Genomic DNA, 51,462 nt, shown 5'->3' on the forward strand with positions numbered 1-51,462 from the left:
TGTACACCCCCTGTGCACCCCTCGTGCAGACAAATGGCACCGGAGGCAGGTCATGCGTAACCTGCTGCCGATCCTGACCATCGTCGCGGTGATCCTCGGGCTTTGGTACCTCGCCGTCGGGCCGATGAACTTCCGCCTGGCGCTCGATGCAGCGACGCGGGGCGGGGCGGATGTGACGCCGGCCACGCCCGATGAGCAGGGGCAGACCGGGCTGATCCGACTGATGCTGGACAATCCCGACGTCATGCCCGCCGCCTACGCGTTCGAGCGCCCGCGCCTGCCGCAGCCGCAGGCGGTGGTGGTCGAGATCTACGAGAACACGATCGGGCTGGCGCGGCGCTGTGAATGGCAGGGGTTCGGGGCGGAGCGGGACAACTGGTCGCCGCTATCGGATGGCTGCCTCAGGGTGATCGAGAACCGCCGGTCGCTGATCTTCCATGCCTGGCAGACGCTGGCGCCGACTTTGCTGGGGTTTGCCATTGGCACAGGGTTGGGCATCCTGCTGGCCGTGGGGATCGTTTATAACCGGACGATGGATCTGAGCGTGATGCCCTGGGCGATTGCGTCGCAGACCATTCCCATTCTGGCGATTGCGCCGATGGTGATCGTGGTGCTGAACGCGGTTGGCATTCAGGGGCTGCTGCCGAAATCGCTGATTTCCTCCTATCTCAGCTTCTTCCCGGTGGTGGTCGGCATGGTGAAGGGGCTGCGCAGTCCGGGGCCGATGGACCTCGACCTGTTGCGCACCTATTCGGCCAGCGGCGCGCAGGAATTCTGGAAACTGCGGCTGCCAAGCTCTCTGCCCTACCTCTTCGCGTCGCTGAAGATCGGCATCGCGGCGGCTCTGGTCGGCACCATCGTGGCGGAGCTGCCCACGGGCGCGCGGTTCGGGCTTGGATCACGTCTGCTGACCGGCAGCTATTACGGGCAGACGGTGCAGATCTGGGCGGCGCTGTTCATGGCGGCGATCTGTGCGGCGCTGCTGGTCTGGCTGATCGGGGCGGTTGAGAAACGAACGCTGACACGGTTGGGATTGGTGCGATGAGCGGGACAGAGGCGGGGAAATTCCTTGGAAGGAATTTGCAAAGCTCTTCGAAGAGCTTTCTTGCGCCCGTGGTCGCGGCCATCGCACTTGCCGGGGCGGGGGCGCTGGTGGATTGGCGTTTGGGCCTGGTGCTGGCGGTGTGGCTGGCGGCCTGGGGGCTGAACATCGTGCTGACCGAAAGCGGCAGCCCGGCCCGGCGCTTCGTCGTTCCCACCATATTCGGCATCACGCTGCTGGTGCTGTGGCAGATGTCGGTGCGGCTCTTCGATATCAGCCAGGTCATCCTGCCCGCGCCCACGGATATCTGGGTGGCAATCACCACCTCCGGCCCGATCCTCTGGGCCGATTTCGTGCAGACGGTCGTGAAAGGCGCGCTTTCGGGTTACATCATGGGCGCGGTGCTGGCCATTGCCACGGCCATCGCGGTGGACCGGTCGCAATTTCTGCAACGGGGACTGCTTCCTGTCGGCAATTTCATCGCGGCGCTGCCGATTGTGGGCACGGCGCCCATCCTGGTCATGTGGTTCGGCTTTGGCTGGCAATCGAAGGCGGCTGTCGTCGTGGTCATGGTCTTTTTCCCCATTCTGGTGAACACGGTGGCGGGGCTGAAGGAAACCGACGCGATGCAGCGCGACCTGATGCGGACCTATGCGGCGAGTTACTGGCAGAGCTTTGCCAAGCTGCGCCTGCCCGCCGCGCTGCCCTTCATCTTCAACGGGCTCAAAGTTTCGACAACGCTGGCGCTGATTGGTGCTATCGTGGCGGAATTCTTCGGCTCGCCCATTGTCGGCATGGGGTTTCGCATCAAGACCTCGTTCGGCACGCTGGAACTGGCTATGGTCTGGGCAGAGATTGCCGTGGCCGCGGTGGCGGGCTCCGGCTTTTACGGTTTGGTGACGCTGGCGGAGAAACGGCTCACCTTCTGGCACCCGTCGCAACGGACGGGACGATAAACGACAACAGAGATCCAACACTCGGAGGTAAGACAATGAAGAAACTGATGACATCGGCGCTGGCCCTCGGCCTTGCGACCGGCGCGGCTGCGGCTGACGAGGTGACGCTGCAATTGCAGTGGGTCACGCAGGCGCAGTTCGCGGGCTACTATGTGGCGCTGGAGAACGGCTATTACGAGGAAGAAGGGCTCGACGTGACGATCCAGCCCGGCGGCCCCGATATCGCGCCCCCGCAGGTGCTGGCCGGTGGCGGCGCCGACGTGATGCTGAACTGGATGCCCTCGGCGCTGGCGGCCCGTGAACGGGGCCTGCCGGTGGTGAACATCGCGCAGCCCTTTGCCCGCTCGGGCCTGATGCTGACCTGTTGGGCGGATTCGGGCATCACCGAGCCTGCGGACCTTGCAGGCCACACCATCGGCGTCTGGTTCTTCGGCAATGAATACCCGTTCCTGAGCTGGATGTCGCAGCTTGGCATCCCGACCGACGGGTCCGAGGGCGGCGTGACCGTTCTGCAGCAGGGCTTTAACGTCGATCCGCTGTTGCAGCGGCAGGCGGACTGTATCTCGACCATGACCTATAACGAATATGGTCAGGTGCTGGATGCGGGCGTCAGCCCCGATGACCTGATCACCTTCCAGTATGAGGATCAGGGTGTTGCGACGCTGGAAGACGGCATGTGGGTGCTGGAAGAGAACCTGGAAGACCCGGAATTCGTCGACCGCATGGCCCGCTTCGTGCGCGCCTCGATGCGCGGTTGGGACTGGGCCGAGGAGAACCCGGAAGACGCGGCGATGATCGTGCTGGATTATGACGAGACCGGCGCGCAGACCGAGTCGCACCAGGTGCGGATGATGAGCGAGATCGCCCTGCTGACCGCCGGGTCCGACGGGCGTCTGGATGAGGCCGCCTATCAGCGCACGGTGGATACGCTGCTGGCCGGTGGCTCTGACCCCGTGATCACGGCAGAGCCGGAAGGCGCGTTCACCCATGTCGTCACCGATATGGCGCTTGGCCAGTAACAGCGACCTTCAATCAAATTGTGGCGCGGTCCTCTGACGAGGGCCGCGCCGCTTTATTCTGGTGCCTGTTGCGGCGCGATGCGTCAGGCCCGGCGGGGCATTGGGTTGAAAGGGATCGGATTTAGGCGTTTGGCCAGAACCATGTTAGGCTGCCCTTCTTTGGGAGGACGAGATAATGGCAATGACGGTTCAGGTGATTTACCCCACCGGCGAGGGCAAGACCTTCGACTATGAGTATTACGTCGAGACGCACCTCCCGATGGTGGGCAAGGTGATGGGGCCGCATGGGCTGGCCGATGCCATGGTGACCAAGGGTCTGGCGGGCGGACCTGATGCGCCGCCGGGATATTTTGCCGTGGCGACGCTGCTGTTTCCCGACGAGGCGGCCATGAAGGCCGGGCTTGGCGCGGCGGGTCCGTTGCTGGAGGACATCCCCAACTTTACAAATGTACAGCCCGACATGCTGATCGGAACGACTCTGTAAAGCCGCGATCAAGGCTTTGCCAATAAACGGGTTTTCTGTTAATCCTTCGGCGTGAAACCCGAGAGGAGTGGCCTGATGCGCGACCGGCAGAATCCGGTGCGGCGACAATCGCTGACCGGCACACGCATTCGCGAGAGGCGCCTTGCACTGGCGATGAGGCAGAGCGATCTGGCGCAGGCGGTGGATATTTCGGCGAGCTATCTGAACCTCATCGAACACAACAAGCGCAAGATCGGCGGCAAGCTGGTTCTGGACCTCGCGCGGGCGCTGAAGGTGGAGCCGTCGCGCCTGACCGAAGGCATGGACGCCACCTTGTCGGACATGTTGCAGGCCGCCGCGCGGGACACGGCGCGCAGTTTCGGCCCGCCCGCCGAGACCGACCGGATCGACGAACTGGCGGGGCGGTTTCCCGGCTGGACCGGGCTGATCGGAGAGCAACAGAAACGCATCGCGGCGCTGGAGGCGGCGGTGGAAGGCCTGCAGGACCGGCTGAGCCATGACCCGGTGCTGGCGGAATCCATGCATGAGGTGCTGTCGACCGTGGCCGCCATCCGCTCGACCTCGGACATTCTGGTGCGCGAGCCCGATCTGGACGCGCAATGGCGCGGGCGGTTCCATCGCAACCTGCATGAAGAGGCGGAGCGCCTGTCGGCCAGCGCCACGGCATTGCTGGCGCATTTCGAGGGGCAGGGGGCGCGAGCCGAGACGCTGTCGACTCCGCAGGAGCAGGTGGAGGCGGTGTTCGAACTGGCGGGCCACCATTTCCCCGAGATCGAGGCAGGCGGGGCGGCGGCGATCCCAGAGGTTCTGGGCCGAATGGTCACGCTGGCCGATGACGATGCCCGCGATCTGGCGGCGCGTCATCTGGCGCGCTATGCGGCGGATGCGGCGCGGCTGCCGCTCGGCGAGGTGCTGGCCGCGGCGGCGGAGGTGGATTTCGACCCGCAGGCCCTGATGCCGCTGGCAGGCGGCGATGCGGCGCTGCTGCTGCGGCGGTTGGCGGCGCTGCCGCAAGGGGGCGCGCAGGCGGTGCCGGGTTTTGGGCTGGCCACCTGCGATGCCTCGGGCGCGCTGATTTTCCGCCGCCGGATCAATGCCTTCTCGATCCCGCGCTATGGGTCGGGCTGTCCGCTCTGGCCGCTTTACCGGGCACTTGGGCGGCCCATGGTGCCGGATAGCGCGGTGCTGGACCTTCCCGATGGCAGCCGCTTCCGGGCATGGGCCGTGTGCCAGCCCATTGGACCGGCGGGCTTCGGCGCGGAACCGGTGATGGAGGCCACGATGCTGCTGCGCGCGCTGCCCGACGATGCGCCCGCCAGCCCCGGTGCGGTGCCGGTCGGTCCGGGCTGTGCGCTGTGCCCGCGAGAGGCCTGCGCCGCGCGTCGGGCGGGAGGGCGTTTTGGCTAGGGACATATTCGGAAGGTCCAACAAGTATTTGACAATGGCCGGGGCATCGGCAAGCTAGGCGTCCAATCCAAACGGGGCAGGGAGGGTCCAGCTTGGGGCGCCGCGTTCTTCTCGTCGAGGACGAGATCAACATATTCGAGGCGATCAGCTTCCTGCTGTCCCGGGACGGGTGGGAGGTGTCCGGCCATGGCAATGGCGCGACCGCGCTGGACGAGATTGCACGGCTCGACCCCGATGTGCTGGTGCTGGACGTGATGCTGCCCGGACGGTCCGGTCTGGATATCCTGCGCGATCTGCGCAAGCAGCCTGAAACCGCTGATTTGCCGGTGCTGATGCTGACCGCAAAGGGCCAGTCCAAGGACCGCGATCTTGCGCTTGCGCTTGGGGCCAATGCCTATCTGACCAAGCCCTTTTCCAATTCCGAGATGGTGGAGACCCTGAACAGGGTGGCGACGGGCGGGCAAAAGGCCGGGACATGAGCCGCCGCCTGTTTCTCGAACGCCGCACCTACCGGCGCAACCGCCTGCAGGATGCGGCGCGGCTGGCCCCGGTTCTGGGGGCGTTCCTGTTCTTCGGGCCGGTCTTCATCCTGACCTCCGACACCGGGGTGAGCGGTGGCACCTCCGGCTGGCTGGTCTATTTCCTGGGCGTCTGGTTTGGGCTGGTGATCCTGTCGGCGGCCCTGTCCTATGCCATTGGCCGGGTGTTTCCGGGCGAGGACGGCGCCTGGCCCCCGTCTGACGGGTCGGAGGGCGGCTGATGCTGTCGCTCGACGGTCTGGTTGCCATTTGCATTCTTTATGTGGTGGCGCTGTTTGGCATCGCCTTTCTGGCCGAGAAGAAAGCCACCGAGGGCAATGCCCGCTGGCTCAATTCGCCCTTCGTCTACACCCTGTCGCTGTCGATCTACACCACCGCCTGGACCTTTTACGGTGCGGTCGGGTCGGCGGCGCGGTCGGGGCTGGAATTCATGACGATCTATCTGGGCCCGACGCTGGTTTTCATCGGCTGGTTCTGGCTGCTGCGAAAGATGGTCAGGATCGGGCGGGCGCAGCGGATCACCTCGATTGCCGACATGATCTCCAGCCGGTACGGCAAATCGGGCGCGCTGGCGGCGCTGGTCACGGTGCTGGCGGTGATCGGCACGACGCCTTATGTGGCGCTGCAATTGCAGTCGGTGACGCTGTCCTTCTCGGTCTTTGCCGATCCCGGTGAATTCGCGGCTTTGGGCACGGACACCACGGCGGTCTGGGTCGCGGGGGGGCTGGCGCTCTTTACGATCATCTTCGGCACCCGCAGCCTCGATGTGAACGAACGCCATCCCGGCCTTGTGTCCGCCATCGCGCTGGAGGCCATCGTCAAGCTGGCGGCGCTGCTGGCCGTGGGGGTCTTCGTGGTTTGGGGCGTGGCGGAGGGGCCTGCGGATATCCTCGCGCGGATCGACGAGAGCCCGATTTCGGAATGGAGTTCGAACGGCGCCAGATGGGTGGGGCTGACCACGCTTTCCGCCGCCGCCATCCTGTGCCTGCCGCGCATGTTCCAGGTGCTGGTGGTGGAAAACGCCAATGAGGGGCATCTGGCCACCGCGTCATGGGCGTTCCCGCTTTACCTGCTGCTCATGTCGCTCTTCGTGTTGCCGATTGCGGTGGTGGGGTTGCAGGTGCTGCCCGAGGGCGCGAACCCGGACCTTTACGTGTTGACGCTGCCCTTGGCCTTCGATCAGGACATGCTGGCGCTGCTGGTGTTTCTGGGCGGTTTTTCCTCGGCCACCTCGATGGTGATCGTCGCGGCGCTGGCGCTGTCGACCATGCTGTCGAACCATATCATCGTGCCGATCTGGCTGTGGGTCACCAAGGGCGAGGACCCGATGTCGGGCGATATGCGGCGGGTGGCGCTGATGGCGCGGCGGCTGTCGATCATCGGAGTGCTGTTCCTGGGGCTGATCTACTACCGCAGTTCCGGCGGCTCGGTGGCGCTGGCCTCGATCGGGTTGATTGCGTTTCTGGGCGTGAGCCAGGTGCTGCCGGCGCTTCTGGGCGGCATCTTCTGGCGCGGGGCGACGCGGGCGGGGGCCATGGCCGGGATCGGCGCGGGTTTTGCCATCTGGGCCTGGGTTCTGCTGATGCCCAATGCGGCGACCTCCGGTCTGATGCAGGGGATGCTGGAAAGCGGGCCCTTCGGGATCGAGTGGTTGCGGCCCTCCACCCCGCTTGGCATCCGCGGGGCGGACCCGCTGCTCACGGCGATGGTGCTGTCGCTTGGGGTCAATACCTTCCTCTTCACCTTCGTGTCGCTGATCACCTTCCCCTCGCCGATGGAACGGCTGCAAGGCGCGCAGTTCGTCAATGTCTTCGACCATTCCGCGCCCACGCCGGGCTGGCAGGGGGGCGCGGCGGCCGCCGATGACCTGTTGATCATGGCGCAGCGGATTTTGGGCACGGGACGCGCCGGGCGGCTCTTTCAACAGGCGGCGGCGGCGCAGGGTAGGGCGGCGAGCCTGCCGGACCCGAACCCGGATTTCCTGAAGATGCTGGAACGCGAACTGGCGGGGTCGGTGGGGGCCGCAACCGCGCATGCGATGGTCTACCAGATCACCGGCGGCGCGACCGTGTCTGTGCGTGACCTGCTGGCCGTGGCCGATGAAACCGCGCAGATGATGGAATATTCCAGCCAGCTGGAGCGGCAATCCTCGGAACTGACCCGCACCGCCGCGCGGCTGCGCGAAGCGAACCAGAAATTGACGGAACTGGCCGAGCAGAAGGATACCTTCCTGAGCCAGATCAGCCACGAGCTGCGCACGCCGATGACCTCGATCCGGGCGTTTTCGGAACTGCTGATGCAGGGCGAAGATCTGGAAGAGGAAACGCGGCAGAAATTCTCCCGCATCATCCACACCGAAAGCATGCGTCTGACGCGCCTGCTGGATGACCTGCTCGACCTGTCGGTGCTGGAACATGGCCGCGTCACGCTGAATGAAAGCCCTGCGACACTGGCCGAGGTGCTGGACAAGGCCGAGGCGGCGACCGGCGTCATGGAATCGGGCGGGCGCATTCGGATCGTGCGGGACCGGGACGCCGAGCAGATCGACCTCATGACCGATGGCGACCGGCTGGCGCAGGTCTTTATCAACCTCATTTCCAACGCCCAGAAATACTGCGATGCCGGGGAACCGGAACTGCGCATTCGCGTCCAACGCCAGCCGGGGCGCGTGGATGTGGAGTTTTCCGACAATGGCTCGGGCATCCCGGAGCGGCAGCAATCGCTGATTTTCGAGAAGTTCACCCGGCTGGAAACCACCCGCGACGCGCAAGGGGCGGGGCTGGGGCTGGCGATCAGCCGCGAGATCATGCAGCGCCTTGGCGGGCGGCTGAGCTATGTGCCGGGGCAGGGCGGGGCGGCCTTCCGGGTGCGCCTGCCGGGCCGGGCCCTGCGCGCCGCTTGACGCTTTCTTAACCTGTTTCATGGAAGAAAGATGCGGGCCATTCTGCCCGCCAGAGGGAGTGTCATGCCGTCAGACGGGTTCAATCCGGGCCTCAGGCTGAAAATCCGGTCGCCGAAAGGCGGCGATCCCGGTCAGCCTGCGCGCCCAGAGGGTGTGGACCCGGCGCTGACCCGCGCCTTGGGCAAGGCGGGTGCGCCCTATGAGGGGCTGTCGCTGGCCGCCACGCCCGACGCCCCGCAATGGGGTCTGCCCCTAGCCGATGTGATCGCCGCGCTGCCGGAGGGCGGGCTGGTCTGCCTGCTGGAGGCCGGGCAGGACCGCCGCGCGATCTGTGCGCTGGATCATGGGGCCGTGGATGCGCTGATCGAGGTGCAGACCACGGGCCGTGTCGACAAGGGGCCGGGCCTGCCCCGCGCGCCCACGAAGATCGACGCAGCGCTGACGCGGGATTTCATCGGCCTGTTCCTGAGCGCCTTTGCGGGTGAGATGGCGGGGGCCGCCGGCGTGGACTGGCCGCTTGGCCTGACTTACGGCACCCATCTGCCCGATCCGCGCGGGCTGGAGCTGTTGTTGCCCGATCACCCCTGCCACCTGTTCAGCGCCACGCTCGATCTGGGGGAGGGGGCCAAGACGGGCAGGATCCTTCTGGCCGCCCCCGTCACCGGCCCGGATTCGGACGCGCCCGAGGACAAGGCCGAGGCGCCTGGATGGGGGACAGACTGGCAGGAGATTGTCCTCGCCTCCCCCGCCACGCTGGAGGCGGTCTTGCTGCGCCAGGCCCTGCCCCTGTCGCGGGTCGAGGCGTTGCAGGTCGGCGATGTGCTGCCCTTCGACCGGTCCGATCTGGCCTCGGTTGCCATCTGTGACGTCGCGGGGCGGCGGCTGTTCACCGCGCGGCTTGGCCGCGCCGGGTCAAGGCGCGCGATCAACCTGACCGCGGGCGAGGGGCTGCGCCCGGCCCCTGTCCCGACCCCAGACCCGCAGTCCGTATCGCGCCCGCCGGAGCCTGTCCCCGAAGAGGCCCCACCCCCCGCTTGACCTTCCTCCCCGCTTGAGCCTTTCTGGGCGCGACAACCACCAAAGGGGGGACGGGCGATGAAATTCCTGCGCTACGGGGACAAGGGACAAGAGAAACCGGGCGTTCTGGACGCCGAGGGCAATCTGCGCGACCTCTCGGGCCAGATCGACGATCTGTCGGGTGACGTGCTTGGCCGCCTGTCGGACCTCACTACAGATGGCCCGCTTGTCGAGGGCAATCCCCGGATCGGCACCCCCGTTGCGGGCGTGGGCAAGATGGTCTGCATCGGTCTGAACTATTCCGACCACGCGGCAGAGGCCAACATGACCCCGCCGGACGAGCCGATGATCTTCATGAAGGCGACCTCCGCGATTTCCGGCCCCTATGACCCGATCGAACTGCCGCGCAGCTCGGTCAGCACCGATTGGGAGGTTGAACTGGGCGTCGTCATCGGCAAGCCCGCCAAATACATCACCGCCGATCAGGTGATGGACCATGTGGCGGGCTTCGTGGCCGTCAATGACGTGTCAGAGCGCGATTTCCAGATCCGCCGGTCAGGCCAGTTCACCAAGGGCAAAAGCTGCGACACGTTCGGACCGGTCGGCCCCTGGCTGGTGACGCCCGACGAGATTGCCGATCCGCAGAATGTCGCCCTGCGCCTGAGCGTAAACGGCGAGACCATGCAGAACGGCAACACGCGCGACATGATCTTCCCCATGGCCGAGGCTATCGCCCATCTGAGCCATTTCATGAGCTTCCAGCCGGGCGATATCATCGCCACCGGCACCCCCGCCGGCGTCGGTATGGGAATGAACCCCCCGCGCTACCTGCGCGCGGGCGATGAGATTGTGCTGGAGGTCGCGGGGCTCGGTCAGCAACGCATGCAGGTGGTGCAGGGCTGAGACGCGGACAGGCCGCTAGAACCAATTTGACGAAAACCTGTCGATAAATGAAAAAATGCCTTTGCAAAGATGCAAGGGCATCACGTTTCTGCCCAGATTCGACGCCATCTTCTGGCCATGACCAAAAGAAGGGCACGGGAATCAGTCCCGGAGATCCTGGCAGGAGAAGACGCATGAAACGTATTGTACTCGCATTTCTGGGCCTCGCCGCAATGGGCGTCTCGGCCTGTTCCACCGTCCCCCATGTGGACGTGACGCAAAACATCACCGTGCCGACGGGCCTCGCCGCGCAGGCAGAGGCCGCCGACTGGCAGGTTGAGACCATCAATATTCTGGTTCCCGACAGCCTGACGGTATCGGAAGCCAACACGATCAAGCCGCGGTCCGACATTGTCTGGCGCGAAGGCCCCATCGACGGTGACCGTCACCAGCAGGTGCAGGAACTGATCTTCGAGGCCATGGAATTCGCCCTGCGCCCGCTCGCCGAAGAGGGCAGCACCCCCGTCACGGTCGAGCTGGAGGTCATCCGTTTCCACGCCCTGACCGAACGCGCCCGCTATACCATCGGCGGCGAGCATGAGATCGAGTTCCTGTTCACCGTGCGCGACGCCGAAACCGGTGCGGCGCTCACCGGTCCGATCCCGGTGGACCTGACCTTCCGCGCCCTTGGCGGCAGCCGCGCCATCGCGGCGGAACGCGACGGCATCTATCAGCGCGACCGCATCCAGAGCCAGATCATCGGGTGGGCGCGGCAGGAATTCGGCCTCGACGTTCAGGGCACGGAATACGTGTTCTGACCGTTCCCAAGGCCAGAGAATCCCGATATGGGGGGCGTATGAACACGCCCCCCATTTCCGTTCTGCGCCTGAAACCCAAGGCCGACGCCCGCCGCATCCGCCATGGCCACCCCTGGGCCTGGGCTGATGAGATCGTTCTCGACCGCCGCTCGCGCGCCGTCCCTGCGGGGGCGCTGTGCCTGCTGGAAGATGGCGACCGTCAGCCGCTGGCCATGGGCATCGCCACGGTCGGGGCCAAGATCGCCTTTCGCGTGCTGGACCGCGACCCCTCTGCGGTGATCGACGCCGCCTGGTTGCGGGCGAAACTGGCCGCCGCGCTCGACCTGCGCGCCCGGCTTTTCGATGCGCCCTACTACCGGCTTGTCCATGCCGAGGGCGACGCGCTGCCCGGCCTGATCGTCGACCGGTTCGGGGATGTGCTGGTGGTCCAGCCCAATGCGATCTGGATCGAGGAGAGGCTGGACGACCTGACCGCCATCCTTGCCGATCTGACCGGCGCCACCACCATCATCAAGAACGGATCGGGCCGCGCCCGCGCGCAGGAGGGGCTGGAGGAGGACAGCGGCCTGCTGCTCGGGTCTGCGCCCGCCGCGCCCCTGCCGGTCCAGATGAACGGCGCCACCTATCTGGCCGATGTGATGGGTGGGCAGAAGACCGGCCTCTTCTACGACCAGCGGCCCAACCACGCCTTCGCCCGGTCAATGGCCAAGGGCGCGCGCGTGCTCGATGTCTTCTCCCATGTGGGCGGTTTCGCATTGGCGGCACTGGCTGGCGGCGCAACACAGGCGCTCTCCATCGATGCCTCCGCCCCGGCGCTGGACCTGGCCACCGAGGGCGCGACCCGGATGGGCATGGCTGAGCGTTTCGCCACACGGCAGGGCGACGCCTTTGCGGTGATGGAGGATCTGGCGGCAGCGGATGAGCGCTTCGACATCGTCATCGCCGATCCACCCGCCTTCGCCCCCTCGAAACAGGCGCTGACGCAAGGGCTGCGCGCCTATGAACGGGTCGCACGTCTTGCCGCGCCTCTGGTGGCCCCCGGCGGCACGCTCATCCTGTGCAGCTGTTCCCACGCCGCCGATCTGGGCAAGTTCCGACAGGCCTGCCTGCGCGGCATCGGCCGGGCCGGGCGCGACCCGCGCGTCCTGCACACCGGCTTTGCCGGGCCGGATCATCCGCAGCACCCGGCGCTCAGCGACACCGGCTATCTCAAGGCGCTCGCCTTGCGCCTGCTGCCATGAGGCTCTGCCTCGACGCCTGCGTGCTCTACCCCACGGTGCTGCGCGAAATCCTGATGGGTGTCGCAGGGCAGGGGCTCTTCACACCGCTCTGGTCGGCCCGCATCGCCGAGGAATGGCGCCGCACGGCGGACCGTCAAAGCCCCGGTGACGGCGTCATTGCGGAAGGCGAGATCGCGCTCCTGAATGCCCGCTGGCCCGAGGCGCAGATCCCCGCCGATCCCGATCTCGAACAGCAGCTCTGGCTGCCCGACCCCGCCGATATCCATGTGCTCGCCACGGCGATCAAGGGGCAGGCACAGGGCATCGTCACCCTCAATCTGCGCGATTTCCCGGCGCGAGAGCTTCAGCCCCACAACCTGCAAGCCCACCATCCCGATGCGCTGCTCTACCGGCTCTGGCAGGGCCATCCCGATCCCGTCGCGCAGACCGTGACACGGGTCCACACCACCGCCCAATTCCTCGCGGGCGAACCGCTGGACCTGCGCAAGCTGATGAAACGCGCCCGGCTGCCGCGTCTTGGCAAGGCGCTCTCTTCTTCTTGGTGACAAATACTCTCGCCGAAGGCGGTCCAGCCGCTGCAACCAGACCATCCGGCGGGCCACGCACAGGTCTCCCCAAGCATCCATGGCAATGCGGGCCGAGGAGGCCCCCGCGAAAGCGGGGGTTGACGAGGCGCGCTCCCGGGTCGACGCCGAAGGCGGCGAAACCGCTTTACCCCCGCGCCTCGTCCCATCGGGCTTCCAGCGCCTCGATGGCGGCGATCCGGTCCGGCGTCTTGGGGTGGCTCATCAGCCAGGCCGGTGCCCCGCGCCCGGCCATGCCGGTCAACCCCTCCAGCTTCGACAGCAGCGCCTTTTGCGGCCCGGTGCCGAAGCCCGCCTTCACCATCAGCGCGGCGGCATAGGCATCGGCCTCATACTCATCGCCGCGCGAAATCCGTGCCACGACAAGCGAGGTCAGCACCCCCGCCAGCCACGGGCCAAGCCCCGGCAGAAACCGCCCCAGGACGGAGGCAAGGATCGTGCGAACGGCATTCTGGCCGGAAAAGTCGATCATCCGCCGCCGCGTATGGCCAAGCGCCACATGCCCCAGTTCATGGGCGACGACGCTGGCCAGTTCCTCGCCGGTCACCTCGCCCGCGCGGTACCGGTCATAGAAGCCGCGTGTCAGGAAAATCCGCCCATCCGGCGCCGCCAGCCCGTTCACCGGCTCCACCTCGTACAGATTGACCCGAATGCGCGGCAGCTCCAGCGCCGCGGCCAGCCGGTCCATGACGCCTTTCAGCGCCGGATCGGCCAGTTCGGTCGAGCGTTCATCCAGCTCGCGCCGGGTGCGCCAGGCGGAGAAATGGTACATCACCAGCCCGTAGGCGATGGCAAGCAGGATGGGGGTCAGGCGCAGGATCATGGGGCAGATATGGGGCCGGGCGCGCGATTGGGCAAGGGATCAGAGCGGCAGGGCGGGGCTGCGCCCCGCATCCTCGAATTCCCACTCCGCCGACCAGTCTTCGCCGCTGCGCTCCAGCACCAGGAAATTGCGTTCGGCAATATAGCGCTGCGCCTGTCCGGGAATGCGCGCCATGCGGATCTTGTGGCCTTTCAGCGGCGAGTCCCCAAAAGCCGCCAGCGCGCCGAGCACCTTGGCCCAGGCCTTGGGCGGTGCCCGGTGCGAAATGCCCGAAGCCACCAGCTGATGCAGCGTGTCGCCGCTTGGCAGGCTCATCTCGCCCCGCGCCGCCAGGTGAATCTCGCCCGACAGCACCGTGACCTGCTGATCCGCGTGATCGGCGATCCGGGCCATCAGCTCCAGCATATGTGTCCAGCTTTCGCGATGCGCGCGGCTTTGCCACTGGTCGCGCAGGTCGTCCTCGTATTTCTGCATGCGTGGCGTCAGCACCATCAGCAGTTCCAGCAGCGACAGGCGCGGGCCAAGCAGAGGGACGCTCGACATGACCAGCGTGCGGCCGGGGCAGGGGCTGCGGGTCTCGTCCTCCATCATCTGCCAGCCGCCCTTGCCCATCACCTCGCGCCGCGTGCGTTCGCTGCGCAGATCGGGGCCGAGGAGGCGCAGGCCGGGGGCGCTGACGGACCAACCCAGATGCAGGCCGCTTGGGTCGCGGAACCGGGCGGGCAGATCGCCCTCCACCGTTCCATGCTGGAACAGAAGCGCCGCTTCGCGTGCCACGTCAAAGAGCGCCTGACCGACCGGCGAATAGGTGCGTGAGCGGCGCAGCGACCCCCAGCCATCGCAGATGTCATGGTCATCCCACTGCATCAGCGCCGGCACGCGCGCGGCCAGATAGGCGAATTCGGGCGCCTTGTAGAGCGTGATGTAGCGATCCGCGAAGCGCGCGCGCAGGTGGTCGCGCAAACTGGCCAGATCGGCGCGGGAGGGATCGCGCGGGATGCGGTCGGGCCAGTCCTCGGACAGCGGGTGCCCATGGGTGGCCTCATCCGCATAGACCTGGTCGCCGCCATGCAGGATCAGCGAAAAGGGTTTTTCGTCATGCTCCGCACCCAGGCGCGCCCACATGGCGTTGCGCTCCGCCCCGTCGCGGTCCAGATCGCCATGTTCCTCGCCATTGCAGGACACGAAGGCCAGCCGCCCGCCGTCCTCCGGCAGACCCGCCAGCGCGTAATCGGTGCCGTTCCAGTGGTAGGAGGACGGCCGGTCGAGCGGCACGGAGAACCGCGCGCGGTGCACGGTCACACCGGCCAGATCGGCAAGTCGCACCATATCCGCCGGACCGTCCCCGGTGTCCGGCGCGGGCACGTCCTGCCCCTCGGGCGCGATCAGCAGCGCGGCCAGATGCATCCGCCCGTCGCGGATATCGTCAAGGATGAGGATCGGGCCGAGAATCCGGTCGGGGCTGGTCATGGTCCCGATTTAGAGTCCGGCGCGTCAGGGTTCAACCGCGCGCCGCGCCTTCTGGGCCTTCAGCGCCCCGCGAATCCAGATCACCATCGCGCCCACAACCGCCAGGGCCGCCAGCAGCCCGACCGCATTGCCCAGAATGTCGGACACCGCCTCGATCTGGCTGGCAAACCCGTATCCCAGGCCCACATAGATCGTGACCCAGATGGTTTCGCCCAACACGTCCCAGAGCGTGAAGCGCAGCCAGCCGAGCCCGGTGGTCCCTGCGATGACATTCACCCAAGGTCCAAGCGGCGCGAAAAGCCAGGTGGAAAAGAAGACGCCAAGCCCGCCACGCTTGTCGACCAGACCCCGCGCCCGGTTCAGAACCGCGCTACGGGCCGGGGTGCGGGCGATGCGCTCGACCAGCGGTGCGCCGCCGTGGCGGCCAATCAGGTAGCCGGTCTGATCGCCCAACACGGCCCCGCCCCAGGCCCCGGCGATGACCTGCCACAGCGCCAGATCGCCCGCCGCCACGAAGGCCCCGCCCGACAGCATCATCAGCGAGGTGGGAATGGGCAGCGCCAGACAGGACAGAAAGGACGAGGCGAAGATCACCAGCGCGCCCCAGGTGGTGACGAGGGCAAAGATCGTATCTGTCATGGGCGCGCGTCCCCCCGTGTGGCCCGGAAGGCGTCGATGGCAGCCTGTAACGCCGCCGCCAACACCTCGACCGGCACGTCCCGCTCTGCCGCAAGCTCCTGCAAGCTGCGCGGGCCGCCGGGGGCGGGCGGCAGGTCCAGCGCCTCGAAAGCCACCTCGCGCGGGACGTCCCAGGAATGGGCCACGTAGCCCGGCGTCATCCACGGCTCGATCGCCTGATCGCGATGCGCGGGATCGGCCCAGTAGATCCAGAACGCCACCAGCCGCACGGCAAAGAACAGGCTCACCACCAATGCGCCCCCGAGGATCACGGTGGCAACCGGCGCAGCCTGCCAGATACGGCGGAGAGAGGCGAACATGGGCGGTCCTAAAAAGGGGCGTCAGGGGATGACACGGACCATGGCGCGATTTCCGTCGCGGGGGAAGCGCATTTGCAGCGCATCCCGCGCAACATGCGGGCGGGGGTCGGAGCCATGATCCGCGCCGGCCCCCGCCTTGGGTCAGCCAGCCGCCATGGCCTTGATGTCAGCGGCACTGGGGGTGCTTCCGCCAATGCCCCATTGACCGCTGCGCACCTCCTTGACGCGGACCCAGGTCACGCCGCGCATGGCCTCGCCTTCCACTTCCACCATGGCATTGGTGACCTTTTCGATCATCTGGGCCTTTTGGGCCTGATCGAAGACACCTTCGATGACTTCAATATCGACAAGTGGCATTTTCCTTCTCCTTCTCCTTCAATGTGTTGAACATCGCAAGATTGCCGCCACGGACGTATTCCGTTCCAGTCATCAAACTGAAGCAAATCCACTACAGTTCTTGTACTAGCCCTGTGGTTCCGGACGTGGGAAGCTGCCTGTCAGAGGAGCTGTCATGTCAAAAAACATCTATCCGAGGTTTTGCCCCATCGCCATGGCGTCGGACCTGTTGGGCCCCCGTTGGACAATGCTGATCCTGTGCGAAATGTGGAATGGCTCATCGCGATTCAATGAAATCAGTCGCGGTGTTCCGGGGATGTCCCCCGGTTTGCTGTCGAAGCGCCTGAAAGAGATGGAGGCCAACGGGCTGATCGAGCGTCGCAGCACAGGTGCGGGTGCGCATTCCGAATATGTGACGACCGAGCGTGCCGATGAGCTGGAACCGATCGTGGTCAGCCTTGGGGAATGGGCGCATCGGAATATAGATACGAACCTGTCGCTTCAATGCCTCGACGCGCGCATGCTGATGTGGAACATCCGCCGCAAGGTGAACAGGTCGGCCCTGCCGATCCACAAATGCGTCATTCAGTTCACGCTCAATGATCCTCCGAACGAACAGGCGAATTACTGGCTGGTTGTCAAACCGGGGATGGAAACGGACCTGTGCTATCTCGATCCGGGGCACAATGTAGACCTGTTCGTCATCAGCGACCTGCGTGCCCTGACATCGGCCTGGATGGGGCATTCCAGCTTCGAGCGTGAGCTTGAAGAGGACCGGATTTCGCTCATCGGGCATTCGGGGATGGCGCAGACCCTCACCAAATGGCTGATCAAAAGCAGGTTTGCGGATCAAAAGCGGTACGTTGCCCAGGACCGGGCACGCGCCGCTTCATGACCGAAACCAATTTGCATGGGTGCATACGCCGCCGAAGCTGACCGGCGGCGCGCTGTTCTGTCACGAAACTAGCCGCGCATATTCGCGCCGTTGGCGTCGTAGCTGGGGCCGTCCAGCACGCGGGCCTTGTACATCTCGCCCAGGATCTCGACCTCCAGCTCCGATCCCGGAACCGCGTGCTCGGCGTTGACATATCCCATGGCGAGCGACTGGCCCGTTCGGTGGCCATAGCCCCCCGACGACACATAGCCCACGGCCTCGCCATCCTTCAGCACCGCCTCATCATTGGTGACGTCGATCCCCTCGGCCTCGATCGCCATGGTGACCAGCCGCCGTTTCGGCCCGGCCTCGCGCGCAGCGAGCGTCGCCTCCTTGCCCACGAAATCCTTCTTCCAGTTGATGAAGGCATCCATGCCGCTTTCCACCGCATCGAAATCGGGGCGGAATTCCAGCGTCCAGACGCCCCAGCCTTTTTCCAGCCGCATGGACATCAACGCCCGCGCGCCGTACCAGCGATAGCCAAGATCGGCGCCCGCCGCCTCGATAGCCTCGGCCAGTCGCAGCAGGTATTGCGGTTTGCAATAGATCTCGTAGCCCAGTTCACCGCTGAAGGAAATCCGGTTCAGGATCACCGGCACACCGCCCACGAAACTCTGGCGCAGATCGCGGAATTTGAAGGCCTCGGCGCTGACGTCATCGCGGGTGATCCGCTGCAACAGTTCCCGAGATTTGGGACCAGACAGGGCAATCCCGTGCCAGTCATCGGAGACATTGGCGTAAGACACATCGGCGGGGAGGTCCTTCTCGAACCAGCGGCGATGCGCGTCCTGCATGGCGCCCGAGCCGAAGAGCATGAAGTGATCCTCGGCCAGACAGGCCACGGTCAGATCACCGTAAAGCCGCCCCTTGGGGGTCAGCATCGGTGTCAGGGTCAGGCGACCGGGTTTCGGCACGTATCCCGCAAGGATGCGGTCCAGCCAGGCCCGCGCGCCCGCGCCCTTGACCTCATGCTTGGCAAAGTTGGCGATCTCGATGCCGCCCACGGCCTCCTGCACGGCCTTCACCTCGCGCGCCACGTAGTCATGCGACCGGTTGCGCTCGAATGTCGGTTCTTCATGGGCATCGTCCGGCCCGTCCGCGAACCAAAGCGCGTTTTCCAGCCCAAAGCCCTGACCCATCCGCGCGCCCTTGGCGACCAGCCGGTCATAGAGCGCGGTGGTCTTCTGCAAACGGCCCTTGGGCAGGGTTTCATTGGGGAAGGTCATCACGAAGCGGCGCTCGTAGTTCTCGGTCGATTTCACCGTGCCCCAGTCGGGCGTCGCCCAATCGCCAAAGCGCGCCACATCCATGGCCCACACGTCGATCGAGGGTTCGCCGTCGATCATCCATTCCGCCATGGTCAGCCCGACACCGCCGCCCTGACAGAAGCCCGCCATGACGCCCACGGCGCACCAATAGTTGGTCATGCCCGGCACCGGTCCGATCATCGGGTTGCCGTCAGGGCCGAAGGTGAAGGGGCCGTTGATCGCGTCCTTGATCCCGGCATTTGCCAGCGCCGGGATGCGTTCGAACCCCAGTTCCAGCCGGTCGGCAATGCGGTCCAGATCGGGTTGCAGCAGCTCATGCCCGAAGGTCCAGGGCGTGCCCTCCACCTTCCACGGGGTGCCCTTGGGCTCATAGGTGCCAAGCAGCATCCCTTGGCGTTCCTGCCGGAAATAGATATTCGCCTCGTAGTCGATGCCGCAGGGCAGGCGGCCTGCGCCACCGGGCTGCATCCGCTCGACGATCTCGGGGATCGCCTCGGTGATCAGGTAGTGGTGCTCCATCGGCTGCACCGGGATGTGCAGCCCCTGCATATGCCCCACTTCCCGCGCCCAGAGACCCCCGCAATTGACGATGATCTCGGCGTTGATGACGCCCTTGGGCGTGGTCACATCCCAGCTTCCGTCGGGGCGCTGCGTGGTCGCGGTCACGCCGCAATGGGTGAAGTACTGTGCGCCATGCACGCGGGCGGCCTTGGCAAAGGCATAGGTCGCGCCCGAGGGGTCGAGATCGCCATCCTGATCGTCCCAAAGCGCCGCGTAATACTGGCTGGTGTCAATAAGCGGATGCCGCTCGGCCAGTTCCTTGGGGCTGATAAACTCCTGATCCAGCCCCATATACCGCGCCTTGGACCGTTCGCGTTTCAGATAGTCATACCATTCCTTGGTCGAGGCCGCGTAGAACCCACCGGTCATGTGCAGGCCCACGGAATGGCCGCTGGTCTCCTCGATCTCTTTATAAAGATCAATGGTATAGCCCTGAAGACGGCTGATATTCGGGTCCGAGCTGATGGTGTGGATCTGCCCCGCCGCATGCCAGCTTGACCCGGATGTCAGCTCATCGCGTTCCAGCAGGACCACGTCCTTCCAGCCGAACTTGGCCAGGTGGAACAGGATCGAGCAGCCCACCACGCCGCCCCCGATCACCACCACCTTGGCATGGGAGGGCAGGGGTTTGCCGGTCGCGGTGTCGTCTTTCTGGATCTCGGGCATGTCGGTGCTCCTGTCTGATTAGATGTCGCGGCCGCATTTGCGGCCCTCGTAAAAAGCCCACGGCGCCTGGCGCGGGGCCTGTGAGTCGCCGATGAGAATGGGGTTGAGGTCGGACAGTTCCCCCGACAGCGGGTCGAAGGCGCGGTTCGTGGTGGCCATGACAAGGGCGGAACTGGCGATCTCACGCTCGGACCCGTCCAGCAGGTTGCGCAGCAGCGCCCCGTTGCCGCGCCAGTCCAGAATGCCGTGTTCGGTCAGCATCTCGACCCCAAGCCGCGCCAGCCGCGCCCGGATCGGGATGTCGGCGCTCGTCCGCGCCAGTTCCTTGCCCACGAACGGGTCGGGCGTGACCAGCACCACCTGCTTGCCCGCCTCGGCCAGATGCCAGGCGGTGCCGACGCCGCGCATGTTGCCGCCCTCGTCCAGCACGATCACATGATCGCCAAGGCGCGCATCGCGGCGCATCACGTCCTCGGCGGCGTAAACATGTCCATTGGCAAGGCCCGGCAGGGGGCCAAGCTGCGGCAGCCAGCGCTGCGTCGCCTCCTCGTCGGGCAGCGATCCGGTGGCCAGAACGACCACATCCGCGCCAATCGCCCGCACGTCCTCCGCATCGAGGAAGCTGTTGAGATGCAGCCGCACCCCGAGCCTGTCGAACTGCCGCTCATACCAATCGAGCAGGTCCGTGATCTGCCCCCGCCGCGGCTGTTCGCCCGCCAGCCGGAACTGCCCGCCAATGACCGCCGCCGCCTCGTGGATCTCGACCGAATGTCCGCGCTCGGCCGCCACCCGCGCGGCTTCCAGCCCGGCAGGGCCCGCGCCCGCGACCAGCAACTTTTTCGGCACCTCGGCAGGCGTAAACCGGTCCCCGCCCCACTGGTATTCGCGGCCGACGGACGGGTTCACGAGGCAGGAAATCCAGTAGTCCCGAGACCGGCGGCCCCAGCACATCTGGTTGCAGGAGATGCAGCCGCGAATGTCCTCCGGCCTGCCCTCCGTAACCTTCCGCGCCAGGTGCGGATCGGCGATCTGCCCGCGCACGATGGAGACCAGATCGGCTTGCCCGGACCCGATCACGCTTTCCGCATTGTCGGGCGTCCTGATCCCGCTTTCGGCCTGCACCTTCGCGTGTTTGAGTTCGCGCTTGAACACCTCCGTCGCCGGGACGGTCAGCTTTTCGCCAAGCACAAATGTCGGCATCAGCTTCTCGAAATCGAGATAGCCGCCCGACCCGCAACTGACGTAATCCAGATGCCCCGTCGCGTCATGCAGCGCGAGGATTTCGGTCAACTCGTCAATCCCGAGGCTCACCGCATAGCTGTCAGAATAACTGACCGACATGCCGACGATGAAATCGTCGCCACAGGCCCGCCGGATGCCCTCCAGAATCCGCATCGACATCCGCGTGCGGTTGTCCAGCGACCCGCCCCATTGGTCATCCCGCCGGTTGCTCCACGGTGTCCAGAACTGGTCGAGCAGCGAATGATAGGCGGCCCAGATTTCCACCCCGTCAAAGCCCGCCTGCTGGCAGCGCCGGGCGGCGGCGATGAAGGCTGCAATCATCTCCTCGATCTCGGCCCCGGTCATCGCGTGGCTGCCGTCGCTGTCATGGTAACTGGGCCGCCCGGATGGCCCCCAATGCGGCTGATAGCTGAGGTCGGAATCGCCGTGCTGACCGACATGGTAAAGCTGCTGCAACACCACCGCGCCCGCGTCTTTCACCGGCTCCAATATACGGCGGAAGGCGGGGATCACCGCATCATCCTCCGCCAGGAAATTGCCTCGCGTCAGCACGCCCGTCCGGTGCACCGGAACAGGTTCGGCCACGATCATCCCTGCGCCGCCCAAAGCGCGTTCCAGCAGGTAGGCCCCGAACTGATCGCCGGGTAATCCGTTTGCCGACATGTTCGCCGTATGCGCGCCAAAGGTGATCCGGTTGCGCAGGGTCTTGTGGCGCAGGTCGAGCGGGCTGGTGAGGCGGGGAAAGGCGGTCATGGGCGGTTCCGTCTGCACAGGTGGTGCACGGGGGGTGTACAGGGGGTGTACGGGGGGCACCCCCCTGTTTTCCGCGCATTCAGATCAGTTGAACTTATGCGTAAAAAAAGGGTTAACCTAGTACCACGCATCGGGCAGCTCCTCCTTGCGCTTGGCCACGAAGGTCTCCAGCTCCTCGCGCAATGCGTCGTCCATGGGCGGGGCTTCGTAGCTTTCCAGCATCCCGGTCCAGCGTTCATGAGCACGGGCGCGCATGTCTTTCGATCCGGCCTCTTCCCAGCTTTCCACATTCTCGCTGTCGCTCAGTTTCGGCTCATAGAACGCCGTCTGATAATTGCGCATTGTGTGCCCGCAGCCGAGGAAATGGCCACCGGCCTCGACCTCGTCATAGGCATCCCGCGCCATGGCCTCGTCGGACACATCCAACCCCTGTGACAGCAGCTTCTGGTAGCCGCCAAGCCGGTCCGCATCCATGATCAGCTTCTCGAAGCCGGTACACAACCCGCCCTCCAGCCAGCCCGCGGAATGCAGCACGAAATTGGCCCCCGCCAGCATGGTGGAATGCATGGAGTCGGCGCTTTCATAGGCAGCCTGCGCGTCCTCGATCTTCGAGGCCGTCAGCGACCCGCCACAGCGCAAAGGCAGCCCCGCGCGGCGCGCAAGCTGGCCGATGGCGTAGTTCGACATCACCGGTTCCGGCATCCCGAAAGTGGGCGCGCCGGACTTCAGCGACATGGACGACAGGAAGTTCCCCAAGACGAAGGGCGCACCGGGGCGGACCAGCTGCACATAGGCGCAGACCATCATCGCCTCGGCCATGGCCTGGGCGACGCTGGCGGCGGTGCTGACCGGCCCCATGGCGCCGGACAGGATGAAGGGAACCACGACAATCCCTTGATTTCGCCCGCAATAAACGCGGATCGCCTCGGTCACCACCTTGTCGACCAGCAGGGGCGAGTTGGTGTTGACGTTGCCCATGATGACGCAATTCTGCGCCATCACATCGGCACCGAAGACGATCTCGGCCATATCGACGCTGTCCTGTGCGCGGCTCATTTCCGTGATCGCGCCAAGGTGGGGTTTGTCTGACAACGTCATATGCGCCAGCAGCATGTCGAGGTGGCGCTTGCTGACCGGCACGTCGCAGGGTTCGCAGGTGACGAAACCGCCGTGATGCAGGTTCGGGTGCATGTAGGTCAGCCGCACGAGATCGCGGAAGGCGGCCATGTCGCCATAGCGCCGCCCGCCCTCCAGATCGCGCACGAAGGGGGCGCCGTAGATGGGCGCGAAGACCTGATTTGCACCGCCGATGATAACGGATCTTTCGGGGTTGCGGGCCAGCTGCGTGAACTGGCTGGGGGCCTTCGCGCAGAGGCTGCGAATCCAGTCCGCCGGAGCGCGGACAATGTCGCCCTCGACCCGCGCGCCCTCGCGTTGCCATAGCGCAATCGCCTGGGGATCATCGCGGAAAGCGATGCCCACATCCTGCAGGATCCAGTCGACCTGCGCCTCCAGCTTTTCGATCTGGTCCTCGTCCAGCACGTCGAAGAAAGGCAGCACCCGCCGGATATGCGGCGAGGCGGGGGAGCTGCCGGAGCCGGCGCTTCGGTTGCGGTTCGGGCGAGAGCGTCTGGCCATGGCGGGCCCCTCTGAAATCGTTTCAGATGTAGGCTAGCGATGACAAGACCCTTTGTGACGCTTGAAAAGGGTGATGTTTTGGATAATCTCAGATTATGCGAAATCTCTGGGATCAGCTTTGTTCACCGCGCCATCTCATGGTGTTCGAAGCCGCCGCCCGCAGCGGGTCATTCACCCGTGCGGCTGAGGAGTTGAACGTTCAGCAACCTGCCGTCAGCGCCACGATCCGGGCGCTGGAGGATCGGCTTGGCGTCGCCTTGTTCCTGCGCGGGCATCGCAGGGTCACCTTGACGGCGGCAGGGGAACGGCTGTTCTCGGATGTTTCGCGCGCGTTCGAACAGCTTGCGCATTCGGCAACGGCGATCCAACATTTATCACGCCGGGATTACGTGACCCTTAACGCCTCGACCGCCTTCAACAATCACTGGACAATGCCCCGCCTCGCGGCGCTGAAATCGGCGCATCCGCAGATCGACCTGCGTCTTCAGACCAGCGATCGGGAACCGGATCTTTATGCCGAGAATATCAGCCTCGCCGTGCGTCGCGGGGATGGCAACTGGCCCGATTGTGAAAGCGTTCTGATCGCCAGGGAAAGGATCTACCCCGTTGCCGCGCCCCGCGTGATGGCGGCGGCGGTCAACCTGAAAGGCATCCCCGGCCTGCTGCATCAGCGCCTGATCCATCTGGAAGAACCGATCCGCGAACGCCCGGTTTGGAGCGACTGGTTCGCCCATTTCGGCATCCGTGCCGAGGTGCCGTCCAGCGGGTTGCGCCTGAACGACTACGCCCTTGTCCTTCAGGCGGCGATGGCGGGCGAGGGCTTTGCCTTCGGCTGGCATCACATCGTCACGGGGCTGGTCGATCAGGGCCTTCTGGCCGCCCGCCCGGACTGGAGCTGGTGCTCGGGCACCGGGTTCTACCTGGTGTGGTCCAGGCTCCGCCCCCTGTCGGACGACGCGAAGCTTGTCCGCGACTGGATATTGGCGCAGACCCGCGACGCCGCTTAGCGCCCCAGCTCCCGCATGCCTCGGTCGATGCCTTCCAGCGTCATCGGCACCATGCGGCCTTCGAAGATGTCATGGATCATCTTGATGGATTGGGTGTAGCGCCAATGCGGTTCCGGCGTGGGGTTGATCCACATGTGGTTTGGCCATTGGGCGCGGGCGCGGTCCAGCCAGACCTGTCCGGCTTCCTTGTTCCAATGCTCGTTCGCGCCGCCGGGCATGGCGATCTCATAGGGGGACATGGCGGCGTCACCCACGAAAATGCATTTGTAATCAGACCCGTAGGTGTTCAGGATTTCCTGCGTCGGGATCTGCTCGGTCCAGCGGCGGGCATTGTCCTTCCACACCCCTTCATAAAGGCAGTTGTGGAAGTAGTAATGTTCCAGATGCTTGAATTCGGACCGGGCGGCGCTGAACAGTTCCTCCACCACGCGGATATGGGGGTCCATGCTGCCGCCCACGTCGAGAAACAGGATGACCTTCACCGCATTGTGCCGTTCGGGCCGTGTCTTCACGTCTAGGTAGCCATGTTCCGCCGTGGCGCGGATCGTGCCGTCGAGGTCCAGCTCTTCCTCGGCCCCGGTGCGCGCCCATTGGCGCAGACGCTTGAGCGCCACCTTGATGTTGCGGGTGCCCAGTTCGATACTGTCGTCGAGGTTCTTGAACTCGCGCTTGTCCCAGACCTTCACGGCCCTCTGATGGCGGCTTTCCTTCTGACCGATGCGCACACCCTCGGGGTTGTAGCCATAGGCCCCGAAAGGCGAGGTGCCGGCGGTGCCGATCCACTTGTTCCCGCCCTGGTGGCGGCCTTCCTGTTCCTTGAGCCGCTCGCGCAGCGTGTCCATCAGCTTTTCGAACCCGCCAAGCGCCTCGATTTCGGCCATTTCCTCGGCGCTCAGGTGCTTTTCAGCGAGCTTCTGTAGCCATTCGGCGGGGATCTCGGCCGCTTCCATCACCTGTTCCGGGGTGATCTGTTCCAACCCGCCGAAGGCATGGGCGAAGGCGCGGTCGAACCGGTCGAGGTGGCGTTCATCCTTCACCATCGCGGCGCGGGCGAGGTAGTAGAACCCGTCAAGGTCATAGGTCACCATGCCGGTGCCCACGGCCTCCAGAAAGGTCAGGTATTCGCGGACTGAAACCGGGATGCGGGCCGCGCGGAGCGTGTCGAAGAAGGGCAGGAACATGCGCCGCCCCCGTCAGCTTCCGCCGCGCAGCAGGAAGACACCCACGAAGGTGCCGACGATCAGTCCGATCAGGCCAAGCACGCCCGCGTAATGCAGGATGTCCATGCGGTCGCCCTTGCGCCGCCAGGCCAGGAATGCGCCAAGCGCGGCCCCGATGACGAGCCCCAGAAGATTTACCAAGTCGCTCTCCTCAACTCCGGTTCTGCGGGGACAGGGCGGCGACCTCGGTCAGCCGGGCGCGCACATCCTGATCCCGCCCGAAGCCATAGCGCGCCCATCCAAGCGAGTCGAGGCGCACCGATGCCGCTTCCGACATGCGGCCCTCGATCTCCAGCGCTTCGGCCTTGATCATCAGAAGCGTCGCCAGAAGCGAGGCGTTCTCGGCCCGCGTCGCGGCGGGCAGGGCCTCGTTGACCAGCGTCAGCGCGCGCGCGCCGTCGCCCGTGGACAGGGCGAAGGCGGCAAGCTGCATGTTCACATGGGCGCTCTGGATACTCTCGGGGTCGATGCTGCGGAAATTGTTCCCTGCGGCGATGAAGGCGGTCACGGAGGTCTCTGCATCGCGTGACAGGGCCAGCCGTCCAAGCGCGAAATAGGAAAAGCCAAGCCGCGTGTCCCGCCAGCCTTGGTTGGTGGCGATGGCCACGGCGCGTTGCGCGGCGGCGATGCGGGCGGGGACCGGCTGCCGCCCGCCAAGCGCCTCTTCGATGGCCAGGATCCAGTCCCTGTCGATGGGGCGGGGGGCGATTGCCGTGGCGCTGTTGCCTGCGGGATTGAGCCGCGACAGGATCGCGGGCAGGCGTGCGGCGACCTCTTCCCGCGTCATGCCGGACCGCAGCGACCCGTCGTAGTAGGCCCGCAGGATCAGCATGTCGAAGCCGGTCAGCACCGCGTTGAAATTGTCATCGTTGAAGATCGAGTCCGGCAGCCGGTAGAGGTCATTCAGAGGACCAAGCGCCTGGCCGATTTCCTCGTGCAGGCAATCGCGCACCTCTTGCGGGCTGACATCGTTGGGGATGAAGACCGTGGCATGTTCGCGGGTGGTCAGCGTCGTCCAGTCCAGCGTGCGGGAATTGCCACGCGCGGCGCGGAACTCGTCCCAGGAGGAGACGCGCGGCACCACGAAACAGGCCGCCTGCGGCACGGCGCGTTGCATCCGGGCGCGCGGCAGGGTCTCGATGGTGATCGACGCGGCGGTGCTGCCATGGGGCACGCGGGAAATGTCGATCCGCGCTTCGCTGCGCAGTCTCTCAATCAGCCTGTCCAGATCGCGCGACAGGGTCGGCGGCGCGCCGGGGGCGACGGCCACGGTCACCGGGCCTTCGAACCGCGACAGAACCGGGATCAGCCGCCCGCTTTCCATCTGGAAACTCAGATCGAGGAAGTCGCGCGCGATCGCGGCGTTCGATCGCGTTGGCGGAGTGGGGTTGGGCGTGCCGAACATCGACATGGGCGGCAACGCATTGGGGATCGTGGTTTCCAGACGGCCCGGCACATCCGACAGGTTACCCGGTTCACAGGCGGCGAGGACGACGGCGGCGGACAGGAGGAGAGCGGTTTTCTTGAACATCATCTCACCCCGTCGCGCGCCGATAGACCATGAAATCGGTCGCTGTCGCGATCTTGTCATAAAGCGCGCGGGCTTTGTCATTGCCGCTCTGGGTCAGCCAGTAGACGGCGGGGCGTCCTTCTGCATCGGCATCCGCATAGACCGTCTCGATCAGCGCCCGCGCCACGCCCTGTCCGCGCGCGGCAGGGGTGGTGAACAGATCCTGCAGATATGTCACCGGCTCTGGCCGCCAGCCATGGGCATGGGCGATGGCATGAACGAGGCCCACCGGGGTCTCTCCGTTCCACGCGATCCAGCCGCGCATGTCGGTCACGGTGGGGTCCGCATAGCGCGCAAAGGTCGCGTCATAGGTGCTGTCTGGAAGCTCGGTCTTGTAGAAGGCCAGGTAGTCCCGCCATAGCGGGGCCCAGTGGGCACGATCCTCTTGCCGGATCATGCGGATCTCCAGGTTTGTGCTCACCCTTGCGGCCTCATGTTTATTGTTCTGTTCGTTGGAACCAGAGCTAGGGGTCGATTGTGGCACAAATCGGGAGCTGTGCAAGCGAAGTCGGGGAAAGCTGCGGGCAATCCCTGGTTGCGGGCCTAACGCCGTTGCTGACGCGCCATGAAGGCCAGCCGTTCGAACAGCGCCACATCCTGCTCGTTCTTCAACAGCGCCCCGTGCAGTTTCGGCAGCGCACTGGCCCCGTCACGCTTCAGATCCTCCGGGTCCAGATCCTCGGCCAGCAGCAGTTTCAGCCAGTCCAGCACCTCGGAGGTGGAGGGTTTTTTCTTCAGCCCCTGCTGTTCGCGGATTTCATAGAACTGGGTCAGCGCCTCGGTCAGCAGGCGCGGCTTGATGCCGGGGTGGTGGACCTCGACGATCTGTTTCAGCGTGTCCAGATCTGGGAAGCGGATATAGTGGAAGAAACAGCGCCGCAGAAAGGCGTCGGGCAGTTCTTTTTCGTTGTTCGAGGTGATGATGACGATAGGCCGGGTCCTGGCGCGGATCGTTTCGCCGGTCTCGTAGACGAAGAACTCCATCCGGTCGAGTTCCTGCAACAGGTCGTTCGGAAACTCGATATCGGCCTTGTCGATCTCGTCGATCAGCAGAACGCATTTGCCTTCCGTTTCAAAGGCCTGCCACAGCTTGCCCTTGCGGATATAGTTCGCAACATCGTGAACGCGCTCATCCCCCAGTTGAGAATCGCGCAAGCGGCTGACCGCGTCATATTCATAGAGACCCTGCTGCGCGCGGGTCGTGGATTTCACGTGCCATTCGATGATCGGCAGGCCAAGCGCGCCCGCAACCTGCCGTGCCAATTCGGTTTTTCCCGTTCCGGGCTCGCCCTTTACCAGCAGCGGACGCTCCAGCGTCACCGCCGCGTTCACGGCTACGGTCAGGTCTTCGGTTGCCACATAGGTGGCCGTTCCGTCGAATTTCATTGAAACGCCTCAATAGCTTGCCCGGATGCGGGCGCGACCATAACACGCCCTCTCCGGGCGGCAAGCGGGCATTACATGGGGTGACAAGGGGGGCGCGTTCTAGTAATCGGGCGGCAATGCGACCGGGGGGGTTTGCCCCATGTGAGTCGGACACGCCCGCCCCGGTCCCTTTTAGGGGAGCACAATGAAAGCCGAAGTCTTTCTGCCTGAAGATTACCGTCCCGCCGAGGGCGAGCCCTTCATGAATGAGCGACAGCTCGAATATTTCCGCCGCAAATTGCTGACCTGGAAAAACGAGCTGCTGGACGAAAGCCGTGGCACCGTTGCCGTGTTGCAGGACGATACCCGCAACATTCCCGACGTTGCCGACCGCGCATCCGAGGAGACCGACCGGGCGCTGGAACTGCGCACGCGCGATCGTCAGCGCAAGCTGATTGCCAAGATCGACTCGGCCCTGCGCCGCATCGACGAAGGCGAATACGGCTATTGCGAAGAGACCGGGGAACCGATCTCGCTCAAGCGTCTGGATGCCCGCCCGATTGCCACCCTGAGCCTCGAGGCCCAGGAACGCCACGAGCGGCGCGAAAAGGTCCATCGCGACGACTGAAACCTGCCGCGCCTCAGGGCGCGACGGTCATGGATCGGCCCTTCGGGGCCGCCAGCACCGGGGCCGCATCGCCCCGGTGTTTTTCTTGGAAAGGGCAGTTCATGCTGATCGGGCAGGAGATCACGGTTCTGGGGGCAGGCATCGGCGGGCTGGCCGTGGCCACGGCACTGGCACAGCGCGGCGCGCAGGTGCGGGTTCTGGAACAGGCCGATGCGATCCGCGAAGTTGGCGCAGGACTGCAAGTCAGCCCCAATGGCGCCGTGGTGATGAAGGCGCTTGGGCTGGGGAAGGCGCTCGCCGCGGCGGCCCCGCGCGCCCGCGCCGTCGTCCTGCGCGATTTCCGGCGCGGCGATCCGGTCTTCCGCCTGGACCTGGACCGCGACGACCGCCCCTATCACCTCACGCACCGGGCCGACCTGATCGAGATCCTGCGCCAAGCCGCGACAGAGGCAGGCGTGACGGTCGAACTTGGCCGCAAGGTCGAAGCCGTCACAACGGATGACAGCGCCACCACCCTGCGTTTCGCGGGCGGGTCAGAGGAGAGCCTGCCGCTTGTCATCGGCGCCGACGGGCTTCAGTCGCAGGCCCGCGCCGCGCTCAACCCCGCGACACGGCCTTTCTTCACCGGCCAGGTCGCCTGGCGCTGCACGATCCCGCTCGACGCGGCCGATACAGCGCCTGAGGCCACCGTTCACATGGGGCCGGGCCGCCATATCGTGACCTATCCGCTGCGCGGGGGCGAGTTGATGAACGTGGTCGCGGTCGAGGAACGCGATGGATGGGCCGCCGAGGGCTGGAACCATAAGGACCGCCCCGAGATCCTGCGCGCCGCCTTCGCCGATTTCGCGCCCGAGATCCGCGATCTGCTGTTCCGCGCCGATCAGGTCTATCTCTGGGGGCTCTTTCGCCACCCGGTGGCCAAGACCTGGGGGCAGGGGCGTCTGGCGCTGCTTGGCGATGCCGCCCACCCGACGCTGCCCTTTCTGGCGCAGGGGGCCAACATGGCGCTGGAGGATGCCTGGGTGCTGGCCGATGCGCTGGATCAGGAAGACCATATCGCCACCGCCTTCACCCGCTACCAGGCGCTGCGCAAGACCCGCTGTGCGCGAATCGTCGATGCCGCATCGCGCAATGCCGAGAACTACCACCTGCGCCCCGGCCCCTATCGTGCAGCAGCCCATCTGGCGCTGAAACTGGGCGCGCGCCTGGCCCCGAACCTGGCGGCGAACCGTTTTGACTGGCTCTACGGCCACGACGTCACCGCCCGGCGCTGACGCCACCCTGCGGCCCTCCTCTTGGCACCTGTGCCAATTCCGACGCTGCGACTCGGCGGTTTCGGTCTGCGCGGTTTGTGCAGGGCCTGTCAGCCGCGGCCGCATCCGCCCAAAGACCACAACAGGGGGGGAAGAGGTAAATCACTGACTTGGGCGTGAAATCTGTTCCCATTTGCGCGAGTTCACGCCCATGTGACCGGAAATGCAGAGGCATTGGTTGATTGACTCCGGCTTCGGGCAAATATCTTCTGTCATCAGAGGGCAGGGACAGCCTAAACTGGTTTGACCGGAGGAAATCGAGAGTGACCATGCAAACCACACATCGCCAGGCCGTCGCGCGGGCCCTACCGCAAAGCCGTTCCGCGGCACTTCCCATGACGACCCTTCTACTGATCATTGCCATGGCGCTGGCCGCCATTGCCTCGTCCACGCTGCCGGGCCGCGCCCAGGTGGCGGGTCCGTCCAGCTTTGCCGATCTGGTCGACGAAGTGGGCGACGCGGTGGTCAACATCACCACCACCAGCCTTGTCGCGTCCGGCACCGGTCCGGGGCCGCAGGTGCCCCCCGGGTCGCCGCTGGAGGATTTCTTCAATGACTTCCTCGACCGCCAGATGCCCGGCATGCCCAATGGCCCCGCGCCGCGTCGCCCCAATGCGCTTGGCTCGGGCTTCGTGATCTCCGAGGATGGCTTCATCGTGACCAACAACCACGTGATCGAAGGCGCAGACGAGATCATGGTGGAATTCCGCGATGGCAGCGAACTGCCCGCCACCGTCATCGGCACCGATCCCAACACCGATATCGCGGTGCTGAAGGTCGAACCCGAAACCCCGCTGACCTTCGTGCCCTTCGGCGACAGCGACGTGATGCGCGTGGGCGATTGGGTGATGGCCGTGGGCAACCCGCTTGGCCAGGGCTTCTCTGTCTCCGTCGGCATCGTGTCGGCGCGGGAACGGGCGCTGTCCGGCACCTATGACGACTTCATCCAGACCGATGCGGCGATCAACCGGGGCAATTCGGGCGGGCCGCTCTTTAACATGGCGGGCGAAGTCGTTGGCGTGAACACCGCGATCCTCAGCCCCAATGGCGGCTCGATCGGGATCGGCTTCTCGATGGCGTCGAACGTCGTGGCCGGGGTCGTGAACCAGTTGCAGGAATTCGGGGAAACCCGTCGTGGCTGGCTTGGCGTCCGCATTCAGGACGTGACGGCAGAAATCGCGGAAGGGCTTGGTCTTGACGTGGTGACCGGCGCTTTGGTCACCGATGTGCCCGAAGGCCCCGCGCGTGCGGCCGGGATGGAAGTGGGCGATGTCATCACCACCTTCGACGGCGTCGAAGTGGATGACACCCGCGAACTGGTGCGTGTGGTCGGTGCCTCTGGCGTCGGTGAAACCGTGCGCGTCGTGGTCTATCGCGATGGCGCGACGCAGACGCTGCTGGTGACGCTTGGCCGCCGGGAAACCGCCGAATCCGAGGCTTTCCCGGATGCGCCCAGTGCCGAAGTGATGCCATCGTCCGAGATCCTCGGCCTGACGCTGGCCCCCCTGACCGACGAGGCCCGCGAGGCCAATGGCGTTCAGGATGGCCTGTTGGTCGAGGCGGTGGACCCGGAGTCCGAGGCCGCCGAGCGCGGGCTGGAACCCGGTGACGTGATCACAGAGGTGGGCCAGCAACCGGTCAGCGACGTGGCTGGTTTCCAGGCCCGCGTAGATGAGGCCGACGAAGCAGGGCAGAACTCGATCCTGCTGCTCATCCGCCGCGACGGCACCCCGCGTTTCGTGGCGCTGCCGATCGACAAGTAAGCGAAAGACCCTGTGTCATGCCAGGGCAGGCCCCGTCGGAATGCATCCGGCGGGGCTTTTCTTGCGTATGGCTTTGTCGTTGGACAGATCGCATCGCGCATGCCACCATAGGTTGATGATCTACCAGTGGGGAGTGGGACGATGATTGATCCAAAGGCAGTGGCCGAGATGGCTGCGCAATACACGGCGGCCTGGAATTCCAAATCGGCAGAGGCCGTTGCGTCATTCTATGCGGAAGATGGGGAGATCATCATCAATCGCGGCGATCCCTGGACCGGGCGGTCCCGTGTGCAGGACATGGCGGCTGGCTTTTACGCGGATGTGCCGGACCTGACGCTGACCTGCGATGATCTGCGCGTATCCGGCAATCATGCAATATTTGTCTGGAGCTTTACCGGCCATGATGCAGGGACGGGAAATGCTCTGCATGTGAGAGGCTGGGAAGAGTGGGAGCTGACCGACGATCTGAAAGTTGCCGCGTCGCGGGGTTGGTTCGATGCGGATGACTATGCCCGGCAAGCAGCGGGATAGGGCGCGCTTCCGAAATGCGTTCTAGACGGTCAGCCGGGCGACCAACGCGTCAACAAGCACGTTTTGCCGGTGTTTGAGCGGGTCATCCAGCGCCTCGGCCAGCCCTGACATCAGGGCCAACCCAAGCACCGCCGAATGCGCGGCGAAGGCCTGTTGGCGGGCGGTTGCAGCATCCGGGCCAAGATGGGCGGCCAGCGCGGCATAGAGCCGGTCCGTGATCGCGTGGACCTTGTCCAGAACCGCCCGGTCGCGCGTCTCCTCTGCGCTGCGCGTCAGGGTCTGGGGCAGCAGGTACATCGCGCGGAACCGGGTCAGGTCGGACAGGTGAAACCCCGCAACGGCCCGCACGAACCGGGCAATCGCGTCGGTCTCGTCCGTCGCATCCCGCAATGCGGTCTCGGCCAGCGCGGCTTCCTCCTCCAGCCATGGCAGAAACAGGGCCGCCAGCAGGTCCGGCTTGGTCGGATACCAGTAGAGCACCGCCTGTTTCGACCGCCCGAGCCGCGCCGCAATCGCGTCGAACGACACCGCCCCAAGCCCGCCTTCGGCCAGCAGGTCGCGGGCAATCTCAAGGATCTGGTCGCCGGTTCGGGAACGGGTCATGGGCGCCTTGCTTGCAAACTTACCATTGGTAGGTAAACTGAGGGACGCCACGCGGCACGTCAAGCCAGGACAGGGAGATTACCGAAGATGACCAGCATTCAGCAGCTTCTGACCTGGGATAACCCGGTCTTCACCGCCTATGTGATTGCCGCTGCCGTGACGGTGCTGAAGGTGATGGGGCAGGGCTGGATGACGGTTTGGCGGTTTCAGACCACCGGCAGGGGCCTTGCCAGCCCCGAGGATGCGGCGAAGGGCTTGCTGAACCCTGCGCCGGACCCGTCGCAACTGGATCTTGACGACTATGTCGACCGCTCGCGCCGGATGCACAGGAATGACCTTGAAAACATCCCCGCCTTCTGGGTGGCGGGGTTTCTGTTCGTGCTCATTGACCCCGCTTTGGCATTGGCGCAGGCGCTTTTCTATGGCTTCCTCGCCGCGCGGGCGGGCCATTTCTGGGCCTATGCCACCGCGCGCTCGCATGAGGTTCGGGCCAGTTTCTACACCATCGGATCGCTCATCGTGATCTGGATGGGTGTTCAGGTTCTGTGGGTGGCGCTGACCTAGAAATCCTTGAGAAGCCGCGTGGTTTCGGGGTCGAGAAAGCCCGCGACGGTGGCCTCGGTTTCCAGTGCCAGCGCCCGGTGCAGGTCGGGCACGGCGGCGGCGTAGAGCACGCGCTTCATGGCGCGCGCGGACAGGACGGGCAGCGCGGCGAGCTTGCGCGCGACGGCAAGCGCCTCACCCGCAAGCGCCTCATCTGCCACCACGCGCCAGGCGACGCCAAGTTCCTGCAATTGTGCCGCGTCGTAACGCTCACCGAAGAACAGCATCTCGCGCGCCTTGTTCAGGCCAACGAGGTTGGGCAGCAGCGTCGTGACCGCCCCGGTAACGAAAAGGTTGAGCGAGACCTCTGGGAAGAACCCCTTCGCGCTTTCCCCCCAGATCGGGAAGTCGCAGTTGATCGCCCATTCAAACCCGCCGCCCACGGCCCATCCGTTGATCGCGCCAACGACAGGTTTCGGCCCGAGGCAGATCGCCCGCGTCGCGGCCTGGATCAGTTCGACCAGCGCGCGGGCTTCGGCCTCGCTTTCGGGGTGGCTGTGGTCCTGCCGATCATCGCCCGCGCAGAAGGCGCGGCCCTCGCCGGTGAAGATGATGGCCCGCGTCAAAGGGCAGGCATTGGCATCGTCGAAGGCGCGGGTCACGTCGCGGATCAGCGCGGGGTTCATGGCGTTCAGCCGCTCGGGGCGATTGAGGGCAATCCGCCTGACGCCATCTTCTACAAGATCACTCCGCACCGTGTCATAGGTGAAACCGGTCATCTCAATACTCCCTCAGCACGCGCTTGGTCTTGCCCTCGGTCACAGGGAAGGTGCCATGGGGCACCAGCGTGACCCGCGCGGTGGCCCCGAGGTTGCGCTTCATGGCGGCCTCGACCTCGGCCTTCAGCGCGTTGCTCGCGTCGCGTCCCTTCGCCAGTTCCACCGTGATCGGCAGGGCGTCATAGGGCGGCGGGGCGTCCAGCACGATCCGATAGTCGCCCGACAGCGCCCCGATCCCGCTCAGCACCGCCGCGACCATGGTGGGGAAGAGGTTCAGCCCCCGCACCACCACCATGTCATCGCTGCGCCCCACCACCCGGAAGCGGAAGCCGTGCCGCCCGCATTGGCAGGGCTCAGTCGTGTCGATGGCGATGATATCCCCGGTGCGGAACCTGACCAGCGGCTGACAGTCGCGGGCCAGATGGGTCAGCACCAGTTCGCCCTCGACGCCCGACGCGATGGCCAGCGGTTCCTCGGTTTCGGGGTCGATGAGTTCGGGCCAGAGCACATCGGCCGCCATGTAGTGCAGCCGCGTGTCATGCTCACATTGCGCGGCGAAGTTGGAAAACACGTCCGACACGCCGTAATTGGCGTTGCGCGGCTCCATCCCCCAGGTTTCGCGGATACGGTCGCGCAGGGCGGGGTCATCGAGCCCCGGTTCCCCGCCAAAAAGCCCCAGCTTCAGGCCAAGGTCGCGCGGGCGCATCCCCATCCCTTCCAGCACCCGTTCCAGAACGGCGGGGTAGGAGGGCGTGCAGGAGATGGCGTTGATCCCGACCTCCTGAATGGTGCGGATCAGCAGGTCGGTCGATCCCACACCGAAGGGCACGACCAAAGCGCCCGTCGCTTCCAGCGTCATGTGATCGGTCACGCCGCCCATCCACATCTGGTAGTTCAGGCAATGCACAACGGTGTGGTCTGGCGTCAGCCCGGCAGAGGACTGGCAGCGCCCGCCGACCGTTCCCGTAATGGCAGAATCGCGCGCCGACATGGCAAGGTTCATCGCCTGTCCCGTGGTGCCCGAGGTCCGATGCAGCCGGTTGGCGGCGCTGCGCGGCGCGGCGAGGTAATCGCCGAAAGGCGGGTGCGCGGCCTGAGACAGCCGCAGCCCGGCCTTGTCCGACAGGGGCAGCGCGGGCAGGTCGCGCAGATAGGTAGGTGGCACTGCCCCGTCCCAGAGCGCCCTGTAGAAGGCGGAATTCTCCGCCACATGCGCGCGCTGCGCTGTCCACGCCTCCTGTTGTGCGGGCAGCAATGCCTCGGCCGATTGGAATTCGGCCCTGTCGATCAGGCTCATCCGCTCATTCCTTGTTGCCAGATATGGGAAAGGGTCTCAATCACCGCTGCGCGGTCCCGGCTGATGCGGGCCAGATCGGGGTCCGATCCGAAATGCAGCATGATCAGGTATTGGTCGACCATCCCGCCAAGGGCATGGGCCCGGCGCAGCAGCTCATCTCGCGGGGTGTCGCTGCGGCGGACCCATGCGGCAACCACGGTCTCGGTCCATTCGCGGTTCAGGCGTTCGAAGGCCGCGCTCGCCTCGGGGAAGGGCTCCATCCGCGTCACGAGGCAGCGCATGAGCCCCCGGTTTTCCTCGAAAAGCTGGACATAGGCCGCCGTCGCCTGCCGCGCCCGGTCCTGCGGGGTTGCGCCGTCCCGCGCCGCATCGCGCATCTGCGCCTGAAGGAAGCCTACGAAGCCGGTCAGCGTCTCGGCCAGGGCGGCCCGGATATCGGGGAAATAGGTGTAGAACGTGCCATGGGCGCTGCCCGCCGCGCGGGCGATGTCGGCCACTTTCAGATCCGCGGGCGGGGTGTCGTCGAGCAGCGCGCAAATCGCCGCCTGAACCCGGGCGCGCGTGCGGTCAGCCTTTGGGGCAGACCGGTTGTCTCGGATCAGGGCATCACCGAAGTTGGCGCTGCCGGACGGCTTGTCGAGGGTGGGGGCTGTCTGGTTCATTTTTGAAATTGATATCAGAATCAAAAATGAGTCAAGCGATTTCACCCATCATGGGTGGCCTAGATTTCAGGCCGTTCCGCTGCCACCGGATCCCAGACCGCCAGCCCCAACAGCCGCGCGCCTGCAAGCGACAGAACCCCCGAATTCAGACCCTGCGGTTCCTGGAATTCCCGGATCGCCCGCTCGGTGCGCCGGTCCATCACGCCCGTCACCGGCCCGCTGTAGTGCCCCCGCGCGGCCAGCGCCCGTTGCAGCGTGGCGATGAAGTCGGGGTCGGTTTGCGCCTCACACGGGGTTTCGAACCAGATCTCCTGCCGTTCCTGCACGATGCGCTGGCGGGTATCCGTGCGGAAGATGGCGGGCGCCCGCACGGTGCCGTCGGTCGCAATCTCGGGCGGTTGGACGATCACCTGTTCGGTCACCGTCTCGATCACCGCGGGCGTTACATCCTGTGCGTAACAGGCATCCGGGCGGGCATCCTCCGGCCCTTCGCCCCGCGTCACGATGGTGCCGTCCCGTTCCAGAAGACGCGCAACCTCGGCCCCCGGCATCGGGCCGCAGGCAGACAGGACCAGAAGGCCCAGGGTCAGGGGAAGGGTCGGTTTCATCAAGGCGCCTGTCTCTGCTCTGGCCCTGTTTCGGGCCTTGTTCGGCTCAGGATACAGGGTTTTTGCGCTCAGGCAAAGCGCTCAGGCGTCGCGCATCTCGGGCCGCTCCAACAGCGTGTCCAGCAGGGGCGAGATATCCTCCACCTCTTCGGCGATCACGTTGACCACCCCATGCCCGTGCTGCACCCGTCCGGTGACCCGCAACAGCCGGCCCGAGATTACCGCGCGGCGGAACCGCTCATAGATCTTGCGCCAGACCACGACGTTGCAGGTGCCGGTCTCATCCTCCAGCGTCAGGAAGATCACCCCGTTGGCGGTGCCGGGCCGCTGGCGGATCAGGACCAGCCCCACCACCGTCACGCGGGCATCGGACGGGGGGCGGATCAGCCAGGCATGGGGCAGGGCCACGGGCGGGCGCGGCCAGTCAGGGGGGCGGATATCGGGCTCCATGGGAACGAATATAGAACATTCGTGCGTCGCGGCAAGCTGACGGATTCCCCTCGTAAAAGTGACGCATTCAGACTGGCAAAGCCGGGATGGGATCGCTACGTAATGGCCCGACAAGTGAATGAGGACAGGCTGACCATGGCTAAGATCACCTATATCGAGTTCGGCGGCACCGAGCATGTCGTCGATGTTCCCAACGGGCTGACCGTGATGGAAGGCGCCCGCGACAACAACATTCCCGGCATCGAGGCCGATTGCGGCGGCGCCTGCGCCTGCTCCACCTGCCATGTGCATGTGGATGCCAGCTGGAAAGACCGGCTGCCCGCGATGGACGCGATGGAAGAGGACATGCTGGAGTTTGCCTATGAACCGGACGAGAACTCCCGCCTGACCTGCCAGCTGAAGGTGACGGATGAGCTCGACGGGCTGATCGTGCGGATGCCGGAAAAGCAGATCTGATGGCAAGGGGGCTGGCATATGTGCTGGCCCTTCTGCTTTGGGCTGGCGGGGCAGGGGCCTGCACGGTCGATCCCGCCAGCACCACCGCCTATCCCGGCAGCGTGACGGTCGATCCCGACACGCGCGGCGCCGTTTCCCGTGCATGGTTTGACAATCCCGTCACCCGCTACCGGCATTTTGTTCTGGGGCGAGAGCACGAGCCGGAAACGCTGTGGGTGGATGCCATCGGCAATCAGGGGCTTTGCGGCCATGCACTGACGCTCGATGCTGATCACGTCTTCGAGGATGTGGCCCCACGGCTGGCCGATCTCGACGGGGATGGAACCAATGAGGTCATCGTCGCCCGCAGCCATCTGAGCCAGGGCGCGCAGCTTGCCGTCTACCGCTGGACCGGCACGAACCTGATCCTCGCGGCCACCACCCCCTATATCGGCCGCAGCAATCGCTGGCTGGCCATCGTCGGCGCCGCCGATCTCGATGGCGACGGAGCGATGGAGATCGCCTATATTGACCGCCCGCATCTGGCTCGCACCCTGCGCGTCTGGCGTTACGCGGATGGAACCCTCACCGAAGCGGCGGCAGCCACCGGCCTCACCAATCACCGCATCGGCGAGGGCCACATATCTTCCGGCATCCGCGCGTGCGACGGCGGCCCGGAAATCCTGACCGCAGACACCAACTGGACCCGCCTCATCGCCACCCGCTTAAACGGCCAGCGCCTCGCCGCCCGCGATCTCGGCCCCTGGTCACCACAGGTGCTCGACGCGGCCCTGACCTGCTCCTGACCCTTTCATCTTGGCAACAAATACCTCCGCCGGAGGCATCCCGCCCGAGCCACAAGACTAGACGCCGAGGATGGTCTCCTGCGCTCGCCACAACTCCGTGGCAACGCGGCATGTCGAGGCTCCCCGCGTCAGCGGGGGGGTGAGACGGGCCGCTCGCGGGTCGACGCCGGCAGGCGGCGAAACCGCGTTTTCGTCCGTACAGGGGGTGTATGGGGGGTGTACGGGGGGTGTACACATGGCGACAGGCACAAAACGCGACAACGGCCCGCTAGCAGGCGCGCGGGTCGACGTGGCGCAGCCACGGCGAAATCCCTCAGTCTGAAAGCGCCCGCCATCCGATATCGGCGCGGTTGAACCCTTCGGGCCAGTCGACGCGCTCGACCAGCGCATAGGCCCTGTCGCGCGCCTCTTGCAGGCTTTTGCCGCGTGCCGTCAGTGCCAGAACCCGGCCGCCAACAGCGGTCACGACCCCGGCTTCCCGCCTGGTTCCGGCATGGAAACACATCTCGAAGCTGGTTTCGGGAAGAGCTTCCAGCCCTCGGATCACACTGCCTTTCTCATAGCTTCCGGGATAGCCTTCTGCGGCCATCACCACGGTCATCGCATGGTCATCGGCCCAGTTGACGGCCATCTGGTCCAGCCGCCCCTCGGAGGCCGCCAGCATCAGGTCCAGCGCCTGCGCGCCAAGGCGCAGCATCAGGCACTGGCATTCGGGATCGCCGAAGCGCACGTTATATTCGATCAGCTTGGGCTGACCGTCCTTGATCATCAGCCCGGCGAACAGCACGCCCTGAAACGGCATCCCCCGCCGCGCCATTTCCGCCATCGACGGCTTGATGATGTCTTCCATCGTTTTCAATACGATGGAGTCCGACATGACCGGCGCCGGACTGTAGGCGCCCATGCCGCCGGTATTGGGTCCGGTATCGCCATCGCCCACCCGCTTGTGATCCTGCGCGGTGCCCACGGGCAGCACCGTCTTGCCATCGGACAGCACGAAGAACGAGGCTTCCTCGCCCTCCAGGAACTCCTCGATCACCACCTCCGCGCCCGCCGCGCCGAAGCTGCCGCCGAACATGTCGTCGATGGCGGCCAACGCCTCGTCCTCGGTCATCGCCACGATCACGCCCTTGCCCGCGGCCAGCCCGTCGGCCTTGATCACGATCGGGGCCCCCTGTGCGCGGATATACTCTTTGGCCGGGTCCGCCTCGGTAAAGCGCGCATAGGCTGCCGTCGGCGCGCCTGAGGCGTCGCAGATCTCCTTGGTAAACGCCTTGGACGCCTCCAGCGCCGCCGCCGCCTTGGATGGCCCGAAGGTCAGGATCCCCGCCTCGCGCAGGGCGTCCGCCACGCCTGCCGCAAGGGGCGCTTCCGGGCCGATGATGACGAAATCCACCGCTTCCTCGGCGCACAGGTCCAGCACCGCGCTTGCGTCCTCGGGGTCGATCGCGGCACAATCGGCAATCTGGCCAATGCCGCCATTGCCCGGTGCCACGATCAGCTTGTCGCATTTGGGGTTCTGCAGCACGGCCCATGCCAGAGCATGTTCGCGCCCGCCGCTGCCCAGGATCAGAATGTTCACGTGGCACTCCCCGCCTGATAGGTTTGGGCGGGGAATACCCAAGCCCGGCCATGGGCACAAGAAGAGGGGATGCCGCAGCATGAAGGATCAGGCCCTTTGGGAACGGATCGAGGCTCATCCGATGCCGGAGGGCTTCGTCGAACTGCTTGTGGCACGCACCGGATGGCCCCGCGACCGGGCCGAGGCGGCGGTTGCCGAATACCGGCGCTTGGCCTACCTGGTCGCGCGCGTCAAAACCGCGCGCCAGGTGCCGTCGAAAGTGGTGGAGCAGGTCTGGCGGTTGCATGGGGAAGACCGCGCCGCCTATGCCCGGTTCTGTGGCGAGGCGCTCGGGCGGGACTGGCATTTGCCCGATGGTCCCTTTCCCCGACGCAGCGGCCGGGACATGGAACTGACGTTGAAGGCCTATGCGCGGGAGTTTGGCGAGACCGCACCGGCGCGGATCTGGCCCGACCCCAATCGGCGGCTGAGATTGGGCATCGCGGGCGCTGTCGCGGTGGCGGGCGCGGCGGGGTCCCTGGCCACGGTGTCCGTTCTGCCGGTGGTCGCCGGTGGCGCGCTCGCCGCACTGATCGTCTGGCTTGGCAATCGCGGCAGCGTGGAGGCGGGCGATCACTGGTGGTATCTTCCCGGTGGCGACGCGGGGTTTGATGGTGGAGACAGTGGCGGCGGATGTGATTGAGGACACATCTCCGGAATCGGCGTCTTTGCCATCGGGCTGGCCATCTGCAACCATGAATACTTACAATGACTAAGTGATGTGATTGCGAGTCAGGTGATGAAAGAGTCTGAGCTTTGGGAGCGTTGCCGCACCTATCCCCTTCCCACCGGTCCTGACGGGCAGGATTTACCACCTGGCTAAGCGAGGAAGAGGGTCTGTCCAAGGGGCAGGCCAATGAACTGGTCCTCGAATACCGTCGCTGTGTTTACCTGGCGGCCTCCGGAGCGGCAGAGCCTCCGATTGCCCCGAAAGCGATTGCCAGCGTGCGTGCGTTGCATGTGACCTCAGGGGATTTACCGAAGTTCAGGGAGGATGTTCTGGGCGGCGCGCCGCTTCCCAGCTTCGGACGACCGGACAAGCGCAGTCTCGCGGGTCTGGTGGCCGCCTATGAAAGGGAGTTCGGCAAGACCCCCAATCCCAGGATCTGGACCCACACATCGCGGCGCTGGTACTGGGTCGCTGCGGCGCTTCTCTTCGGTGCGGGTGCGGCGGGCGCTCTGGTGGAGGGCACGCCGATGTTGCTGGCCCTTGGCGGCATTCCAGCGGCGCTGCTGGTTGTCTTTCTGCTGACCGAGGGCAGGATGGCCGGGGCGGATGGTCTGACCGATGCGGCCCGGTATGGCGGTGGCATGGGTGGCGGCGGCGGTGTGAATTGAACTGGCTCCCGCCGGGACCGCACGCTAGTCTTTCCCCATGACTGATTTGCTGGAAGATGACGCCCCGGGCAACGCGCCGGAATTCACGGTCTCCGAGATCTCGGGGGCGGTCAAACGCACCATCGAGGGGAGTTTCTCGCATCTGCGGGTGCGCGGCGAGGTCGGGCGGCTATCGCGGCCCCGGTCGGGCCATGTCTATCTGGATCTCAAGGATGACCGCAGCGTTCTGGCCAGCGTGATCTGGAAGGGTGTCTCGGCGCGGCTGGCGACCCAGCCCGAGGAGGGGATGGAGGTGATCGCCACCGGGCGGCTCACGACCTTTCCCGGTCAATCCAAATACCAGCTGGTGATCGAGGATATCCGCCCTGCCGGCATGGGCGCGCTGATGGCGATGCTGGAAAAGCGAAAGGCGGCGCTGGCCGCCGAAGGGCTGTTCGATGAGGCGCGCAAGCAGAAGCTGCCGTTTCTGCCAGAGGTGATCGGGGTTGTGACCTCGCCCTCTGGTGCGGTGATCCGCGATATCCTGCACCGTCTGCGCGACCGGTTCCCGCGCAAGGTGCTGATCTGGCCGGTTGCCGTGCAGGGCGCGAAATGCGCGCCGGAAGTGGCTGCGGCTATCCGGGGTTTCAACGCGTTTCCAGCTGGGCGTTTGCCAAGGCCCGACCTGCTGATCGTGGCGCGCGGAGGTGGCTCGCTGGAGGATCTGTGGGGGTTCAACGAGGAAGCGGTTGTAAGGGCGGCGGCCGAAAGTGCCATCCCGCTGATATCCGCCGTGGGGCACGAAACCGACACGACGCTGATCGACTACGCCTCAGACCGGCGCGCGCCCACGCCCACGGCGGCGGCGGAAATGGCGGTGCCGGTGCGGCTCGATCTGCTGAACTGGGTGGGCGATCAGGGCGCGCGGGCGACGCGGGCGGCGACGCAGACGGTGGCGCTCAGGCGGCAGCGGCTTGGCGATCTGGCGCGCGGGCTGCCCCGGCCCGAAGCACTTGTGGAGGCCGCACGACAGCGGCTGGATTATCTGGGTGCCGGGCTCGACCCGGCCTTGCGGGCCCTGGCACGGGAAAAGCGGATGCGTCTTGAGGCGCAGGCCGCGCGGCTGGCCCCGGCTCTGGACCGTGGGGTTGCCACGCGGCGTGTGGCGCTTGGACGGGCCGAGGCGGGGCTGTCGCCCGCGCGGCTCGGGGCCGGGGTGCGACAGCGGCGCGAGGCCCTGGACCGGTTGGCGGCGCGGATGTCGCCGGAGCGGCTGGCCGATCGCACGGCGCGCGACCGGCAGCGGTTCGAGGATCTCTCCACCCGATTTGCCCGTTTGGCGGAGCAGGGTGTCGCCCAGAAGCGGGACCGGCTGGCGGCGCTGGAACGGTTGCGCCAGACGCTTGGCTATACAGAGACGCTGAAGCGTGGCTATGCGGTGGTGCGGGCCGGGGCGTCTGTGCTGACAACGCGAGAGGTGGCACAGGCGCATGCGCGGCTGGAGGTGGAGTTCGCGGATGGCAGGCTCGGCGTGATGACCGAAAGCGGACCGGCGCGTGGCAAGCGCGGCGGCGGCAAGGATGAACCGGAGCAGGGGAGCCTGTTCTGACCGGGATTGCGCTGCCTTCGGCATCGCCCGGGGAACGCCCCTCCTCAGACCCCTCTGGGGCCTTCGTCGGTGCGTGTTGCCACGGACAAGTGGCCAGGTCAGGTCTGTGGGCCGTTCGCGGGGCGCGGGTTGCGAGGGGCGGCGCGTTCCATGGCGCGGGCGGCGCGCTTGTCCATGATCCGGCGCCAGTGGCGGGGCATGGTGGCCAGCATCGCCATGATCGGCATCGACCAGGGCAGGACCGGCGCACCGCCGGGCACGGTCAGCGCATCATAGGGCGTGTCGGGATGCATGTGATGGTCGGAATGGGCCGGGGCGTTGACCATCAGATAGGAGGTAAAGCCCTGCGGCGCGTTCCAGCTGTGATGGGGCGCGACCGGTTCCCATCTGCCATCGGGCAGGCGGCGGCGAAAGAGGCCGTAATGCTGGATATAGTCCGAGAGAAGGATTTGCAGATGGGCGAAGGCCGCGAGGGCGACGTATCCCAGAACGCCACCTGTACCGCCGATCCATAAGGCGAGTGCAATGCTGATGCCTGCGCCCGCCACATACCAGACATACGGGTTCACCCCGCGTCTGCGCGCATCCCGGCGGCGTTCGGCGACAAGCCCCGCGCGGAAGGATCCGATCCAGGCGCGCGGCAGGAAGGCCCAGAAGTTTTCACCGGGGCGCGGGGTGTTGGGGTCTTCAGGCGTGCCCACATGGCTGTGATGCACCAGCCGGTGCGCGGAAACGTGATGGCCGAACAGCATCGACACATAGACCGTGGCCCCAAGCCGCCGCAGGGCGCGGGGGGCGCGGTGAATGAGCTCATGGGCGTTTGGGTGGCTGATCTGGCCCAGGAACGATCCACTGGCCAGCAGCAGCGTGACGGTCTCGCCCGTGCTGCGCGTGGGGTCGCCGAAGGCGCGGGTGGCAAGCACCAGCAGGGACAGGTGTCCGACAGCAAGAACAACGGAAAGGAGATCGGCGGCGTCCGAATGCCGAGTTGTCTGTCGTGGCGGTGTCAGAAGTTGGTCCAGCCCCGCCGCAATCAGCGTCAGCCACAAAAGCGCCAGCGCCGCCCACCATCCGCCCCAAAGCGCGCCTGCCAGCAACAGCGCAAGCGGGGGAAGCGTGGCCATGGCATAGCGCCAGATCGGCATGTCGGGTCCTCGTGACTGGTTTACCAAGATTACCAATGGTCAAGCGGGCGTCGGAAGGCAATGCGCCTCTTGCCGCGCCCATGGTGATGCAGGCAGGTTGAGATCAGGTTGACGGAGGGCAGAATATGGATACGGCAATGCTGGTGGCCGGGGCCGGGGCGGGTGTTGCCCTGATCTATCAGGCCCGTGTGAACGACGATGTCGGCGCCCTCAGATCCGCGATGAAAACCGCGCCTGTGGCGCTCTTCTCGGTCGCGGCGCTGCTCTCCGGCGCACCCTGGCTGCTGGCGCTCGGGCTGGCATTGGGCGCAGTCGGGGACTTCGCGCTGTCGCGCAAGGGGGAGGCCGCCTTCATGGCCGGGCTTGGCAGCTTTGCCCTCGCGCATCTGGCCTATGCGGTGGTCTTCGTGACCGTCGAGGGGCGGCTTGCTCCCTTCGATCTGACGGCCCTGAGGTGGATCGGCTTCGCGGCCCTGGTCATCATGGCGCAATCGACGGTGTTCTGGCTCTTGCCCCATACCGTCGGGCTGAAACGCCCGGTGGCGGCCTATGTGGCGATCATCACGGCCATGGGGCTGGCGGCGCTGCACTTGCCCGCCGCGCAGGGGCTGGCGATGCTGGGGGCGGGGTTGTTCGTGGCCTCTGACCTTGTGTTGTCGGTGGAGCTTTTCAGAATGAAGGAGGACAGCCCCGCCACGCGGGTCGCCTCTCACCTTGTCTGGCCGCTCTATTGGGTCGGGCAGGGGCTGATCCTTATAGGGATTGCCTGGACCTAACGCCCGCCGCGCCAGGCCATTTTCATGTAGACATCGCCCGCGCGCAGCTCGTCCAGCATCTGGGAAAGGCGCTTTTCGCGGGTCTCGAGACGCTTTGCCCGCGCGATCCAGCCGAGATAGTCGTTCCGCTGATAAGGCGGGCGCGCATCATAGGCGGTGCGCAGGCCGGCTGCGTCCAGTCGGGACGCGATATCGACGGGCATCGGCTGGATCGGGCGGGTGAGGGTCATGAGACCAATGATACGCTCAATCGCCCCCCGCGTCGACATGCGGCGCTTCCATCCGGCGCGCGCCCGTATTAGGTGACTGTTAAGCGCTATTCCCCGGGAGGCCTCATGTCGTTCTTCAAGAAACTCAAGGACCGGATGTTCAAATCCTCGTCGAAGCTCGATGAGGGGCTCGATGCGATCATCGAGGACGGCGCGGTCGAGGAAGAGGACCAGATCGAGGACCCGACCCCGGAACCGGCTGCAGAACCAGAGCCTTCGCCTGCGCCAATCTCGGAAGACCCTGCGCCGAAGCAGGCGGACGTCCAGCCGATGCCCGAACCGGAACCGGTTGTGGAAACGCCGATCCCCGCACCGGCCCCGCAGCCTCAGCCAGCCGCCGCCAAGCCCGGTCTTCTGGGCCGCATCATGGGCCGCAGCAGCGCGCCGCGCCGGGCGCTTGACGACGACATGCTGGAGGAGCTGGAGGAGCTGCTGATCACTGCCGATATGGGCGTGGAAACCGCCATGCGCGTCACCGCCAACATGGCCGAGGGGCGGTTTGGCAAGCTGATGACGGCCGCCGATATCAAATCGCTTCTGGCGCAGGAAATCGGGCGGATCATGGAACCCGTCGCCCGCCCCCTGCCGATCTATCCGAAGAAACCGCAGGTGGTTCTGGTGGTGGGCGTCAATGGCTCGGGCAAGACCACGACCATCGGCAAGCTCGCCAGCCAGTTCAAGGCGGCGGGCAAATCCGTTGTGATCGCGGCGGGCGACACGTTCCGCGCGGCGGCGGTGGAACAGTTGCAGGTCTGGGGTGACCGGGCAGGCGTGCCGGTGCTGACCGCGCCGGAAGGGTCAGACCCCGCCGCACTGGCCTTTGACGCGATGACCAAGGCCGAGGCCGAGGGCGCGGACCTTCTGATGATCGACACGGCGGGGCGCTTGCAGAACCGGGCCGACCTGATGGAGGAGCTGGCCAAGATCGTCCGCGTGATCCGCAAGAAAGACCCCGACGCGCCGCATAACACGCTGCTGGTGCTGGATGCCACGACCGGTCAGAACGCGCTGAGCCAGGTGGAAACCTTCCAGAAGATGGCCGATGTCTCGGGCCTCGTCATGACCAAGCTCGACGGCACCGCCAAGGGCGGTGTCCTCGTGGCGCTGGCCGACAAGTTCGGGCTGCCGATCCATGCCATCGGCGTGGGTGAGCAGATCGACGATCTGGCGCCCTTCGATCCGGAGGAGTTCGCCAAGGCCCTGACGGGGGCGGAGTGAACCGGGACGTGCCCAGAGGCGACCCACAAGGGTTGAGCACACCTTTGAGGGAGTCCGCCTTTACCATGAAACGCATCATCCTTGCCGCGCTGACCGGGCTTTCCCTGTCAGCCCCTGCCCATGCCCAGATGACCGAGTCCAGCTGTGCCGTCAGCTGGGGCATGGTCAGCGCCCCGCTTGGCCTGCCGCCGGATCTGGCCACCGCTCAGTTGGAGGGCGAGACCTGCATCGCCCGCGATCTGGAGATCGTGAACGGGCGCATCCGCGTACTGGTCGATGAGCTGCGCTGGCAACTGGACGGGCTGGAGGCGCTGTTGATCAGCGGGGCGCTGCTGGACCGGGTCGAGGTGACCGCGCGCGGGGTCTATGTGCTGGCCGCGACCGGGATGCCTGATTTCGACTATGTGATGGAGGCGCAGGCACGGGCGAGTGAGGGCATCTCGGTCGATCTGCTGGCCACCCATGCGGACGGTGAGGTCATGCTGGACCGCCTTCATGTGGATTTCCCGGGCGAGAACGCCATCGACGCCACCCTTCACCTGACCGGCGTGGACCCGCGCGCGCCCGATCAGACCGTGATCCGCGCCATCCGGCTGGAGGTGCTGACGCGCGGGCTGTTCGAAACCTATGCGCTGATGCCGCTTGCCAACCTGCTGATCGGCTCTGCCGATGATCCCGAGACCGAAGTGGCCCGGCTTCAGGCCGAGGCCATAACCGCCATCGAGGCATTGCCAGAGCCGCAATTCCACCGCACCACGCGGGCCGCGCTGACGATGCTGGTTCAGGATATGCCCAACCCGGCGGGCCGGGTCATTTTCGCCCTGCAAGCCGATGACGGATTGCCGATCAGCCAACTGAGCGAGGATGCCGGATTGCTGGGGCGCTTGCCCGCGTCCGACCCTCTGGCCGCTTTGGCCGGGGCCGATCTGCAAGTCAGTTACTACAGATACGGGGCGGAATGAGCGATTGGATCGTTTCGCTGGCAGGCACGCCGGAGGGGGCGACACTCGCAACCTTTCTGGCGCTGTTGGCCGCGATCCTACACGCGGTCTTCGGCGCGCTGCAAAAGGGCCGACATTCGCCGCTGCTGTCGCGGGGCGTCATCGACGCAAGTTATGGCCTGATGGCCGCGCCCGTCGCGCTGTTCGTCGTGCCCTGGCCCGCACCGCATATGTGGCCCATCTTCGGTGTCATGGTGCTGATCCATCTGGGTTACAAGGCCGCGCAGGTCGCGAGCTACCAGCGCGGGGCCTATACGGTCGTCTATCCGGTGATGCGCGGCACCGGGCCGCTGTTCACTGTGATCGGGGCCACGATCTTTTTTGGTGAACACTTTTCCTTCGCTCAATGGATGGGCGTCCTGACCCTGCTGACCGGCATCTATGGCCTTGCCTTCTACAACCTGCGCACCATCACCGTTGACCGCGAAACACTGGTGCCCGCCCTGTGGCTGGCGGTTCTGACCGGGCTTTTCGTCGCCGCCTACACCACCTATGACGCCTACGGCATCCGCGCCGCGAACGATCCCTTTACCTTCCTCGCCTGGTTCTTCTTCCTCGACGGCCTGACCATGCCGCCCGTGGCCTGGTACGCGTGGCGGCGTATGGCCGATCCCCCCGCCTTCGGACCGCTCGCCCTGCGCGGATTGATCGGCGGGCTTGTGGCGATGGCGAGTTTCGGGTCGATCCTGATGGCCACCCGGCTCGATCAGGTGGGGCAGGCGGCTGTGCTGCGCGAAACCTCCACCGTCTTTGCCGCCCTCATCGGCTGGCTGATGCTTGGGGAACGGGTCGGCCCCCGGCGTCTGGCGCTTATGGGGTTGATCGCAGCGGGCGCGGTGATAGTTGAGATGGGCGGATAATTTGAGGCGCGATTGATGGAAGAACGCAAGATCAACCCCTATGTGAAAAGCGCGCTGGAGCTTGGGCCGCCGATCCTGTTCTTCGCAGTCTACCTGTGGATCAAGGACGCGAGCTTCACCATTGCGGGGCACGAGTATTCCGGCTTCATCATTGCAACGGCAGGCTTCATCCCGCTGCTTCTGGCCTCCATCGCGGCGCTCTGGTGGCTGACGGGCAAGCTCAGCCGCATGCAGATCTTCACCGCCGTTCTGGTTGTTGTCTTCGGTGGCCTGACGGTGTGGTTCGACAACGAGGCCTTCTTCAAGATGAAGACATCCATCGTCTATGCCTTCTTCGCGGTGGTTCTGGGTATCGGCCTCTTGCGCGGCGAAAGCTGGCTGCAATTCGTCATGGGGGAAATGATGCCCATGGAGAAAGAGGGCTGGATGATCCTGACCAAGCGTCTGGTGGCGGCCTTCGCGCTTATGGCGCTGGCCAACGAGATCGTCTGGCGCACTCAAACGACCGAGTTTTGGGTGACATTCGAGACCTTCGTTTTGCCCGGCTTCCTCTTCGTCGTCTTCATGTTCCAGGCGAAGCTGTTTGAACGCCACATGATCGAGAAGGACGAGGGGTAAGACCCCCTTGACCCAGATCAGGGGCCGTCCTTGACCTTGCTGTTAGACTGACAACAGGAAAGAGGAGGACCCAACATGACGTCTCGCATTCTGGTACCGGTCGATCTGGATCATATCGACAAGCTCGACAAGGCCCTCGACATTGCCGGAAAAGCCGCGAAGGAACATGGAGCCACGGTCACCTATGTGAGCGTGATCGACCCCGTGCCTACCGCCTCGAAACGGCTGGAAGGGCACGAAGCGCAGAAGCAGCTGGATGCCTTTGCCGATGCCCAGGCCAGCACCCATGGGATTCGCACGGATGACCATGTGGTCCTGCGCGGCGATCTGCATCTGCATGTGGGGCGCGAGATCATAAAAGCCGCCGAAGATGCCGAGTGCGACCTCATCGTGATGGCCAGCCATGTGCCCGGTTTCAAGGACCACTTGCTGACCTCGAATGCAGGCTATGTGGCAACTTACGCCCCTGTTTCGGTCCACGTGGTGCGCTAGGGCGCCCCCCGCATTCCGCGTCACCCGCGGCGCGGGGGTGCCTTGCGCGGTTTGCGCGCACCGGGACGCACCGGTTTCTTCTTCGCCTTGGCATGACCGTCGGGCAGGGCGATCCCCAACTGGTCCCGCAGCACCTTGGGCTTGATCTCCTCGACCTCGCCGGGTTTCAGCTCGTTCAGCCGGAAGGGGCCATAGCTGACCCGGATCAGCCGGTTCACATCCAGACCGATTTCCCCCATGGCGCGACGAATCTCGCGGTTCTTGCCCTCTCGCAAGCCAACGGTCAGCCAGGCATTCGCGCCCTGCTGGCGGTCGAGCGTCACATCCATGGGCTGAAACCGCTCGCCCTCGATGCTCACCCCCTTGCGCAGCGGCGCGAGGTCTTCATCCTTCGGCGCGCCCTTCACCCGCACGCGATACTTGCGCAGCCAGCCGGTCGAGGGCAGCTCCAGCTTGCGCTTGATGCCACCGTCATTGGTCAGCAGCAGCAGCCCCTCGGAATTGAGGTCGAGCCGACCCACGCTCATCACCCGCGGCATCTCCTCGGGCAGTTTGTCGAACACCGTCTCGCGGCCCTTCTCGTCACTTGTTGTCGTCACAAGGCCCTGCGGCTTGTGATAAAGCCACAGGCGCGGGCGCTCAGGCGCGCCAACCTCCTTGCCGTCGACGGTGATCTTGTCGGCAGCCGTGACATTCAGCGCCGGGCTGTCGATGCGCTTGCCATTGACGGTGACGCGGCCCGCTTCGATCATGCGTTCCGCTTCCCGACGGCTGGCGATGCCGGCGCGGGACAGGACCTTGGCGATGCGGTCGCCCTCTGGGGTGTTGGTGCTCATGGCTTTGGACTAGCGGTTTGACAGCGGCTTGGAAAGCGGCAAAGGAAAGCCATGACCGGTTTCATCAGCCATATGCAGACCGCGCTTGATCAGGCGCGCGCCGCCGCCGCAGCGGGCGAAGTGCCCGTTGGTGCCGTCATCGTCGGCCCCGATGGTACGGTTCTGGCGCAATCCCGCAACCGGATGCGAGAGCTGAGGGACCCCACGGCCCATGCCGAGATGCTGGCCATCCGCGCGGCCTGCGCGGCGCTTGGGTCGGAACGGCTGACCGGCTGCGATCTTTACGTGACGCTGGAGCCTTGCCCGGCCTGCGCGGGGGCCATTTCGGCGGCCCGCATCGCGCGGCTCTATTACGGCGCGGCGGACCCGAAATCGGGCGGCGTGGCGCAAGGCCCGCGCATCTTCGACCACCCGCAGGCCCATCACAAGCCCGAGGTCTATCCGGGCATCGCCGAACGTGAGGCCGCAGAGCTGCTCAAGACCTTCTTTGCAACCCGGCGCTGATCCTTTCATCTTGGTCCAATTACCTCGGCGGTGCGG

General features: G+C 65.6%; 55 protein-coding genes. 32 read left to right on the forward strand and 23 right to left on the reverse strand.

The features are described from left to right. Nucleotides 1-52 precede the first annotated feature (52 nt). From RBB16_RS13430 to RBB16_RS13490, 13 genes are all read left to right on the forward strand, one after another. Nucleotides 53-1,045, forward strand: a complete 993-nt coding sequence (locus RBB16_RS13430; protein WP_306046661.1) for an ABC transporter permease — start codon at nt 53-55, stop codon at nt 1,043-1,045. Then, nucleotides 1,042-1,998, forward strand: a complete 957-nt coding sequence (locus RBB16_RS13435) for an ABC transporter permease (protein WP_306046662.1) — start codon at nt 1,042-1,044, stop codon at nt 1,996-1,998. Before RBB16_RS13430 ends, RBB16_RS13435 begins: the two co-directional genes overlap by 4 nt. A 35-nt stretch (nt 1,999-2,033) precedes the next feature. After that, complete coding sequence (locus RBB16_RS13440; protein ID WP_127559992.1) at nt 2,034-3,017, forward strand: ABC transporter substrate-binding protein; 984 nt, start codon at nt 2,034-2,036, stop codon at nt 3,015-3,017. A gap of 175 nt (nt 3,018-3,192) precedes the next feature. Beyond that, nucleotides 3,193-3,501 (forward strand): EthD family reductase, encoded by a 309-nt coding sequence (locus RBB16_RS13445; RefSeq protein ID WP_306046663.1) that lies wholly within the window; start codon nt 3,193-3,195, stop codon nt 3,499-3,501. Between the two features lie 75 nt (nt 3,502-3,576). Continuing rightward, on the forward strand, nt 3,577-4,908 hold the full coding sequence (locus tag RBB16_RS13450; protein WP_306046664.1) for a short-chain fatty acyl-CoA regulator family protein: 1,332 nt from the start codon (nt 3,577-3,579) through the stop codon (nt 4,906-4,908). A gap of 92 nt (nt 4,909-5,000) precedes the next feature. Continuing rightward, on the forward strand, nt 5,001-5,387 hold the full coding sequence (locus RBB16_RS13455; protein WP_306046665.1) for a response regulator transcription factor: 387 nt from the start codon (nt 5,001-5,003) through the stop codon (nt 5,385-5,387). Beyond that, nucleotides 5,384-5,668 carry a hypothetical protein gene (locus RBB16_RS13460; protein ID WP_071690130.1) on the forward strand — a complete coding sequence of 95 codons (285 nt, stop codon included), beginning with the start codon at nt 5,384-5,386 and terminating at the stop codon, nt 5,666-5,668. Before RBB16_RS13455 ends, RBB16_RS13460 begins: the two co-directional genes overlap by 4 nt. Beyond that, the gene (locus tag RBB16_RS13465; protein WP_306046666.1) at nt 5,668-8,349 is read left to right on the forward strand and encodes a sensor histidine kinase; all 2,682 of its coding nucleotides are present in this window, start codon (nt 5,668-5,670) and stop codon (nt 8,347-8,349) included. Before RBB16_RS13460 ends, RBB16_RS13465 begins: the two co-directional genes overlap by 1 nt. A gap of 63 nt (nt 8,350-8,412) precedes the next feature. Next, complete coding sequence (locus RBB16_RS13470; RefSeq protein ID WP_306046667.1) at nt 8,413-9,387, forward strand: FliM/FliN family flagellar motor C-terminal domain-containing protein; 975 nt, start codon at nt 8,413-8,415, stop codon at nt 9,385-9,387. 57 nt (nt 9,388-9,444) lie between these two features. Further along, nucleotides 9,445-10,269: a fumarylacetoacetate hydrolase family protein gene (locus RBB16_RS13475; protein ID WP_306046668.1), complete on the forward strand. Its 825-nt coding sequence runs from the start codon at nt 9,445-9,447 to the stop codon at nt 10,267-10,269. A gap of 173 nt (nt 10,270-10,442) precedes the next feature. Further along, nucleotides 10,443-11,066, forward strand: coding sequence for a DUF6778 family protein (locus RBB16_RS13480; RefSeq protein WP_306046669.1), 624 nt, complete (start codon nt 10,443-10,445; stop codon nt 11,064-11,066). A 38-nt stretch (nt 11,067-11,104) separates the two neighbouring features. After that, nucleotides 11,105-12,307, forward strand: a complete 1,203-nt coding sequence (locus RBB16_RS13485; protein WP_306046670.1) for an RSP_2647 family RNA methyltransferase — start codon at nt 11,105-11,107, stop codon at nt 12,305-12,307. Next, nucleotides 12,304-12,852 carry an RSP_2648 family PIN domain-containing protein gene (locus RBB16_RS13490; protein ID WP_306046671.1) on the forward strand — a complete coding sequence of 183 codons (549 nt, stop codon included), beginning with the start codon at nt 12,304-12,306 and terminating at the stop codon, nt 12,850-12,852. The genes RBB16_RS13485 and RBB16_RS13490 overlap by 4 nt, the downstream gene beginning before the upstream one ends. A gap of 166 nt (nt 12,853-13,018) precedes the next feature. On the opposite strand, the gene RBB16_RS13495 is transcribed toward RBB16_RS13490, so the two are convergent. The 5 genes from RBB16_RS13495 to RBB16_RS13515 all read right to left on the reverse strand — a co-directional run bounded on the left by RBB16_RS13495 (nt 13,019) and on the right by RBB16_RS13515 (nt 16,539). Further along, nucleotides 13,019-13,711 carry a M48 family metalloprotease gene (locus tag RBB16_RS13495; RefSeq protein WP_306046709.1) on the reverse strand — a complete coding sequence of 231 codons (693 nt, stop codon included), beginning with the start codon at nt 13,709-13,711 and terminating at the stop codon, nt 13,019-13,021. Nucleotides 13,712-13,753: 42 nt separating this feature from the next. Further along, nucleotides 13,754-15,184 (reverse strand): alkaline phosphatase D family protein, encoded by a 1,431-nt coding sequence (locus RBB16_RS13500; RefSeq protein WP_306046672.1) that lies wholly within the window; start codon nt 15,182-15,184, stop codon nt 13,754-13,756. A gap of 24 nt (nt 15,185-15,208) precedes the next feature. Next, nucleotides 15,209-15,823, reverse strand: a complete 615-nt coding sequence (locus RBB16_RS13505; RefSeq protein ID WP_306046673.1) for a DedA family protein — start codon at nt 15,821-15,823, stop codon at nt 15,209-15,211. Beyond that, nucleotides 15,820-16,182 carry a hypothetical protein gene (locus tag RBB16_RS13510; protein ID WP_306046674.1) on the reverse strand — a complete coding sequence of 121 codons (363 nt, stop codon included), beginning with the start codon at nt 16,180-16,182 and terminating at the stop codon, nt 15,820-15,822. Before RBB16_RS13510 ends, RBB16_RS13505 begins: the two co-directional genes overlap by 4 nt. 141 nt (nt 16,183-16,323) lie before the next feature. After that, complete coding sequence (locus RBB16_RS13515; protein WP_127560015.1) at nt 16,324-16,539, reverse strand: tautomerase family protein; 216 nt, start codon at nt 16,537-16,539, stop codon at nt 16,324-16,326. A 154-nt stretch (nt 16,540-16,693) separates the two neighbouring features. Between RBB16_RS13515 and RBB16_RS13520 the strand changes: the two genes are divergently transcribed. Further along, a complete protein-coding gene (locus RBB16_RS13520) occupies nt 16,694-17,413 on the forward strand; it encodes a helix-turn-helix domain-containing protein (RefSeq protein WP_306046675.1) in 720 nt (239 codons plus the stop codon). A 68-nt stretch (nt 17,414-17,481) separates the two neighbouring features. On the opposite strand, the gene RBB16_RS13525 is transcribed toward RBB16_RS13520, so the two are convergent. The 3 genes from RBB16_RS13525 to RBB16_RS13535 all read right to left on the reverse strand — a co-directional run bounded on the left by RBB16_RS13525 (nt 17,482) and on the right by RBB16_RS13535 (nt 23,580). Further along, the gene (locus RBB16_RS13525; RefSeq protein WP_306046676.1) at nt 17,482-19,947 is read right to left on the reverse strand and encodes an FAD-dependent oxidoreductase; all 2,466 of its coding nucleotides are present in this window, start codon (nt 19,945-19,947) and stop codon (nt 17,482-17,484) included. 18 nt (nt 19,948-19,965) lie between these two features. Then, on the reverse strand, nt 19,966-21,942 hold the full coding sequence (locus RBB16_RS13530) for an FAD-dependent oxidoreductase (RefSeq protein WP_306046677.1): 1,977 nt from the start codon (nt 21,940-21,942) through the stop codon (nt 19,966-19,968). A 117-nt stretch (nt 21,943-22,059) separates the two neighbouring features. Further along, on the reverse strand, nt 22,060-23,580 hold the full coding sequence (locus RBB16_RS13535; RefSeq protein WP_306046678.1) for a trimethylamine methyltransferase family protein: 1,521 nt from the start codon (nt 23,578-23,580) through the stop codon (nt 22,060-22,062). A gap of 95 nt (nt 23,581-23,675) precedes the next feature. Here RBB16_RS13535 and RBB16_RS13540 point away from each other — a divergent pair, with 95 nt between their 5' ends. Further along, complete coding sequence (locus RBB16_RS13540) at nt 23,676-24,587, forward strand: LysR substrate-binding domain-containing protein (RefSeq protein WP_306046679.1); 912 nt, start codon at nt 23,676-23,678, stop codon at nt 24,585-24,587. On the opposite strand, the gene RBB16_RS13545 is transcribed toward RBB16_RS13540, so the two are convergent. From RBB16_RS13545 to RBB16_RS13565, 5 genes are all read right to left on the reverse strand, one after another. Continuing rightward, a complete protein-coding gene (locus tag RBB16_RS13545; RefSeq protein ID WP_306046680.1) occupies nt 24,584-25,768 on the reverse strand; it encodes a VWA domain-containing protein in 1,185 nt (394 codons plus the stop codon). The two genes, RBB16_RS13540 and RBB16_RS13545, sit on opposite strands and share 4 nt — an antisense overlap. 12 nt (nt 25,769-25,780) lie before the next feature. Continuing rightward, entirely contained in the window at nt 25,781-25,948 is a 168-nt protein-coding gene (locus RBB16_RS13550; protein WP_158514321.1) for a hypothetical protein, read from the reverse strand. Nucleotides 25,949-25,958: 10 nt separating this feature from the next. Further along, entirely contained in the window at nt 25,959-27,338 is a 1,380-nt protein-coding gene (locus tag RBB16_RS13555; RefSeq protein WP_306046681.1) for a DUF2927 domain-containing protein, read from the reverse strand. Nucleotides 27,339-27,342: 4 nt separating this feature from the next. Beyond that, entirely contained in the window at nt 27,343-27,798 is a 456-nt protein-coding gene (locus tag RBB16_RS13560) for a GNAT family N-acetyltransferase (RefSeq protein WP_306046682.1), read from the reverse strand. A 122-nt stretch (nt 27,799-27,920) separates the two neighbouring features. Next, a complete protein-coding gene (locus tag RBB16_RS13565; protein ID WP_306046683.1) occupies nt 27,921-28,763 on the reverse strand; it encodes a MoxR family ATPase in 843 nt (280 codons plus the stop codon). A gap of 184 nt (nt 28,764-28,947) precedes the next feature. Here RBB16_RS13565 and dksA point away from each other — a divergent pair, with 184 nt between their 5' ends. From dksA to RBB16_RS13585, 4 genes are all read left to right on the forward strand, one after another. After that, nucleotides 28,948-29,370 carry an RNA polymerase-binding protein DksA gene (gene dksA, locus RBB16_RS13570; protein ID WP_071690150.1) on the forward strand — a complete coding sequence of 141 codons (423 nt, stop codon included), beginning with the start codon at nt 28,948-28,950 and terminating at the stop codon, nt 29,368-29,370. Nucleotides 29,371-29,471: 101 nt separating this feature from the next. Beyond that, a complete protein-coding gene (locus RBB16_RS13575) occupies nt 29,472-30,644 on the forward strand; it encodes an FAD-dependent monooxygenase (protein WP_306046684.1) in 1,173 nt (390 codons plus the stop codon). Nucleotides 30,645-31,018: 374 nt separating this feature from the next. Further along, the gene (locus tag RBB16_RS13580) at nt 31,019-32,446 is read left to right on the forward strand and encodes a DegQ family serine endoprotease (RefSeq protein WP_306046685.1); all 1,428 of its coding nucleotides are present in this window, start codon (nt 31,019-31,021) and stop codon (nt 32,444-32,446) included. A gap of 141 nt (nt 32,447-32,587) precedes the next feature. Then, a complete protein-coding gene (locus RBB16_RS13585) occupies nt 32,588-32,977 on the forward strand; it encodes a nuclear transport factor 2 family protein (RefSeq protein ID WP_071690153.1) in 390 nt (129 codons plus the stop codon). 21 nt (nt 32,978-32,998) lie between these two features. Here the strand turns inward: RBB16_RS13585 and RBB16_RS13590 are convergent, their stop codons facing one another. Further along, on the reverse strand, nt 32,999-33,580 hold the full coding sequence (locus RBB16_RS13590; RefSeq protein ID WP_306046686.1) for a TetR/AcrR family transcriptional regulator: 582 nt from the start codon (nt 33,578-33,580) through the stop codon (nt 32,999-33,001). Nucleotides 33,581-33,667: 87 nt separating this feature from the next. Here RBB16_RS13590 and RBB16_RS13595 point away from each other — a divergent pair, with 87 nt between their 5' ends. Next, complete coding sequence (locus tag RBB16_RS13595) at nt 33,668-34,144, forward strand: MAPEG family protein (RefSeq protein WP_306046687.1); 477 nt, start codon at nt 33,668-33,670, stop codon at nt 34,142-34,144. Here the strand turns inward: RBB16_RS13595 and RBB16_RS13600 are convergent. The 5 genes from RBB16_RS13600 to RBB16_RS13620 form a co-directional block, all read right to left on the reverse strand. Next, entirely contained in the window at nt 34,141-34,902 is a 762-nt protein-coding gene (locus RBB16_RS13600; RefSeq protein ID WP_306046688.1) for an enoyl-CoA hydratase/isomerase family protein, read from the reverse strand. The two genes, RBB16_RS13595 and RBB16_RS13600, sit on opposite strands and share 4 nt — an antisense overlap. Before the next feature lies 1 nt (nt 34,903). Continuing rightward, nucleotides 34,904-36,199, reverse strand: a complete 1,296-nt coding sequence (locus tag RBB16_RS13605; RefSeq protein WP_306046689.1) for an AMP-binding protein — start codon at nt 36,197-36,199, stop codon at nt 34,904-34,906. After that, on the reverse strand, nt 36,196-36,861 hold the full coding sequence (locus RBB16_RS13610; RefSeq protein WP_306046690.1) for a TetR/AcrR family transcriptional regulator: 666 nt from the start codon (nt 36,859-36,861) through the stop codon (nt 36,196-36,198). Before RBB16_RS13610 ends, RBB16_RS13605 begins: the two co-directional genes overlap by 4 nt. A 59-nt stretch (nt 36,862-36,920) precedes the next feature. Next, complete coding sequence (locus tag RBB16_RS13615; protein ID WP_306046691.1) at nt 36,921-37,469, reverse strand: peptidoglycan-binding domain-containing protein; 549 nt, start codon at nt 37,467-37,469, stop codon at nt 36,921-36,923. A gap of 81 nt (nt 37,470-37,550) precedes the next feature. Continuing rightward, nucleotides 37,551-37,919: an OB-fold nucleic acid binding domain-containing protein gene (locus RBB16_RS13620; protein ID WP_306046692.1), complete on the reverse strand. Its 369-nt coding sequence runs from the start codon at nt 37,917-37,919 to the stop codon at nt 37,551-37,553. 135 nt (nt 37,920-38,054) lie between these two features. Between RBB16_RS13620 and RBB16_RS13625 the strand changes: the two genes are divergently transcribed. Both RBB16_RS13625 and RBB16_RS13630 read left to right on the forward strand, forming a co-directional pair. Continuing rightward, nucleotides 38,055-38,375 (forward strand): 2Fe-2S iron-sulfur cluster-binding protein, encoded by a 321-nt coding sequence (locus tag RBB16_RS13625; protein ID WP_306046693.1) that lies wholly within the window; start codon nt 38,055-38,057, stop codon nt 38,373-38,375. Further along, a complete protein-coding gene (locus tag RBB16_RS13630) occupies nt 38,375-39,160 on the forward strand; it encodes a VCBS repeat-containing protein (protein ID WP_306046694.1) in 786 nt (261 codons plus the stop codon). The genes RBB16_RS13625 and RBB16_RS13630 overlap by 1 nt, the downstream gene beginning before the upstream one ends. Before the next feature lie 313 nt (nt 39,161-39,473). On the opposite strand, the gene purD is transcribed toward RBB16_RS13630, so the two are convergent. Next, nucleotides 39,474-40,742, reverse strand: a complete 1,269-nt coding sequence (gene purD / locus RBB16_RS13635) for a phosphoribosylamine--glycine ligase (RefSeq protein ID WP_306046695.1) — start codon at nt 40,740-40,742, stop codon at nt 39,474-39,476. A gap of 79 nt (nt 40,743-40,821) precedes the next feature. On the opposite strand from purD, the gene RBB16_RS13640 reads away from it, so the two are divergent. The 3 genes from RBB16_RS13640 to xseA all read left to right on the forward strand — a co-directional run bounded on the left by RBB16_RS13640 (nt 40,822) and on the right by xseA (nt 43,707). Next, nucleotides 40,822-41,424 (forward strand): hypothetical protein, encoded by a 603-nt coding sequence (locus tag RBB16_RS13640; protein WP_306046696.1) that lies wholly within the window; start codon nt 40,822-40,824, stop codon nt 41,422-41,424. Between the two features lie 302 nt (nt 41,425-41,726). Next, nucleotides 41,727-42,119: a hypothetical protein gene (locus RBB16_RS13645; protein ID WP_306046697.1), complete on the forward strand. Its 393-nt coding sequence runs from the start codon at nt 41,727-41,729 to the stop codon at nt 42,117-42,119. Between the two features lie 37 nt (nt 42,120-42,156). After that, on the forward strand, nt 42,157-43,707 hold the full coding sequence (gene xseA, locus RBB16_RS13650) for an exodeoxyribonuclease VII large subunit (RefSeq protein WP_306046698.1): 1,551 nt from the start codon (nt 42,157-42,159) through the stop codon (nt 43,705-43,707). Between the two features lie 98 nt (nt 43,708-43,805). On the opposite strand, the gene RBB16_RS13655 is transcribed toward xseA, so the two are convergent. Continuing rightward, nucleotides 43,806-44,852, reverse strand: a complete 1,047-nt coding sequence (locus RBB16_RS13655) for an alkane 1-monooxygenase (protein WP_306046699.1) — start codon at nt 44,850-44,852, stop codon at nt 43,806-43,808. Between the two features lie 125 nt (nt 44,853-44,977). On the opposite strand from RBB16_RS13655, the gene RBB16_RS13660 reads away from it, so the two are divergent. Beyond that, nucleotides 44,978-45,628 (forward strand): lysoplasmalogenase, encoded by a 651-nt coding sequence (locus tag RBB16_RS13660; protein WP_306046700.1) that lies wholly within the window; start codon nt 44,978-44,980, stop codon nt 45,626-45,628. Here the strand turns inward: RBB16_RS13660 and RBB16_RS13665 are convergent. Next, nucleotides 45,625-45,858 carry a YdeI/OmpD-associated family protein gene (locus tag RBB16_RS13665; RefSeq protein WP_306046701.1) on the reverse strand — a complete coding sequence of 78 codons (234 nt, stop codon included), beginning with the start codon at nt 45,856-45,858 and terminating at the stop codon, nt 45,625-45,627. The two genes, RBB16_RS13660 and RBB16_RS13665, sit on opposite strands and share 4 nt — an antisense overlap. Nucleotides 45,859-45,963: 105 nt before the next feature. On the opposite strand from RBB16_RS13665, the gene ftsY reads away from it, so the two are divergent. The 5 genes from ftsY to RBB16_RS13690 all read left to right on the forward strand — a co-directional run bounded on the left by ftsY (nt 45,964) and on the right by RBB16_RS13690 (nt 50,086). Next, the gene (gene ftsY / locus RBB16_RS13670) at nt 45,964-47,115 is read left to right on the forward strand and encodes a signal recognition particle-docking protein FtsY (RefSeq protein ID WP_306046702.1); all 1,152 of its coding nucleotides are present in this window, start codon (nt 45,964-45,966) and stop codon (nt 47,113-47,115) included. A 65-nt stretch (nt 47,116-47,180) separates the two neighbouring features. Continuing rightward, nucleotides 47,181-48,077, forward strand: coding sequence for a hypothetical protein (locus RBB16_RS13675; protein ID WP_306046703.1), 897 nt, complete (start codon nt 47,181-47,183; stop codon nt 48,075-48,077). Then, the gene (locus RBB16_RS13680; protein ID WP_306046704.1) at nt 48,074-48,976 is read left to right on the forward strand and encodes an EamA family transporter; all 903 of its coding nucleotides are present in this window, start codon (nt 48,074-48,076) and stop codon (nt 48,974-48,976) included. Before RBB16_RS13675 ends, RBB16_RS13680 begins: the two co-directional genes overlap by 4 nt. 15 nt (nt 48,977-48,991) lie before the next feature. Further along, nucleotides 48,992-49,594 carry an inner membrane-spanning protein YciB gene (locus RBB16_RS13685; protein ID WP_306046705.1) on the forward strand — a complete coding sequence of 201 codons (603 nt, stop codon included), beginning with the start codon at nt 48,992-48,994 and terminating at the stop codon, nt 49,592-49,594. A gap of 75 nt (nt 49,595-49,669) precedes the next feature. Beyond that, a complete protein-coding gene (locus RBB16_RS13690; protein ID WP_306046706.1) occupies nt 49,670-50,086 on the forward strand; it encodes a universal stress protein in 417 nt (138 codons plus the stop codon). A 20-nt stretch (nt 50,087-50,106) separates the two neighbouring features. Here RBB16_RS13690 and RBB16_RS13695 read toward each other — a convergent pair whose 3' ends face one another. Continuing rightward, nucleotides 50,107-50,922, reverse strand: coding sequence for a pseudouridine synthase (locus tag RBB16_RS13695; RefSeq protein WP_306046707.1), 816 nt, complete (start codon nt 50,920-50,922; stop codon nt 50,107-50,109). Nucleotides 50,923-50,973: 51 nt separating this feature from the next. On the opposite strand from RBB16_RS13695, the gene RBB16_RS13700 reads away from it, so the two are divergent. After that, nucleotides 50,974-51,426: a nucleoside deaminase gene (locus RBB16_RS13700; protein ID WP_306046708.1), complete on the forward strand. Its 453-nt coding sequence runs from the start codon at nt 50,974-50,976 to the stop codon at nt 51,424-51,426. Nucleotides 51,427-51,462: the final 36 nt, after the last annotated feature.

This window comes from Nioella sp. MMSF_3534, assembly GCF_030732985.1.
In the GTDB taxonomy this organism is placed as follows: Bacteria; Pseudomonadota; Alphaproteobacteria; order Rhodobacterales; family Rhodobacteraceae; genus Nioella.

Excerpts from the sequence above, each read along its gene's own strand:
- RBB16_RS13430 (WP_306046661.1), top strand. The coding sequence starts at position 53 with ATGCGTAACCTGCTGCCGATCCTGACCATCGTCGCGGTGATCCTCGGG.
- RBB16_RS13435 (WP_306046662.1), top strand. The coding sequence starts at position 1,042 with ATGAGCGGGACAGAGGCGGGGAAATTCCTTGGAAGGAATTTGCAAAGC.
- RBB16_RS13440 (WP_127559992.1), top strand. The coding sequence starts at position 2,034 with ATGAAGAAACTGATGACATCGGCGCTGGCCCTCGGCCTTGCGACCGGC.
- RBB16_RS13445 (WP_306046663.1), top strand. The coding sequence starts at position 3,193 with ATGGCAATGACGGTTCAGGTGATTTACCCCACCGGCGAGGGCAAGACC.
- RBB16_RS13450 (WP_306046664.1), top strand. The coding sequence starts at position 3,577 with ATGCGCGACCGGCAGAATCCGGTGCGGCGACAATCGCTGACCGGCACA.
- RBB16_RS13460 (WP_071690130.1), top strand. The coding sequence starts at position 5,384 with ATGAGCCGCCGCCTGTTTCTCGAACGCCGCACCTACCGGCGCAACCGC.
- RBB16_RS13465 (WP_306046666.1), top strand. The coding sequence starts at position 5,668 with ATGCTGTCGCTCGACGGTCTGGTTGCCATTTGCATTCTTTATGTGGTG.
- RBB16_RS13470 (WP_306046667.1), top strand. The coding sequence starts at position 8,413 with ATGCCGTCAGACGGGTTCAATCCGGGCCTCAGGCTGAAAATCCGGTCG.
- RBB16_RS13475 (WP_306046668.1), top strand. The coding sequence starts at position 9,445 with ATGAAATTCCTGCGCTACGGGGACAAGGGACAAGAGAAACCGGGCGTT.
- RBB16_RS13480 (WP_306046669.1), top strand. The coding sequence starts at position 10,443 with ATGAAACGTATTGTACTCGCATTTCTGGGCCTCGCCGCAATGGGCGTC.
- RBB16_RS13485 (WP_306046670.1), top strand. The coding sequence starts at position 11,105 with ATGAACACGCCCCCCATTTCCGTTCTGCGCCTGAAACCCAAGGCCGAC.
- RBB16_RS13490 (WP_306046671.1), top strand. The coding sequence starts at position 12,304 with ATGAGGCTCTGCCTCGACGCCTGCGTGCTCTACCCCACGGTGCTGCGC.
- RBB16_RS13500 (WP_306046672.1), bottom strand. The coding sequence starts at position 15,184 with ATGACCAGCCCCGACCGGATTCTCGGCCCGATCCTCATCCTTGACGAT.
- RBB16_RS13505 (WP_306046673.1), bottom strand. The coding sequence starts at position 15,823 with ATGACAGATACGATCTTTGCCCTCGTCACCACCTGGGGCGCGCTGGTG.
- RBB16_RS13510 (WP_306046674.1), bottom strand. The coding sequence starts at position 16,182 with ATGTTCGCCTCTCTCCGCCGTATCTGGCAGGCTGCGCCGGTTGCCACC.
- RBB16_RS13515 (WP_127560015.1), bottom strand. The coding sequence starts at position 16,539 with ATGCCACTTGTCGATATTGAAGTCATCGAAGGTGTCTTCGATCAGGCC.
- RBB16_RS13520 (WP_306046675.1), top strand. The coding sequence starts at position 16,694 with ATGTCAAAAAACATCTATCCGAGGTTTTGCCCCATCGCCATGGCGTCG.
- RBB16_RS13525 (WP_306046676.1), bottom strand. The coding sequence starts at position 19,947 with ATGCCCGAGATCCAGAAAGACGACACCGCGACCGGCAAACCCCTGCCC.
- RBB16_RS13530 (WP_306046677.1), bottom strand. The coding sequence starts at position 21,942 with ATGACCGCCTTTCCCCGCCTCACCAGCCCGCTCGACCTGCGCCACAAG.
- RBB16_RS13535 (WP_306046678.1), bottom strand. The coding sequence starts at position 23,580 with ATGGCCAGACGCTCTCGCCCGAACCGCAACCGAAGCGCCGGCTCCGGC.
- RBB16_RS13540 (WP_306046679.1), top strand. The coding sequence starts at position 23,676 with ATGCGAAATCTCTGGGATCAGCTTTGTTCACCGCGCCATCTCATGGTG.
- RBB16_RS13545 (WP_306046680.1), bottom strand. The coding sequence starts at position 25,768 with ATGTTCCTGCCCTTCTTCGACACGCTCCGCGCGGCCCGCATCCCGGTT.
- RBB16_RS13555 (WP_306046681.1), bottom strand. The coding sequence starts at position 27,338 with ATGTTCAAGAAAACCGCTCTCCTCCTGTCCGCCGCCGTCGTCCTCGCC.
- RBB16_RS13565 (WP_306046683.1), bottom strand. The coding sequence starts at position 28,763 with ATGAAATTCGACGGAACGGCCACCTATGTGGCAACCGAAGACCTGACC.
- dksA (WP_071690150.1), top strand. The coding sequence starts at position 28,948 with ATGAAAGCCGAAGTCTTTCTGCCTGAAGATTACCGTCCCGCCGAGGGC.
- RBB16_RS13575 (WP_306046684.1), top strand. The coding sequence starts at position 29,472 with ATGCTGATCGGGCAGGAGATCACGGTTCTGGGGGCAGGCATCGGCGGG.
- RBB16_RS13580 (WP_306046685.1), top strand. The coding sequence starts at position 31,019 with ATGACGACCCTTCTACTGATCATTGCCATGGCGCTGGCCGCCATTGCC.
- RBB16_RS13585 (WP_071690153.1), top strand. The coding sequence starts at position 32,588 with ATGATTGATCCAAAGGCAGTGGCCGAGATGGCTGCGCAATACACGGCG.
- RBB16_RS13590 (WP_306046686.1), bottom strand. The coding sequence starts at position 33,580 with ATGACCCGTTCCCGAACCGGCGACCAGATCCTTGAGATTGCCCGCGAC.
- RBB16_RS13595 (WP_306046687.1), top strand. The coding sequence starts at position 33,668 with ATGACCAGCATTCAGCAGCTTCTGACCTGGGATAACCCGGTCTTCACC.
- RBB16_RS13600 (WP_306046688.1), bottom strand. The coding sequence starts at position 34,902 with ATGACCGGTTTCACCTATGACACGGTGCGGAGTGATCTTGTAGAAGAT.
- RBB16_RS13605 (WP_306046689.1), bottom strand. The coding sequence starts at position 36,199 with ATGAGCCTGATCGACAGGGCCGAATTCCAATCGGCCGAGGCATTGCTG.
- RBB16_RS13610 (WP_306046690.1), bottom strand. The coding sequence starts at position 36,861 with ATGAACCAGACAGCCCCCACCCTCGACAAGCCGTCCGGCAGCGCCAAC.
- RBB16_RS13615 (WP_306046691.1), bottom strand. The coding sequence starts at position 37,469 with ATGAAACCGACCCTTCCCCTGACCCTGGGCCTTCTGGTCCTGTCTGCC.
- RBB16_RS13620 (WP_306046692.1), bottom strand. The coding sequence starts at position 37,919 with ATGGAGCCCGATATCCGCCCCCCTGACTGGCCGCGCCCGCCCGTGGCC.
- RBB16_RS13625 (WP_306046693.1), top strand. The coding sequence starts at position 38,055 with ATGGCTAAGATCACCTATATCGAGTTCGGCGGCACCGAGCATGTCGTC.
- RBB16_RS13630 (WP_306046694.1), top strand. The coding sequence starts at position 38,375 with ATGGCAAGGGGGCTGGCATATGTGCTGGCCCTTCTGCTTTGGGCTGGC.
- RBB16_RS13640 (WP_306046696.1), top strand. The coding sequence starts at position 40,822 with ATGAAGGATCAGGCCCTTTGGGAACGGATCGAGGCTCATCCGATGCCG.
- xseA (WP_306046698.1), top strand. The coding sequence starts at position 42,157 with ATGACTGATTTGCTGGAAGATGACGCCCCGGGCAACGCGCCGGAATTC.
- RBB16_RS13655 (WP_306046699.1), bottom strand. The coding sequence starts at position 44,852 with ATGCCGATCTGGCGCTATGCCATGGCCACGCTTCCCCCGCTTGCGCTG.
- RBB16_RS13660 (WP_306046700.1), top strand. The coding sequence starts at position 44,978 with ATGGATACGGCAATGCTGGTGGCCGGGGCCGGGGCGGGTGTTGCCCTG.
- RBB16_RS13665 (WP_306046701.1), bottom strand. The coding sequence starts at position 45,858 with ATGACCCTCACCCGCCCGATCCAGCCGATGCCCGTCGATATCGCGTCC.
- ftsY (WP_306046702.1), top strand. The coding sequence starts at position 45,964 with ATGTCGTTCTTCAAGAAACTCAAGGACCGGATGTTCAAATCCTCGTCG.
- RBB16_RS13675 (WP_306046703.1), top strand. The coding sequence starts at position 47,181 with ATGAAACGCATCATCCTTGCCGCGCTGACCGGGCTTTCCCTGTCAGCC.
- RBB16_RS13680 (WP_306046704.1), top strand. The coding sequence starts at position 48,074 with ATGAGCGATTGGATCGTTTCGCTGGCAGGCACGCCGGAGGGGGCGACA.
- RBB16_RS13685 (WP_306046705.1), top strand. The coding sequence starts at position 48,992 with ATGGAAGAACGCAAGATCAACCCCTATGTGAAAAGCGCGCTGGAGCTT.
- RBB16_RS13690 (WP_306046706.1), top strand. The coding sequence starts at position 49,670 with ATGACGTCTCGCATTCTGGTACCGGTCGATCTGGATCATATCGACAAG.
- RBB16_RS13695 (WP_306046707.1), bottom strand. The coding sequence starts at position 50,922 with ATGAGCACCAACACCCCAGAGGGCGACCGCATCGCCAAGGTCCTGTCC.
- RBB16_RS13700 (WP_306046708.1), top strand. The coding sequence starts at position 50,974 with ATGACCGGTTTCATCAGCCATATGCAGACCGCGCTTGATCAGGCGCGC.